General features: G+C 46.4%; 51 protein-coding genes and 1 tRNA gene (1 of these 52 running past the window's edge). 24 read left to right on the top strand and 28 right to left on the bottom strand.

Translation table 11 applies throughout. The features are described from left to right. Positions 1-375 precede the first annotated feature (375 nt). Positions 376-552, top strand: coding sequence for a hypothetical protein (locus Q9R36_RS18220; protein WP_187445869.1), 177 nt, complete (start codon positions 376-378; stop codon positions 550-552). A gap of 169 nt (positions 553-721) precedes the next feature. On the opposite strand, the gene Q9R36_RS18215 is transcribed toward Q9R36_RS18220, so the two are convergent. From Q9R36_RS18215 to Q9R36_RS18205, 3 genes are all read right to left on the bottom strand, one after another. Continuing rightward, positions 722-1,306 carry a GNAT family N-acetyltransferase gene (locus tag Q9R36_RS18215; RefSeq protein WP_257992222.1) on the bottom strand — a complete coding sequence of 195 codons (585 nt, stop codon included), beginning with the start codon at positions 1,304-1,306 and terminating at the stop codon, positions 722-724. Between the two features lie 39 nt (positions 1,307-1,345). Next, positions 1,346-2,257, bottom strand: a complete 912-nt coding sequence (locus Q9R36_RS18210) for a DMT family transporter (protein ID WP_311225658.1) — start codon at positions 2,255-2,257, stop codon at positions 1,346-1,348. Between the two features lie 168 nt (positions 2,258-2,425). Beyond that, positions 2,426-3,127, bottom strand: coding sequence for an MgtC/SapB family protein (locus tag Q9R36_RS18205; protein WP_257992223.1), 702 nt, complete (start codon positions 3,125-3,127; stop codon positions 2,426-2,428). Positions 3,128-3,379: 252 nt separating this feature from the next. Here Q9R36_RS18205 and Q9R36_RS18200 point away from each other — a divergent pair. Next, positions 3,380-3,452 (top strand) — tRNA-Ala (locus Q9R36_RS18200). Positions 3,453-3,851: 399 nt separating this feature from the next. Here Q9R36_RS18200 and Q9R36_RS18195 read toward each other — a convergent pair. The 3 genes from Q9R36_RS18195 to Q9R36_RS18185 form a co-directional block, all read right to left on the bottom strand. Next, positions 3,852-4,661, bottom strand: coding sequence for a YitT family protein (locus Q9R36_RS18195; RefSeq protein ID WP_257992226.1), 810 nt, complete (start codon positions 4,659-4,661; stop codon positions 3,852-3,854). Positions 4,662-4,758: 97 nt separating this feature from the next. Further along, positions 4,759-5,844 (bottom strand): nitric oxide synthase oxygenase, encoded by a 1,086-nt coding sequence (locus Q9R36_RS18190; protein WP_311225652.1) that lies wholly within the window; start codon positions 5,842-5,844, stop codon positions 4,759-4,761. Between the two features lie 52 nt (positions 5,845-5,896). Continuing rightward, positions 5,897-6,883 carry a Gfo/Idh/MocA family protein gene (locus Q9R36_RS18185; protein ID WP_224949775.1) on the bottom strand — a complete coding sequence of 329 codons (987 nt, stop codon included), beginning with the start codon at positions 6,881-6,883 and terminating at the stop codon, positions 5,897-5,899. 137 nt (positions 6,884-7,020) lie between these two features. Here Q9R36_RS18185 and Q9R36_RS18180 point away from each other — a divergent pair, with 137 nt between their 5' ends. Together Q9R36_RS18180 and Q9R36_RS18175 are read left to right on the top strand one after the other, a co-directional pair. Next, positions 7,021-7,809, top strand: a complete 789-nt coding sequence (locus Q9R36_RS18180; protein ID WP_224949773.1) for an SDR family oxidoreductase — start codon at positions 7,021-7,023, stop codon at positions 7,807-7,809. 414 nt (positions 7,810-8,223) lie between these two features. Beyond that, positions 8,224-9,210 (top strand): potassium channel family protein, encoded by a 987-nt coding sequence (locus Q9R36_RS18175; protein WP_101549605.1) that lies wholly within the window; start codon positions 8,224-8,226, stop codon positions 9,208-9,210. Positions 9,211-9,216: 6 nt separating this feature from the next. Here Q9R36_RS18175 and Q9R36_RS18170 read toward each other — a convergent pair whose 3' ends face one another. From Q9R36_RS18170 to Q9R36_RS18160, 3 genes are all read right to left on the bottom strand, one after another. After that, positions 9,217-9,624 carry a YugN-like family protein gene (locus tag Q9R36_RS18170; protein ID WP_009795397.1) on the bottom strand — a complete coding sequence of 136 codons (408 nt, stop codon included), beginning with the start codon at positions 9,622-9,624 and terminating at the stop codon, positions 9,217-9,219. A 146-nt stretch (positions 9,625-9,770) separates the two neighbouring features. Continuing rightward, on the bottom strand, positions 9,771-11,120 hold the full coding sequence (locus tag Q9R36_RS18165; RefSeq protein WP_009795399.1) for a glucose-6-phosphate isomerase: 1,350 nt from the start codon (positions 11,118-11,120) through the stop codon (positions 9,771-9,773). 191 nt (positions 11,121-11,311) lie between these two features. Next, positions 11,312-12,475, bottom strand: coding sequence for an iron-containing alcohol dehydrogenase (locus Q9R36_RS18160; protein WP_224949772.1), 1,164 nt, complete (start codon positions 12,473-12,475; stop codon positions 11,312-11,314). A gap of 175 nt (positions 12,476-12,650) precedes the next feature. On the opposite strand from Q9R36_RS18160, the gene Q9R36_RS18155 reads away from it, so the two are divergent. After that, the gene (locus Q9R36_RS18155) at positions 12,651-12,881 is read left to right on the top strand and encodes a DUF378 domain-containing protein (protein WP_009795402.1); all 231 of its coding nucleotides are present in this window, start codon (positions 12,651-12,653) and stop codon (positions 12,879-12,881) included. 74 nt (positions 12,882-12,955) lie between these two features. On the opposite strand, the gene Q9R36_RS18150 is transcribed toward Q9R36_RS18155, so the two are convergent. Next, positions 12,956-14,146 carry an ornithine--oxo-acid transaminase gene (locus Q9R36_RS18150; protein WP_009795403.1) on the bottom strand — a complete coding sequence of 397 codons (1,191 nt, stop codon included), beginning with the start codon at positions 14,144-14,146 and terminating at the stop codon, positions 12,956-12,958. Positions 14,147-14,441: 295 nt separating this feature from the next. Between Q9R36_RS18150 and Q9R36_RS18145 the strand changes: the two genes are divergently transcribed. Beyond that, positions 14,442-15,845: a sigma-54 interaction domain-containing protein gene (locus Q9R36_RS18145; RefSeq protein ID WP_170939581.1), complete on the top strand. Its 1,404-nt coding sequence runs from the start codon at positions 14,442-14,444 to the stop codon at positions 15,843-15,845. Between the two features lie 52 nt (positions 15,846-15,897). Here Q9R36_RS18145 and yugI read toward each other — a convergent pair whose 3' ends face one another. Then, a complete protein-coding gene (yugI, locus tag Q9R36_RS18140; RefSeq protein WP_009795405.1) occupies positions 15,898-16,290 on the bottom strand; it encodes a S1 domain-containing post-transcriptional regulator GSP13 in 393 nt (130 codons plus the stop codon). Positions 16,291-16,620: 330 nt separating this feature from the next. Here yugI and Q9R36_RS18135 point away from each other — a divergent pair, with 330 nt between their 5' ends. Then, the gene (locus Q9R36_RS18135) at positions 16,621-16,971 is read left to right on the top strand and encodes a helix-turn-helix domain-containing protein (RefSeq protein WP_311225651.1); all 351 of its coding nucleotides are present in this window, start codon (positions 16,621-16,623) and stop codon (positions 16,969-16,971) included. A gap of 137 nt (positions 16,972-17,108) precedes the next feature. Here Q9R36_RS18135 and Q9R36_RS18130 read toward each other — a convergent pair whose 3' ends face one another. Continuing rightward, positions 17,109-18,278, bottom strand: a complete 1,170-nt coding sequence (locus Q9R36_RS18130; RefSeq protein ID WP_094769478.1) for an aminotransferase — start codon at positions 18,276-18,278, stop codon at positions 17,109-17,111. Continuing rightward, complete coding sequence (locus Q9R36_RS18125) at positions 18,275-18,775, bottom strand: Lrp/AsnC family transcriptional regulator (protein WP_022544325.1); 501 nt, start codon at positions 18,773-18,775, stop codon at positions 18,275-18,277. Before Q9R36_RS18125 ends, Q9R36_RS18130 begins: the two co-directional genes overlap by 4 nt. Before the next feature lie 339 nt (positions 18,776-19,114). Here Q9R36_RS18125 and Q9R36_RS18120 point away from each other — a divergent pair, with 339 nt between their 5' ends. Next, positions 19,115-19,945: an alpha/beta fold hydrolase gene (locus Q9R36_RS18120; RefSeq protein WP_148950994.1), complete on the top strand. Its 831-nt coding sequence runs from the start codon at positions 19,115-19,117 to the stop codon at positions 19,943-19,945. Between the two features lie 555 nt (positions 19,946-20,500). Here Q9R36_RS18120 and Q9R36_RS18115 read toward each other — a convergent pair. Continuing rightward, a complete protein-coding gene (locus Q9R36_RS18115; RefSeq protein ID WP_009795411.1) occupies positions 20,501-20,761 on the bottom strand; it encodes a YugE family protein in 261 nt (86 codons plus the stop codon). Positions 20,762-20,848: 87 nt separating this feature from the next. Between Q9R36_RS18115 and Q9R36_RS18110 the strand changes: the two genes are divergently transcribed. Beyond that, positions 20,849-22,018, top strand: coding sequence for a MalY/PatB family protein (locus Q9R36_RS18110; protein ID WP_306010578.1), 1,170 nt, complete (start codon positions 20,849-20,851; stop codon positions 22,016-22,018). 35 nt (positions 22,019-22,053) lie between these two features. On the opposite strand, the gene Q9R36_RS18105 is transcribed toward Q9R36_RS18110, so the two are convergent. After that, positions 22,054-22,266 (bottom strand): hypothetical protein, encoded by a 213-nt coding sequence (locus Q9R36_RS18105; protein ID WP_009795413.1) that lies wholly within the window; start codon positions 22,264-22,266, stop codon positions 22,054-22,056. A gap of 71 nt (positions 22,267-22,337) precedes the next feature. After that, positions 22,338-23,093 (bottom strand): peptidylprolyl isomerase, encoded by a 756-nt coding sequence (locus Q9R36_RS18100; protein ID WP_129613966.1) that lies wholly within the window; start codon positions 23,091-23,093, stop codon positions 22,338-22,340. 181 nt (positions 23,094-23,274) lie between these two features. Here Q9R36_RS18100 and kapB point away from each other — a divergent pair, with 181 nt between their 5' ends. Beyond that, positions 23,275-23,655, top strand: a complete 381-nt coding sequence (kapB, locus tag Q9R36_RS18095) for a kinase-associated lipoprotein KapB (protein WP_022544326.1) — start codon at positions 23,275-23,277, stop codon at positions 23,653-23,655. Positions 23,656-23,692: 37 nt separating this feature from the next. Here the strand turns inward: kapB and kapD are convergent, their stop codons facing one another. Further along, complete coding sequence (gene kapD / locus Q9R36_RS18090; protein WP_009795416.1) at positions 23,693-24,313, bottom strand: 3'-5' exonuclease KapD; 621 nt, start codon at positions 24,311-24,313, stop codon at positions 23,693-23,695. Positions 24,314-24,520: 207 nt separating this feature from the next. Here kapD and Q9R36_RS18085 point away from each other — a divergent pair, with 207 nt between their 5' ends. Next, positions 24,521-26,344 (top strand): transglycosylase domain-containing protein, encoded by a 1,824-nt coding sequence (locus tag Q9R36_RS18085; protein WP_129613964.1) that lies wholly within the window; start codon positions 24,521-24,523, stop codon positions 26,342-26,344. A gap of 45 nt (positions 26,345-26,389) precedes the next feature. Here the strand turns inward: Q9R36_RS18085 and Q9R36_RS18080 are convergent, their stop codons facing one another. Continuing rightward, positions 26,390-26,947: a YufK family protein gene (locus tag Q9R36_RS18080; protein ID WP_009795418.1), complete on the bottom strand. Its 558-nt coding sequence runs from the start codon at positions 26,945-26,947 to the stop codon at positions 26,390-26,392. A gap of 161 nt (positions 26,948-27,108) precedes the next feature. Here Q9R36_RS18080 and Q9R36_RS18075 point away from each other — a divergent pair, with 161 nt between their 5' ends. Then, positions 27,109-27,681 carry a hypothetical protein gene (locus Q9R36_RS18075; protein ID WP_311225650.1) on the top strand — a complete coding sequence of 191 codons (573 nt, stop codon included), beginning with the start codon at positions 27,109-27,111 and terminating at the stop codon, positions 27,679-27,681. A 27-nt stretch (positions 27,682-27,708) separates the two neighbouring features. On the opposite strand, the gene Q9R36_RS18070 is transcribed toward Q9R36_RS18075, so the two are convergent. After that, positions 27,709-27,945 carry a hypothetical protein gene (locus Q9R36_RS18070; protein ID WP_248138536.1) on the bottom strand — a complete coding sequence of 79 codons (237 nt, stop codon included), beginning with the start codon at positions 27,943-27,945 and terminating at the stop codon, positions 27,709-27,711. 419 nt (positions 27,946-28,364) lie between these two features. Here Q9R36_RS18070 and Q9R36_RS18065 point away from each other — a divergent pair, with 419 nt between their 5' ends. Genes Q9R36_RS18065 through mnhG form a run of 7 tightly spaced genes read left to right on the top strand, consistent with a single transcriptional unit; the run spans position 28,365 to position 34,109 of the window. Further along, complete coding sequence (locus tag Q9R36_RS18065) at positions 28,365-30,755, top strand: Na+/H+ antiporter subunit A (protein WP_022544328.1); 2,391 nt, start codon at positions 28,365-28,367, stop codon at positions 30,753-30,755. Then, entirely contained in the window at positions 30,752-31,174 is a 423-nt protein-coding gene (locus Q9R36_RS18060; RefSeq protein WP_009795423.1) for a Na(+)/H(+) antiporter subunit B, read from the top strand. The genes Q9R36_RS18065 and Q9R36_RS18060 overlap by 4 nt, the downstream gene beginning before the upstream one ends. Then, entirely contained in the window at positions 31,174-31,515 is a 342-nt protein-coding gene (locus Q9R36_RS18055) for a Na(+)/H(+) antiporter subunit C (RefSeq protein ID WP_094769474.1), read from the top strand. Before Q9R36_RS18060 ends, Q9R36_RS18055 begins: the two co-directional genes overlap by 1 nt. After that, positions 31,508-32,989: a Na+/H+ antiporter subunit D gene (locus tag Q9R36_RS18050; protein WP_101549595.1), complete on the top strand. Its 1,482-nt coding sequence runs from the start codon at positions 31,508-31,510 to the stop codon at positions 32,987-32,989. Before Q9R36_RS18055 ends, Q9R36_RS18050 begins: the two co-directional genes overlap by 8 nt. Positions 32,990-32,993: 4 nt before the next feature. Beyond that, positions 32,994-33,470, top strand: coding sequence for a Na+/H+ antiporter subunit E (locus Q9R36_RS18045; RefSeq protein WP_009795426.1), 477 nt, complete (start codon positions 32,994-32,996; stop codon positions 33,468-33,470). Continuing rightward, positions 33,470-33,754 (top strand): Na(+)/H(+) antiporter subunit F1, encoded by a 285-nt coding sequence (locus Q9R36_RS18040; protein WP_009795427.1) that lies wholly within the window; start codon positions 33,470-33,472, stop codon positions 33,752-33,754. The genes Q9R36_RS18045 and Q9R36_RS18040 overlap by 1 nt, the downstream gene beginning before the upstream one ends. Continuing rightward, on the top strand, positions 33,738-34,109 hold the full coding sequence (gene mnhG, locus Q9R36_RS18035) for a monovalent cation/H(+) antiporter subunit G (RefSeq protein ID WP_094769490.1): 372 nt from the start codon (positions 33,738-33,740) through the stop codon (positions 34,107-34,109). Before Q9R36_RS18040 ends, mnhG begins: the two co-directional genes overlap by 17 nt. A gap of 46 nt (positions 34,110-34,155) precedes the next feature. On the opposite strand, the gene Q9R36_RS18030 is transcribed toward mnhG, so the two are convergent. Beyond that, a complete protein-coding gene (locus Q9R36_RS18030) occupies positions 34,156-34,539 on the bottom strand; it encodes a PaaI family thioesterase (protein WP_035403284.1) in 384 nt (127 codons plus the stop codon). 372 nt (positions 34,540-34,911) lie between these two features. Between Q9R36_RS18030 and Q9R36_RS18025 the strand changes: the two genes are divergently transcribed. Then, positions 34,912-35,094, top strand: a complete 183-nt coding sequence (locus Q9R36_RS18025) for a hypothetical protein (RefSeq protein ID WP_009795431.1) — start codon at positions 34,912-34,914, stop codon at positions 35,092-35,094. A gap of 49 nt (positions 35,095-35,143) precedes the next feature. Here Q9R36_RS18025 and Q9R36_RS18020 read toward each other — a convergent pair whose 3' ends face one another. Further along, positions 35,144-35,749 (bottom strand): DedA family protein, encoded by a 606-nt coding sequence (locus Q9R36_RS18020; protein WP_009795432.1) that lies wholly within the window; start codon positions 35,747-35,749, stop codon positions 35,144-35,146. 251 nt (positions 35,750-36,000) lie between these two features. On the opposite strand from Q9R36_RS18020, the gene Q9R36_RS18015 reads away from it, so the two are divergent. Then, positions 36,001-36,408, top strand: a complete 408-nt coding sequence (locus tag Q9R36_RS18015) for a YuzC family spore coat inner layer protein (RefSeq protein WP_009795433.1) — start codon at positions 36,001-36,003, stop codon at positions 36,406-36,408. A 120-nt stretch (positions 36,409-36,528) separates the two neighbouring features. Here the strand turns inward: Q9R36_RS18015 and Q9R36_RS18010 are convergent, their stop codons facing one another. The 3 genes from Q9R36_RS18010 to Q9R36_RS18000 form a co-directional block, all read right to left on the bottom strand. After that, positions 36,529-36,714 carry a hypothetical protein gene (locus Q9R36_RS18010; protein ID WP_022544332.1) on the bottom strand — a complete coding sequence of 62 codons (186 nt, stop codon included), beginning with the start codon at positions 36,712-36,714 and terminating at the stop codon, positions 36,529-36,531. 158 nt (positions 36,715-36,872) lie between these two features. Next, positions 36,873-37,064, bottom strand: coding sequence for a hypothetical protein (locus Q9R36_RS18005; RefSeq protein ID WP_131486697.1), 192 nt, complete (start codon positions 37,062-37,064; stop codon positions 36,873-36,875). Between the two features lie 29 nt (positions 37,065-37,093). Further along, the gene (locus tag Q9R36_RS18000) at positions 37,094-37,348 is read right to left on the bottom strand and encodes a hypothetical protein (protein WP_142385249.1); all 255 of its coding nucleotides are present in this window, start codon (positions 37,346-37,348) and stop codon (positions 37,094-37,096) included. A 230-nt stretch (positions 37,349-37,578) separates the two neighbouring features. Between Q9R36_RS18000 and Q9R36_RS17995 the strand changes: the two genes are divergently transcribed. The 3 genes from Q9R36_RS17995 to Q9R36_RS17985 are packed head-to-tail and all read left to right on the top strand — an operon-like array spanning position 37,579 to position 40,041. Further along, positions 37,579-38,352, top strand: coding sequence for an SDR family oxidoreductase (locus Q9R36_RS17995; RefSeq protein ID WP_009795438.1), 774 nt, complete (start codon positions 37,579-37,581; stop codon positions 38,350-38,352). Between the two features lie 26 nt (positions 38,353-38,378). Beyond that, on the top strand, positions 38,379-38,987 hold the full coding sequence (locus Q9R36_RS17990) for a hypothetical protein (protein WP_224949756.1): 609 nt from the start codon (positions 38,379-38,381) through the stop codon (positions 38,985-38,987). Continuing rightward, complete coding sequence (locus tag Q9R36_RS17985) at positions 38,977-40,041, top strand: alpha/beta fold hydrolase (RefSeq protein ID WP_094769471.1); 1,065 nt, start codon at positions 38,977-38,979, stop codon at positions 40,039-40,041. Before Q9R36_RS17990 ends, Q9R36_RS17985 begins: the two co-directional genes overlap by 11 nt. Before the next feature lie 199 nt (positions 40,042-40,240). On the opposite strand, the gene Q9R36_RS17980 is transcribed toward Q9R36_RS17985, so the two are convergent. The 4 genes from Q9R36_RS17980 to Q9R36_RS17965 form a co-directional block, all read right to left on the bottom strand. Next, positions 40,241-40,834: a sulfite oxidase-like oxidoreductase gene (locus Q9R36_RS17980; protein ID WP_094769470.1), complete on the bottom strand. Its 594-nt coding sequence runs from the start codon at positions 40,832-40,834 to the stop codon at positions 40,241-40,243. A gap of 114 nt (positions 40,835-40,948) precedes the next feature. Further along, positions 40,949-42,262 (bottom strand): Na+/H+ antiporter family protein, encoded by a 1,314-nt coding sequence (locus Q9R36_RS17975; RefSeq protein ID WP_009795442.1) that lies wholly within the window; start codon positions 42,260-42,262, stop codon positions 40,949-40,951. 266 nt (positions 42,263-42,528) lie between these two features. Next, complete coding sequence (locus tag Q9R36_RS17970; protein WP_311225649.1) at positions 42,529-44,031, bottom strand: leucyl aminopeptidase; 1,503 nt, start codon at positions 44,029-44,031, stop codon at positions 42,529-42,531. Between the two features lie 61 nt (positions 44,032-44,092). Then, positions 44,093-44,297 carry the 3' portion of a DUF309 domain-containing protein gene (locus Q9R36_RS17965; RefSeq protein WP_022544336.1) on the bottom strand. 173 nt of this gene lie beyond the right edge of the window, so only the last 205 of its 378 coding nucleotides appear in the window; its start codon lies off the right edge, out of view — the gene reads right to left on this strand; it ends in the stop codon at positions 44,093-44,095.

Raw genomic sequence — 44,297 nt, 5'->3', positions numbered from 1 at the left:
CTGTCGCTCAGAAGCGACTTTATTAATATAACATCTCCGAATGAAGAAGTCAACATCTTTTTCAGTTTTTCAAAACTTTAATTTCGATGTTTTCGTTTCTCCCTCGTGAGGACAAGTAATAATATATCATGGTGGAATTACAATTGCAATATAATTTTTAAATTAAATTGCATTTTGTTTTTCACATAAAGAATGACTTGAGGAAAAACCGTTCTGATATATTCATCTATGCCAATCAGGTGGGGTCCCTAAAAAATGACTCAGATGATACCAGCCTTTTTGCAAACAGCACGCCACAAAGAAAACTTATATTAAAGGGTCATACAATCGAAGCAAGTCCATATAATATAGTAACATATTCGAAAGGTGAGATATATGCTTCAAACCGCCGCACTCTATTTATCATTTATCATGGCTGTATTCTTGTTGGCATTTTCCTATTTCGAAGGAATTAAAATTGCAGACTCGGAAGAAAAGGTCTACGGAGGCACTTTTATTTTCACAACGGTATCCGGTTTTATTTTCTCCGGGCTTACTTATGCATTTATCTAATACCATTTTAAAAGTGGCCATCCAACTGAGGACGGCCACTTTTCAGCTTAGCGTGAATTCCCTGCTGCCTCCCTCTAAAAAGCAAGAAGAAGGGTGCACAAGCAAAATAAATTGTCATTGTGGAACGAAGGATAAAGGTATTAGGACCTGAACCTCATCATTCTATAAGTTATCCCTCAAGTATGCGTTTAGTATACTCCTCCTGCAGCAGCGCAGAAATAACAGCATCTCTGTAAACTCCCCTGTGAACAAATCGCTTCCTTAGAAGGCCTTCTATTATAAAACCCTTTTTTTCAAGAAGCTTTTTGGAGGCAGCATTCTCCGGAAGATAGACCGCCTCTATCCTGTTCAAATTCATGCAGATAAATCCATAGCGGATAATAGCATCCAAGGCTTCTGACATTACGCCTTTTCCCCAGGCCTCTGGATGGAGCTCATATCCGATTTCTGCCTTTTTATGGAGCTTTTCAACAGAATGGAACCCGCAGGTTCCCTGGAGAGTGTTGTCTTCTTTCCAGCAGATCGCCCATCTGATCTGCTTTTCCATACTGTATCTCCACAAAAGACTTTCGAGGAGATCTTCCGCTTCACTGACAAACCTAAAGGGCTCTACATCATAAAACCTGGTTGCTTCAGGATCCGAAAATATCCTGTACAGCTTCGGAATATCACCTTCCTCAGGCTTCCTGAGCACAAGCCTTTCAGTCTCTATAATGGGGAATTCAGCAGAGAAGGCCGCATCAATCCCTGCCATACCAATCACCCTCCTCTTTATAGCGGTCAGCTCATACAATCAAAGCTCCTCACCTAATGGCTTAGGTGGTTCTGTCTTCTTTGCTTTTCTCTTCGTTATTCTGCCATCTGCAAGGAACAGCATGATACCCCCGATGACAATCATCCCTCCAGCAGCCTGATACCAGGCTACAAACTCCCCGAGTAAAAAATAAGCCAGGACAGCAGCACCCACCGGTTCAAACAGGATGGCCATAGAAATCGTAGAGGTGCTGAGCCATTTCAGTGACCAATTGAAAAGGGTATGTCCGAGCAGGGTCGGGACCAGCGCAAGGAGAATAAAGTAGACCCAGTCGCTTGCGGGATAAGGTCCAAGAGACTCACCAGCGGCAATTACATAAACGAAAAGGGTAATGGCACTTATACTGTACACGGTGAATGTATAAGTAATAAGAGACAGCCGTTTTCGCACTGTCTGCCCAAACATCAAGTAAGCTGTAACCAGCGCACAGGCAGCAAGCGCCAAAAGATCTCCAAACAATGCAGTTCCACTGATTCTGAAGTCCCCCCAGCTGATAAGCACACTTCCTCCAATAGCTATCACTCCGCTCAAAATTGCTTTCACTGTAAACCTTTCTTTGAAAAATAAGTAGGTCCCGGCAAAAGCGAACAGCGGCTGCAAGGTAACGAGGACAGTTGAGCTTGCCACAGAAGTAAAGCGGAGAGATTCAAACCAGAGGATAAAATGAAAGGCAAGGAATATCCCGGCAATGGCCGAATACAGCCAATCCCGCCAGCCAATCCGCTTGAGTTCTGGCCCATATTTAAATAATACGAGAGGGAGCATCAGCAAAACAGAAAAGAATAAGCGATAAAAAGCTATCACTCCTGATGGTGCAGCTGAAAACTTAACTAGAATGGCAGACGTGGAAACAGACACCACACCGATTGCCAATGCTGCATAAGGGTTTATCTTCGGCAAGTCATTGCATCTCCTTCTAAGAAAAATCCAGTTTAGCTATAATATTACACTTACCGGTTTTCACATTGCCATCTTTTTTCACACGGCAAGTATTGAATAGAAATGAAAAAGTGCCTGCCCGAAATCGGGCAGGCACCTCTCGCCAATCGTCCTCTTGTTCTATTCCCCGCTCTCCACCTCTGCGGCAATCACACCAATCAGTGATTTCATTGTATAGTATACATCGGTCGTATACATGCTGCGCGTTGTCGTTATCACACAATTGATCAGTATATCATCTGCTTCTTCTTTGACACGGACCCGTTTGATTCCCAGTTTTTTGCTTTTAATTTCCTTCATCAAGGTTGTCAGGTCCGTACATTTCTCAATATACAGCTTTACCCTGATTTCCTTTTCCTTCAGCTTTTTTGGCCCTACCCGCTCAAACAAAGCAGGAATCATTTTAACTCCAATAATGATAAAAATAACTCCCAATAGTGCTTCTATATAAAAGCCTGCTCCGATGGTAATCCCAATCCCTGCTGAAGCCAGCACAAGAGCGGCTGTCGTCAGTCCGGAAATGGCTTCATTGCCCCTGCGAAGGATTACACCGGCTCCAAGAAAGCCGATGCCGCTGATTACATATGAAGGAATCCTCCCTGGGTCCATCGGCCTTGAATACTCTTTTGAGTAAAGAAAAGCTGATTCATATGACACAATAGTCAAGAGGCATGCCATAACCGAAACAATCAGGCAGGTCTTGAGCCCGAGCGGCTTTCCTTTCAGTTCCCTTTCTAAACCTATGACAAGCCCTGCCAAAGCTGCGAAGCACAGCTTTATAAGCACATCATTTTTCATCACTGTATAAAACATTTCTTCCATAAGGTATCCCCTCTTCTATTTCTATCTATATAAATATTCCAATATAGATAGTTGAATAAACTAATTTTTGGATAAAAATAGCGGTAAGCATACTTTTCTTTTCCTACTTTATGCAGCCTTGCTCTCTAATATTATTGTGTACTATCAGGATCGCTGGCAGAAAACTTAAGATTTTATTTTAAAAAAGAAAAATTAGAATTTCCTCTTGCATATTTGATCAATTACGGATATAATTTTTCTTGTACCGAACACGGGGCATTAGCTCAGCTGGGAGAGCGCTACGCTGGCAGCGTAGAGGTCAGCGGTTCGAGCCCGCTATGCTCCATACATCCAAAAGCCAAAATCCATTAGGATTTTGGCTTTTTTGCTATATCAGCATACTAAAAACACTTTTCAAATTACTTATTTTCATTCCACTTTGTTATACAGGAAAAATATACCAGGACCATTAACATGTTTAAGGCGCTGCAAATCGGGAATAATGCCCATAACATAATAACAAAGATGGGAGAGATTAGCATGATGTCAACAATCGCTATTTTGGCAGCAGCCTTTACTGCCGCAGCTGGCCTGAATTATTTTGCAGTGAAAGAGGCAGATTTTACTGAGGAAGATTTACTAAAGGATAAATGAGGATGGCTGAATATTTGAATACAGCAGATAAAAAATGACCCTTAACCAATTACAGCAGTTGGCCAAGGGTCTTTATTTTTGTATAAAATCCTCAGGTTCTATGAAAAGAGCCCAGAACTTCGGTCGTTTCTGTAATATTGACAAAGGCCTGCGGATCAACTTCGTCTATCATGGCCTTGACTTCTGTCAGCTGATAGCGGGTTATGACTGTCATGAGGATCTTCCTGCCTTCCCCTGTGTAGCCGCCCTCTCCATTGATGACCGTGATTCCTCTGTATATGCTTGAGAGAAGCTTTGCCTTCATTTCTTCCCCTTTGGCCGTCACTATCATTACTGTCAGCTTAATATGCTTTGTATGGATGGTATCAACCACTTTGCCTGTGGCGTAGATGGCGACCATTGTATTTAATGCAGCATCCCAGCTGAAGATGAAGCCCGAAGCCAAAACAACAGTGGCATTCATCAGTGAAAGAATGGCGCCAAGCGGGAAATCCTTTTTCCTTGTCAGGAGCATGGCAATGATATCAAAGCCCCCTGAGGAGCCTGAAGCCTTAAAGATCAGTCCGATTCCTGCACCCGTCAAGACTCCGCCGAAAACGGAAGACAATATCGGCTCAGAAGAAATTGCGTGGACCGGAATTAAGTAAAGGCTGACGGAAAGAGTCAGCACTGAAACGATTGTATAGAAGATAAACCGTTTCCCAAGCTTAATGACCCCAAGGATCAATAAAGGCAGATTCAACAGGAAGTTAAGGAGACCTGTATTGAAGGGTGTAATGATGCCGAGCATGATTGCCACCCCGCTGAGCCCGCTGCTCAGGATTTCATGGGGGATCAGGAATAGATTATAAGCAAAGCCTACAATCGCAGAACCCAGAATAATGATCAGTAAATTTTTCATATGGCATCCCCCTTTATTTCCACAACAATAATAATTTAATTTATTATAGTAGAGAAATAAAGGAAACCCTAAAAAATAGTGTTTTCAGAATAAATAGCTATAACTGGAAATCAGTTTTCTGGTAAAAGAAATTTGGCGTTTTGATTTCATTTTTATAGCTGCTGTGAAAAATATGTGTAGCTGCCGGAGAAATGGGCGGAATCAGCCAGGTCCATTCACCAGTTACCGGCCTGCCGCATGCTGATTCTTTTTCTTCAAACAGCCTGAACTGCTGTGCGGCTGTATGGTGGTCAACAATGCTGACCCCCTTCTTTTTATAGGAATGAAGAACAGCTGTATTCAGCTCAACCAGCGCACGGTCCTTCCACAAGGAGGCGTTTCTCTTAGTATCAAGCCCCATCCTGTCCGCTATTTCCGGGACCAGATTATACCTGAAATCGTCTGCAAGATTCCGGGCGCCGATTTCTGTCCCCATATACCAGCCATTAAAGGGTGCAGCCGTATACCGGATTCCGCCGATTTCAAGGCACATATCCGATATGAACGGAACAGCATACCACTTTAATTGCAGATCGCTGAACCACTCAAACTCAGGATGCTCAAGCGGCACTTCAAGAATATCTTCAGCAGATACATCAAATAGCGCCGGCTTCCGCCCATCTATCTGGACAAGAAGAGGCAGTGGGTCAAACTGCCCGTATTTCCCTTCCCATCCCAATTCACGGCATAAGTTCGTCAGTTTGACGGAGGCTGGGTCGCCTATAATCTTATCACCGGTATCATAGCCGGCATACCTGATCAGCTGGTGGTTAAGAATCCTTACTCTTTTGTTTTTTTCCTCCTGACGGAATACAGTGATGGCAGACCTTACCTTGCCGCCGTTCGTAGCATAGCTGATATGCCTCATCAAAGCTTGGCCAATTTCGTCTTCAGTCTCAAGCTCCCTTTCATCGAACACTTTAAGGCTGTCCCAAAAGAGCCTGCCGATGCATCGGTTGCTGTTCCTCCAGGCCGTTTTTGCACCATACTCAAGCTCTTCATAGGTATGATGATAACTGCCTGTACGATCTATCTCCTCAAGGATTTCAATGTGGCGCTGTTCTGTTTCGCTGCTGCTTTTATTCAGCTCTCTATGGCATAAAGCAATAAAGTTCTCTGCTTCCTTCCTCAGTTCCTTTGCCAAAAAATTGCCCCCCTGTATCGTATAGTGATCCTGATGCAATGGCCATTTCCATTCAGTTCTGGTCTGCAGGGTAGACGATGCCAAGCTGGCTTCTCACAGAATCAAGAATTTCTATGACAGCAAGGGAGTTGGACAATGTGTTCGTTGCCGATTCCAGCTTTCCGCTTTTGACAAGCCCGACGAATTCTTCTGCTTCGTAGTACATCGAGGCTTCCTTCTGCTCTCTTGTAATTGATTCTGAACTGCCGCCGCGATAGCGGATTTCAGCCTTTTCCGGCGTATGGATTTTATCTATTACAATATTTCCGTTCTCTCCCTGAATTTCTGCAGGAAGCTGGGAGTCAGTGATTTTTGAATACATGATGACAGCATCCATTTCTTTATACTTTAATACCATACTTCCTTCCCCATCAACTCCTGAATCAAGCATAACCCCCTGCGCCTTCACCTCATCCGGCTTGCCGAATAGGACCACCAGCGGATAGATGCAGTAAATGCCTATATCCATCAATGCACCGTTGGAAAACTCAGGTTTGAAGGCATTCAGGATCCTCCCTTCCTTGTATGCGTCATATCGCGAGGAATATTGGCAATATGATGCAAAATACCTTCTGACCGGCCCGATTTTTCCTAAATTCTCCCGGACGGCTTTAAAGTTCGGCATCAAAGTGGATTTCAGCGCCTCCATCAGTACCACCTTATTCCTTTGTGATGCTTCAATCATGAGCTTTAATTCAGCCGCATTGCTGGCTGCAGGTTTTTCGCAGAGCACATGCTTTCCATGTTCCATCATCAGAATTGATTGTTCCGCATGAAGTGAATTGGGGCTGGCAATGTAGACAGCGTCAATCTCACTGCTTGCCGCCATTTCCTCTAAGGACGTATATGTATGTTTCACACCATATTTATCTGCAAATTCCCTTGCTTTTTCTTCTGTCCGTGAATAAACAGCCGTAAGCGCAAAATCCTGCACTTTATCTGCTGCATCAAGAAATCTCTCTGTTATCCAATTTGTTCCAACTACACCGAAACGAACCATTACGGCACCTCCATGAATGCTTTTTATTCTCTCCAACAAGGATACATTTTTTCTGCTTATTTCGCCAGCAGCTGCAATTTGTGGTTTCTTATCCAGCAGACTGGGGGAAAATGACTGAAAAAGGAGGTCATGTACGGATGAGCCGATCAGCGCTGAATGGGAAGGTCGCTTTAATCACCGGGGCAAGCTCTGGAATCGGAAAGGCTGCCAGCATCAGGCTTGCTGAAGAAGGGGCTAAAATTGCTCTTGTCGATGTTAAGGAAGAGTTTGCAAAAGAAGTCAAAGATCAAATAGAGTCAGCAGGCGGAGAAGCCATGATCATTGAAACAGATGTTTCTGTTCCATTGCAGGTGGAGAAGGCTTTTCAGAAAGTATCCAGTAAATGGGGACGCCTTGATATAGTTTTTGCGAATGCAGGAATAAATGGTGTTGTTGCCCCTATTGAAGATCTGACTCCTGAAGAATGGGATACGACCATTTCAACAAACCTGAAAGGAACCTTCCTGACAGTGAAATATGCGGTGCCCCTTCTCAAGGAAGAGGGCGGGAGCATCATCATCACCAGCTCTATCAACGGCAACAGAACCTTCCGAAACTTTGGGATGTCTGCATACAGCACCTCCAAAGGGGGGCAGGTCAGCTTTGGAAAAATGGCTGCCCTTGAATTGGCAGGATACCGCATACGCGTCAACTTGATTTGCCCGGGAGCCATCAGGACGAATATAGGCGAAAATACTTTTCCAGAAGAAGAAAATCTGAAAAAAGTAAAAATACCAGTTGAATTTCCGGAGGGAAGCATGCCCCTCGAGGACCATCCCGGATCTGCCGAACAGGTTGCCGACCTGGTCCATTTCCTTGCATCCGATTTGTCCAGCCATATTACCGGCACGGAGGTATATATTGACGGAGCCGAATCACTCCTGTGACAATGTGCTTAATGAAATAAAAGCCCGGCTGCTGCCGGGCTCTCTTCTGCTATATGTAATATGACTTCTTTTTTTCAACCTCTTTCCGGGATATCTCCTGTAAAAAGATTTTTTCTTTTAAAGTAAGCTCCCTTTTAAGGTTTGTGCGAAAATAAAGCATAAGCTCCGCATATCTGATATGTATAATCCTCCATTTCCCCTTTCCCTGAGAATCCCAGCACCCTATTTATTTCTCCATTTCTTCTGTAATTCCTTGCCCGCAATAAAATATTTTTCTATATGCATGTGGGTTTATAACAGAGAGAATCATTGGTAAATACAATTAGAGTATAAGTTCTATTCCTTTTATTATGTTTTGGAAAAAGGGACTTTGTTCATACTGGTAGGTGTCTGCATTTAGAAGGAGTGAACAGCATGCCGCATTTCATTTATTCCAGCTTCATAAGGCTCCCGCTCGCTATACGGATACTTCTCATTGCACTAATGGTGATTCTGACTTTCGGGTTTATCATTTCCATCCTGGAGCCGCATAATTTTCCTACGGTGTTTGACGGGGTATGGTGGGCAGTCATCACAGCTTCCACAGTGGGTTATGGAGATTATGTGCCGCATACCATACCAGGGAAAGTAACTGGCATTATTTTAATTCTTACCGGAGCAGGCTTTTTATCAACCTATTTTGTAACTCTGGCTGCAGCTGCTGTAACAAGACAAAATGATTATTTGGAGGGCAAAGTGAATTTTAAAGGAGAACAACATCTAATCATTATCGGCTGGAATGAACGTTCAAGAGAACTTATCACGGCATTGGCGGAGGAGCATAAAGGGGTTTCTATTGCACTTATTGATGAGACGCTCCGATCCAATCCATCCCCGGGGGAAGTTCATTTCATACAGGGACGGTCAAATCAGGATCAGGTGCTCCTGAAAGCAAATATCCGGAAAGCAAACAAAGTAATCATTACAGCCGACCAGAACAGGGATGAACTTCAGGCCGATATGAATTCAATTCTGTCGCTCCTTGCCGTAAAAGGATTGAATCCCGGCGTTCCATGCATTGTCGAAATCCTCACATCTGAACAGGTTGCGAACGCAAGAAGGGCAGGAGCGGATGAAATCATCCAGACGAATATCCTGACCAGCTCCGTTATGATCCACAGCATTTCAGCACAGGAAATGGTCACTTCTTTCCTGGATCTGCTTGGTCACCTGAACGGCAGAAGACTGAGGCTCATGCCGGCCAAGGAATTTGAATACGAAGTGACCTTTACTGATTTAAGTGCGCTGCTGCTGAAGGATGGCATGCTTCTTTTTGGTATAAAAAGAGGAGAGGAAACTTTTGTGAATCCTCCCCACCCTTTCAGCATTGATTCAGATGACGAGCTGATCGTCATTGCCTGATTTAGTTCAGCCGTCCAGCAAAAGCGACTCCAGCTCCTGGACAAGCGAGCGGCCGATATCCACGTATTTGTCCGGGAAACTGGCGTCTTTGTCCACCGGCTCTGAGAATTGGTTAAAAGAAGCGGTATGGTTCCATGTATAAGCATGATCATCCAGCCCGCGCTGATATTTATGGGAGAGAAGGAATGGCCGCTCAATTTCCACAGTGCATCCTCTTGAATCAAGCTGGCCATCAATTGATCTGAAAGGTACGCGCAGGAATTGATAGCCCACTTCATCGTCTATTTTATAATCAAAAGCACCATGGTCATACTCCCAGCCGCCTCCAACCGTATAGCCAGCCGGCTTAAGCAGCTGCTCAAGCTTATACAGATCAAAGTGTTTCCCTTCCACCCGGGATGGTAATTCAATCATTTTCCAGCACCTCTTTTCTTTTTTTTAGTATCCCCGGTCTGGTTTTATCTATCATATTTTCTCGCAGGAAGGGCTTATTGAGGAAGTCAGCCAGTGAATAAAATAAAAAAGAGTGCTGAACATTTTCAGCACTCTCGTTTTTGTCTCTATTTGAGCCTTTTTTCAAGCTCTGCTTTTTTCTCCTCGAAGCCCGGCTTTCCAAGCAGCGCGAACATATTGACTTTATAAGCCTCTACTCCAGGCTGGTCAAAAGGATTGACCCCCAGAAGGTAACCGCTCATAGCGCACGCCTTTTCAAAGAAGTAAGCGAGATATCCGAATGTATAGGCATCCATTTCAGGAATGGTAACGATCAGGTTGGGAACCCCGCCATCTGTGTGAGCAAGCATTGTTCCTTCAAAGGCTTTGTTGTTAACAAAGTCTACGGTCTTGCCGGCAAGGTAGTTCAGGCCGTCCAGATCGCTGTCAGCTTCTTCAATTGTCAGCTCGTGGCGCGGTTTTTCCACCTTGATGATCGTTTCAAAGATATCTCTGCGCCCTTCCTGCACATACTGTCCAAGGGAATGCAGATCTGTAGAGAAGTTAGCTGATGCCGGGAAGATCCCTTTCTGGTCTTTCCCTTCACTCTCGCCAAACAGCTGCTTCCACCATTCCGCAAAATACTGAAGCCCCGGCTCATAGTTAATCAGCATTTCAATTGTCTTTCCTTTATTGTAAAGCGCATTGCGGACAGCTGCATACTGGTAGGCAGCATTCTCTTCGACTTCAGAGCTGCTGTATTCCTCACGGGCCTTTGCAGCACCTTCCATCATAGCCTGGATATCCGCCCCGCTTGCCGCAATCGGCAGAAGGCCGACTGCTGTCAGTACTGAATAGCGGCCGCCGACATCATCAGGGATGATGAAGGATTCATAGCCTTCTTCGTTAGCCAATGTTTTGAGTGCGCCTCTCGCTTTATCTGTTGTAGCATAGATGCGTTTGCGCGCTTCTTCTTTTCCATACTTTTCTTCAAGCAGACTGCGGAAAATACGGAAGGCAATCGCCGGCTCTGTCGTCGTTCCTGACTTGGAAATAACATTGACTGAAAAGTCTTTTCCATCGAGCAGGTCCATAACGTCCTTCATGTAAGTTGAACTGATATTATTTCCAACGAAGAGCACCTGCGGAGTGGTCCGCTTTTCCTTTGGAAGTTCATTATAAAAGCTGTGCTGCAGCATTTCTATGGCTGCACGGGCACCCAGATAGGAGCCTCCGATGCCTATGACGAGCAGCACATCAGAGTCGCTCTTGATTTTTTCAGCCGCTTTCTGGATGCGGGCAAATTCTTCTTTATCATAGTCAGCAGGCAGATCGATCCAGCCAAGATAGTCGCTCCCTGCCCCGGTTTTTTCATGCAGGGAATGGTGGGCAACCTTAACGGCATCCCTTAAATATGTAATCTCGTGTTCACCAAAGAAGCTTAGTGCTTTTGAGTAATCAAAACGAACATGTGTCATGAATGATCCTCCAATTATTTTTATTCTCTTTCACTTTAACGAAAGGTGTGACAGTAATCAAGAAACTAGTCATAATGTAAGCGTGTCCAATTTCGGTTTTTTTTTACACAGGAACCAACTGGAAAAAGTGGAGCAGGAACTGATGTTTTTCAGCTAAAATAAAACCCGGTGCCAGGCACCAGGTTTGAATTTTATAAAGAGGCTTTATAGATACTCACGACATCTTCTCGGTTCAGTTTTTTGAAGTTTCCGAACTCGCCGTTGGCCATAGCTTTGTCAGCCATCGTTTCAACGCCGCTTTCATCTATATCATAATCTGCCAGGCGTGATGGAGCACCCATGCTGTTCCAGAATTCCCTCAGCTTTTCAATGCCTTCAAGTCCTGCTTCTTCATCTGTCTTTCCTTCAGGATCTACACCGAAGACACGGACTGCCAGCTGCTTGAATCTGGAAGGCTTCACGCTCAAGTTATGCTTCATCCAGTTCGGGAACAAGATGGCAAGGCCTCCGCCATGCGGGATATCATAAACAGCTGAAACCGCGTGCTCTATATTATGGGTTGCCCAGTCTCCCCGGTAGCCCATTGACAGCATGCCATTGAGAGCCATTGTTCCGTTGTAGAGGATGGTTGCTCTGTGTTCATAATTCTCGAGATCTTCGAGGAGCTTAGGCGCTGTTTCCATTACTGTTAGCAGGAGTCCTTCACACATGCGGTCCTGCAGCAATGTGTTTTCTTCCAGATGAAAATAATGCTCAAACACATGTGACATCATGTCCACAATGCCGTAAATCGTCTGGTCTCTTGGAACTGTGAATGTGTTGACCGGATCCAGAATAGAGAACTTAGGAAAAGTGACAGGGCTTCCCCATCCATATTTTTCATTTGTTTCCCAGTTAGTGATTACAGAACCAGCGTTCATTTCTGAACCGGTTGCCGCAAGGGTCAGTACAGTCCCAAAAGGAAGCGCCTCACTTGCGAAGGCCTTTTTAGTGACAAGATCCCAGGCATCTCCATCATATTTGGCCCCTGCCGCGATTGCCTTTGTGCAGTCGATCACACTTCCGCCGCCGACAGCAAGGATGAAATCAATGCCTTTTTCCTTGCAGATTTCCACTCCTTTATGGACCGTTGAAAGCCTTGGATTCGGTTCAACTCCCGAAAGCTCGGACACTTCTGCACCGATATCCTTCAGCTCAGCCAATACTTTATCATAAAGGCCGCTTCGTTTAATGCTTCCTCCCCCATATACCAGCAGTACGTTCTTTCCATATTGGGGAATCTCATTTTGCAGCTCCTTCAGCGTATCTTTGCCGAAGATCAATTTTGTCGGATTTGAAAATGTAAAGTTTTGCATGAAAGCATCCTCCTTTTCTTCGTTATTATTATCTGTTATTTGCCCTTGTAATGCAAAAAGTACGTTTTTTGATATAGAGCTTGGGAACACTAAAAACAAAGTCATTAGAGCATGAATAATTACTGGATGACTGTATCACATTAGTAAAGAAAGAATAACAAAAGGAGGAAACAACATGAGTGCCATTCAACGCATTGCACTGGTTTTAACGATCATTGGTGCTATCAACTGGGGTTTAGTCGGCTTCTTCCAATTTGATCTTGTTGCAGCAATTTTCGGCGGACAAGACTCTGCTCTTGCCCGCATTGTGTATGGACTAGTAGGTATCGCAGGTCTTATCAACCTCGGCCTTTTATTCAAGCCAAGCGAAGAAGTAGAACGTGCTCCTGAAACAAATCGTTCATAATTCGGCTGGCGCCGGATACACTGAAGGATTCTAATGGAAAAACTCCCCCGGCTGCCGGGGGAGTTTTTGTGTTTTTAGCTCAATACTTTTTTGATTTTTTCAATTGCCCAATCAAGATCTTCTTCACTGATCACCAGCGGCGGCGCAAAACGGATGACCGTATCATGTGTCTCTTTGCAGAGCAGACCCTCTTCTTTCAAGGCTTCGCAATATTTGCGTGCAGGCTCCGTCAGCTCTACACCGATAAACAGGCCCCTGCCCCTCACTTCTTTAATGACCGGGTTCTCGATTTCTTTAAGCTTGGACATAAAATAATCCCCGAGCTTCCGGGATCTTTCCGCCAGATTTTCATCTACCAGAACATCCAGCGCGGCTACTGACACTGCACAGGCCATCGGATTGCCTCCAAAGGTTGAACCATGCGAGCCAGGATTGAACACGCCAAGAACATCCTCATCGGCAGCCACACATGAAATCGGGAATACACCGCCTCCAAGCGCCTTGCCGAGAATATACATATCCGGCTCAACACCCTCCCATTCACAGGCGAACATTTTACCTGAACGGGCCAGGCCAGCCTGGATTTCATCCGCGATGAACAGAACATTGTTTGCGCGGCACAGATCGGAAGCCTGCTTCAGGAAACCGTCTTCAGGGATGACGATCCCGGCTTCCCCTTGGATGGGTTCAATCAGGAAGGCTGCTGTCCGTTCAGTGATAGCATTCTTCAATGCTTCCAGATCCCCATATGGAATAAGCTTGATGCCAGGCAGCATCGGACCAAAGCCCCTCTTATACTCTTCTTCAGAAGATAGAGAGACGGCTGTCATCGTCCTGCCGTGGAAGTTCCCGATACAGGCAATGATTTCTGCCTGGTCCCCGGCCACCCCTTTACGGTCATATGCCCAGCGGCGCGCCGCCTTCACAGCTGTTTCGACCGCTTCGGCGCCGGTGTTCATCGGCAGTACCATTTCCTTGCCTGTCAGCCTGCTGACCTTTTCATACCATGGACCCAGCTGATCGTTATGGAAAGCGCGGGAAGTCAGGGTGACCCTGTCGGCCTGATCCTTCAAAGCCTGTATGATCTTAGGGTGGCGGTGACCCTGATTGACTGCCGAGTAGGCGCTGAGCATATCCATATACCGCTCACCTTCAGGATTTTTCACCCAGACTCCCTCAGCTTCTGAGATGACGATCGGAAGAGGATGATAATTATTTGCCCCAAACTTTTCTGTCTGCTGAATTAACTGGCTGCTGTTTGCCATATAATGTTTCCTCCATTCACACTTAGAAATTGTCTTTTTCATTGTAACGTTAATAGCCCGCCCTTTAAAGAAAAGATGCCTGATTCTTCTGAAAAAACCTATCTGAAATCACTTATTGTATATGCAAGTTATATGCCAGCTTCCAATAAAGGAAAGATCCTGGCCTTCCTATCTCAAAAGCAAAATTCCTTTGCTCTGTAATCCAATTGAAAGTAAATAACGCAAAAATTATTTGCTCCATAAGACAGGAAAGCCTTACAATAAAAAAAGACAATACAAGGGAGCTGCAAACAATATGAAGAATGAACAGCACCATTTAACAGAAATCATCCTTGAGCAGATCCTTGAACATGTGGATGCCGGAATCCATGCCATTGACCATGAAGGCAGGACCATCATCTATAACCGCAAGATGGCTGAAATAGAAGGAATGGATCCGGAATCAGTGATCGGACGAAGCCTTCTTGAGGTGTTCCCCTTCAGCCGCCGGGAAGACAGCACACTTTTGCTGGCGCTGCAGAACGGGAAAGGGACACAGCCCGCCAAACAGACTTATTTTAACAGCAAAGGAAAAGAGATAACCGCCATTAATCATGCCATTCCCATCCTGGCAGCCGGCAAGTCATTAGGAGCCATCGAAATCGCAAAGGATGTCAGCCGGATCGAGAGGCTGGTAAAAGAAAACCTATCCAGGAAAAATAGTGACCGCTATACATTTGAAAGCATCATAGGAAGCAGCAAAGCAATCCTTGAAGTCGTGGAAGCGGCAAAAAGGGCGGTCAGGACCACCTCTCCTATCCTGATTGCCGGAGAGACAGGAACAGGGAAGGAATTATTCGCCCAGAGTATACACAGCGGAAGTCTGCGCTCACCAGGTCCGTTTGTTGCCCAAAACTGCGCAGCCCTCCCGGAAAATCTGGTTGAAAGCATCCTTTTTGGCACAAAAAAAGGCGCCTTCACAGGAGCGGTGGATCGTCCGGGACTTTTTGAACAGGCAGAAGGAGGGACATTGCTTCTGGATGAAATCAATTCGATGCCCGCTCCCCTGCAGGCAAAGCTTCTGCGCGTATTGCAGGAGAAAAAAGTCAGAAGGATCGGGGACACGAAAGATCGGGAGATAGATGTAAGGGTTGTGGCCGCCATTAATGAAGACCCTGTCGATGCCATTGCAGAAGGGCGCCTCCGGAAGGATTTGTATTACAGGCTCAGCGCAGTCTCCCTCTTTATCCCCCCGCTTAGGGAGCGGAAAGAGGATATTCTGCTGCTTTCCTCCTTTTTCATCCAGAAATATAACGACTGGTTCGGCATGGAAGTCCCTGGGCTGGATGAAGAGACAGAAGAGCAGTTTCTCCGGTACGATTGGCCGGGTAATATCCGCGAGCTTGAGCATGTGATTGAAGGGGCCATGAACATGGCTGAGGATGATGCCAGGATAACATCGGAAATCCTGCCCCATCATTTCAGGCAAAAAGCCGAGACCTCTCATTCTTCCCCAGGAAGAAACTTGGGAGAACCGGCCGGGCCGCAGCCCAGTCTATCTGACTATGTGGCTTCTGCGGAAAAAGCTTATATAAACAAGGTGTGGCGCGAACAGGACGGCAATATCACCAGGACCGCAAAAATTCTTGGCATGAGCAGGCAGAACCTGCAATACCGGATTAAAAAACACGGCCTAGTCCATCCCGGAAATCATGCTTGATTATACGAGAGAAGGCCGGGCATAAATGCCCGGCCTTCTCTCGTATAACAGATTAGCGCTGTGACTGGTCAATCCACTCTTGAAGCTTATCCTTGAGCGTGTTGAAACCCTGGGAAGAATCAGAATCATTGTACTGAATCGCTGCAGCCTGGCGTGGTTTGCGAGGCTTTCTTGCTTTTGCATCAGCAGCTTCAGCTGGTGCTTCTTCAGTTGCACGGATAGATAAACCGATCTTTCCTGCAGCTTCATCCACTGAAAGAACCTTTACGTTTACTTCATCTCCAACCTTCAGGTGCTCGTTAACATCCTTTACATACCCGTGAGTAATTTCAGAAATGTGAACCAAACCTTGTGTATTTTCATCAAGAGCAACGAATGCGCCGTAAGGCTGGATTCCAGTAACCTTTCCTGTTAATACGCTGCCTACTTCGATTTTCTCTGACATATGAACACTCCTAATACCTATTTATTTTCGTCGATTATACGCAATTAAAAATTATATCATACATCATCCTTTTTATCAAAGCAATCCTTTTGGAGAAAATGACCATTGTATATGCCATCAGGTACTGGCACTTCAGGAGTTATCAGAAGTCTGGCTTAAGAGCACTCAATTACGGTTGCTCTCTCTTGAGTGCCGCATCTCCTTTTCTTAAAGCTGTTATTAATAACATTTATCGAACTGTAACAAAAAATACAAGGATCTCAAACTTCATCTATCTGATTCCGCAGTAAAATAAGTGTGTAAGATCATTCTGTGAAAGGGGGGGTGCAAATGTCCGCAATCGGTCTTGCTATTAAGCAGAATAGAGAAAGGTTGAATCTGACTCAGCAGGAATTGGCTGTAAAGCTTAGAATAGGCACAAGCACTATCGAAAAATACGAAAACGGCTGCCAGCAGCCTGACACCCAGACCATCTTAAAAATCTCAACGATCCTGGACGTGCCGGCATCCGAGCTGTTGGAGCATGGTTTCACAGCTTGCCAGACAGGACTGGATCCTGAACTGGAGCAGCTCCTTTTAGAAACAGGCATACACGATGCAAAAATGATTTTAAAAAATGCGAAGAAAATGGGAAAAGAAAGTTTTTTGAGGATGATGGATGCGATCCAGGCAGCGAGATAAACTTAATTGAGATCTTAATTAAAATATTTTCTGAGTTTCTATGTATACAAAAGGGGGAATCCGGAAAAGCTTAAAACATAAGCTTTCTAGTATTCCCCCCCTTTTTGAAGTGGATATCCTGATGGGTATCCCTTTTTTTATTTTCTGTTTTCAAGGAATCGGCCGATTCTTTTTACGGCTTCCTGCAGCTGTTCCATGGATGATGCATAAGAACAGCGGATATGCCCTTCCCCGCTCTCCCCAAAGACATTCCCTGGAACGACGGCTACCTTTTCCTCCAGCAGAAGCTGTTCCGCAAACTGCTCAGAAGTTAATCCTGTTCCTTCAATGGAAGGAAAGGCATAGAAAGCACCGCCGGGAATATGGCACGGCAGCCCGACATCCTCGAGGGACTGAACAAAATAATTGCGGCGGCGCCGGTAGCTTTTTTGCATGCTTTCCACATCGCCCCTGCCTGTCCTCAGCGCTTCCAGAGCGGCAAACTGCGCCATGGTCGGAGCACACATCATACTGTACTGGTGAATTTTCAGCATAGCCTGGGATATCTCCTTCGGCGCACAAATAAACCCAAGCCTCCAGCCCGTCATGGCAAAGCCTTTCGAAAATCCTGAAATCAATAAAGTCCTTTCCTTCATCCCGCTGATGCTGGCAAAGCTTGTATATTCCTCATCATAGACGAGCTCTGCATAGATTTCATCTGACAGGACGAGCAGATCATGCTTTTCAGCAACAGCCGCTATGGCCTCCAGTTCTTTGCCCGACAGCATCGTTCCGGTAGGATTATTGGGAGAGCATAGAAGAATCGCTTTTGTCCGCTGCGTTATCGCCTGTTCCAGCTGGGAAGGGAGGATTTTGAAATCGTCCTCCTTTCTTGTCTGGACAGAAACAGGAGTCCCGCCCGCCAGGCTTACAAGCGGAGCATAAGATACGAAGCAAGGCTCGATCACAATTACTTCGTCCCCTTGATCCAAGATGGCTCTTAAAGCGATATCGATTGCCTGGCTTGCCCCCACTGTGACGATGATTTCAGATTCTGGTTCATATTGGACGCCAAAGCTTTTCCCCATGTAAGAGGCAATTTCCTGCCTTAGTTCAAGCAGGCCGGCATTCGCAGTGTAGGAGGTATACCCCTGCTCCAGCGACAGGATCGCTGCCTCCCTGACTGACCAGGGGGTCACGAAATCCGGCTCGCCTACACCAAGGGAAATGACGCCTTCCATACCTGCCGCCAGATCGAAGAAACGCCTGATGCCTGAAGGCTTAAGCTGGTCGACCTTAGCGGATATATAAGTTTTCGTTTTCATCACGGCGATACCACAATTCTTTTATCTTCGTCTGCCTGGTCAAAAATTGTTCCATCATGCTTATACTTTTTCAGAATAAAATGAGTGGTGGTTGACAGCACTGAATCCAGGGTCGAAAGCTTCTCTGATACAAACCGGGCAACCTCATTCATGGAACGCCCTTCCACAATGACAGACAGGTCGTAGGCCCCGGACATCAGGTAAACTGAGCTTACCTCCTTATACCGGTATATCCGCTGTGCGACCTCGTTAAAGCCGACTCCCCTTTTGGGGGTCACCTTTACATCAATCATAGCGGTTACGCCCTCATGGCCGTCAATCCTGGCCCAGTCCACTGCAGAGGTATATCGGACAATCACCCGGGACTGCTCCAGTTTTTCCAGCAGCGCTGCCGCCTCATCAACAGAGATCGCGGCCATTTTCGCCACATCCTCAAGCGGGGTGCGTGCGTCTTTTTCCAGTATTTCAACAATTTCAAGCTCTTTCTCACTCAGTCTCATGGACCTTCCTCCCATTCCCGTTTAAAATATTTACATTATAGCAAAATCAGCGGAATAATAAATCTCACTTTTCTATTATTTTTCTAAAATAATTTTTCCAGTGATGTGTGAAGGGCAATGAAAGGGGAATGATATAACAGAAAAGCGCGAGCGCCTTGCTTCAAAAGGAACGCAGACTATGAACGCCCTGTCCTGTGCCAGCGTCTGCATGACCAGCTTCTTCTGGCCTCGAGGGTGCAGATGCAGCAGCTGGACAGATGAAGCTGAAAATATATTTACTTTCTTATCTTTGAATAAAGCCTTCCAGGCAATACCATCTTTCATAGGAGTGAGGGTAATATGCAAGCCTTTAAGACAGATGAAATTGTAGTGAACGGGAATACAATTTATTATGAACAATACGGACAGGCCCCCTCAAAGGAGACCATCGTCCTCCTGCACGGCTTTCTTTCCTCCTCCTTCAGCTTCAGGAGGCTGATTCCTTTTCTGCAGGAAGATTTTCATGTAATCTCCATTGATCTGCCCCCGTTCGGAAAAAGCGGAAAATCGGATCAGTATAATTATTCCTACAAAAATACCGCCCAGACAGTCATGCAATTTCTTGAAAAACTGGGTCTCGGACAAGTCACAATTGCAGGCCATTCAATGGGAGGGCAGATATCGCTCAATGTGGCCCGCCAATATCCCGATCTCATAAAAAAAGCCATCCTTCTCTGCAGCTCAAGCTATTTGCCTAAATCAAAGATGCCGCTGATCCTGTCGAGCTACCTCCCCTACTTCCATTTGTATGTAAAGCTGTATCTGCAGCGCTCTGGCGTGCGCCAGAATTTAAGGCAGGTTGTCCATGACCATAGCATGATCACTGATGAAATGATGTACGGCTATTTGGCTCCTTTTATGGAGGATGATATCTTCAAGGCTTTGACCCGGATGATCAGGCACAGAGAAGGCGACTTGGATCAAAAGGCATTGAAAGAGATCGACACTCCCTGCCTCCTTATATGGGGCGAGCATGACAGGGTTGTTCCGCTCACCATCGGAAAAAGGCTGGACAGCGACCTGCCAAACTCAAGGCTCATCGTCCTCAAAGACACCGGCCATCTTGTACCGGAAGAACGGCCGGAAGAAGTATACAGCCATATGAAGGCATTTATTTGCGCCAAATCATAATAAAGCCTTTGTCACCTTTAAGGAACCCAGGCCAATGAACGCCACGTGTTGTCGCAGCGTCTGCATGACCAGCTTCCCCTGGGCTTCAAGACAAACCTTCCGTAAACGCGTTCTTTGCCTTGTTTGGCTTGTGACCTTGTGGGGCAGTCACAGCTGCTGGACAGTAATCGGAGTAAAAATACACCCTTTTATAATTTGATTAAAAGATATATAAAACAGGAAGTCTTATCCATACTGTAGTGACCAGCAAGCCTTAAAATAAGCGGAGATTCTCCGGTTAAGCTGTTGAATATGGCAGGAGTAAGGATAAATAAGCGGAAATTTTCCGCTTAAGCAGAGCGAAGTTGCCCACTTTTCTGTTTTTTGGGTTGATAGCCGGAATTTCTCCGTCTATTTGAGCTGTTTTTAGCGTTTTTTCGAAAATAGGGGGAATTTCTCCGCTTATTTTTCATCCTGCCATTCATTCAGGTCCGGGAAGGTCCGCTCAATTTTAACAGAGCCATAAAAACAGGCCGGACACCCTTCAGGTGCCGGCCATTCTTCAACTTATATGGTTTATATAGTGCAGCTCCCGCTGTTTTTAATAACAAGGAGTGTTTCAGCCATCTTTTTGCACTGCTCCAAAGGGATGATGCTTTCGAAGGAAAATTCGTATATGCCCTGGATTTTACGTGCGAGTTTATCGGGGCTGTCCAAATCATGGACGGCGTGGATTGCGTCTGCTATCTCAGTATCATAATTCCCTTCTCCGCAGCGGAAAGGATCCCATTGATCCAGAGCCTGGTACATCATCATGTGCATAACCTGGACTTCCATTTAAAACCACCTTTTTGATTTAATTTTGCCTGACCATATCTTATCATAAGAGTATCAGGACAGAGAACTGCAATCCAGGAGGTTATCATGAGAAAATATGACTTTCATAAAGCAATCAACAGATATGAAACAGCTTCTGTGAAGTGGGAGCTGACTAAAGATGTATTTGGTTCTTCGGATGTGCTTCCTATGTGGGTGGCAGATATGGACTTCGAACCTCCTGAAGAAGTACAGAATGCAATAAGCAAACGGGCCAGCCACGAGGTCTTCGGCTACACATTTGTCCCCCCTTCTGCATCTGAAGCCGTCCAGCAGTGGCAGAAGAGTCAATCCGGCTGGGAAATAGGCAGGTCATGGGTGTTATACAGCCCAGGAGTGGTCCCATCCATCAGCATTGCCATCCAGGCAGTCACAAGTCCGGGAGATAAAATCATGCTCCAGTCTCCTGTTTACACGCCTTTCTTTGAGATGATTGAAAAAAACGGGCGCATGGTCGTCAACTCTCCGCTTGAACTAGTGGAACAGCGCTATGAAATCGACTTCCAACGATTCGAGGAAGAGCTGAAAAAGGGCATTAAGCTTTTCTTGCTCTGCAATCCCCATAACCCCGGCGGCCGGGTTTGGACAAAAGATGAGCTATTGAAAATCGGGGAATTATGCGCAAAATACGGGTGCCTGATTCTCTCAGATGAAATCCATTCAGATCTGGTGTTTTCGCCGCACATTCATATTCCGATTGCATCTCTTTCCACAGAATTCCGGGATATTTCCATTACACTCATTGCACCGAGCAAGACTTTCAATATTGCCGGGCTGCAATCGTCAGCCGTCATCATACCCAATGAGCAGCTTCGCGAGAAATTCAAGGCTGTCCAGGCACAGCAGGGCTTTTTCACTTTGAACATTTTTGGCATCACCGCCCTGGAGGCTGCTTATTGGCATGGACGTGACTGGCTGGATCAGCTCTTATCATATCTGCAGGAAAATTACGAAATCGCCCGGAGCTTCATAGAAAGGGAGCTTCCTTCAGTCAAGGTTATGGATCTTGAAGCGACATACCTGATGTGGCTTGACTGCCGGAATCTCTCACTGCCGGATAAAGAGCTTAATGCCCTTCTCATTGAAAAAGGCAGGATTGCGCTTGAGCCTGGCACGAAATACGGACCAGGCGGCGAAGGATTTGTCCGGATGAATATTGCCTGCCCGCGTGAAACTCTCGAGGAAGGACTGAAGCGGCTGAAACTAGCTTTTTCCTGATATAAATTAAATGGCACAAAAAAGAACAGCTCAGGTCAGCTGTTCTTTTTTTGCAGGCTATCCTGCTTCATGATTTGATTTTCCAGCTCTTTAGCCTTTTTTTCCTCGCGTTTTGAAGCCCTGATGATCAGGCGCATGGCGATGATGGCTCCAATCAGGAATATTGTAAACGTTATGGATGCCGGAATATACTCCGATTTATCTTCCGGGAAATATAGGAACAAAGACAAAATATAAGCCTGGATCATTGTTTTCTTCCTTTCTGCCAAAAGCAGTGGTCAGCCTTATTATATCAGCTGGGCCTGTCCTGTCCAAGCGGCTACTTAATGACCTTTATCTCCTTGATTTTTATGTCTTCAACCGGCCTGTCAGATTCATCTGTTTCGGCAGCTGCAATTTCATCGACGATTTCCATTCCCTCGATCACCTGGCCAAAGACAGTGTGGCGGGAATCCAGCCAAGGGGTCCCTCCCTTATCGTAAGCTGCAACGATTTCTTCTGGATATCCTGCTTTTTCCATCTGTTCCTTCATGCCCGCTTCTGATGTACTCTTTTGGACGATGAAAAATTGGCTTCCGTTCGTGTTTGCGCCGCTGTTCGCCATGGACAAAGCACCGCGGAGGTTATACAGCTTATCTGAGAACTCATCCTCAAATGGCTGCCCGTAGATGCTTTCTCCGCCCATGCCTGTCCCGTCCGGATCTCCTCCCTGGATCATAAAGTCATTGATGACCCTGTGGAAGATAAGTCCGTCATAATAGCCCTCTTCACTATGGGTGATGAAATTCTCTACAGCCTTTGGAGCATGATCAGGGAAAAGCTTGATCTTAATAGTCCCCATTGATGTCTCCATTTCCACGAGGCGTTCATTTTCCCCAACTTCCGCTGTAAGCTGCGGATAGCCTCCCTCAGCACTCTTCTCCTCTGCGGCCTGTTCGGTCTGTTCACCTTGGGTTCCTTCTGATGCCCCTCCACCTTCCTTGCCGGCACCGCTGTTTTGATCAGTGCTTGTTCCGCACGCAGCCAAAAGCATCATCACTGCTGCAAGGAAAAGGTATATGAAATTCTTTTTCATGATTCAGTCCTCCTCTATTATTGCTGATAGGCATGGGGCCCCCGCTTTTCCTCTGTCCATCTGCAGGAGCTGGCCCCTTCCGCTTTTCTTATAGATTACTGGATTTCCTCTTGCTTTGCACTTTGTTTTTCAAAAAAATTCGGGCATAATGGGAACAAAAGCTATAAAGGAGGGGACAGCTTTGAGTGAATTCCAGGTGGGAGCTCAGGTGACAGCTATATATAAAACAGGGAAATATATTGGGGAAATTACGGATATACGGCCTCAGCATTATCTTGTCAGGGTGCTTGCTGTCGAAAAGCATCCGATGCAGGGGGATCTTCATAATCCTAAGCAGACAGATGTCATGATGTTTCATGAGCGGAGGGCGCTTGCATACAGAGAGCAGACAAATGTTCCGAAGCAGATGGTCAGGACATATGAAGGAATCATCCCGGACTATGAAGCTTCTCTTAAGCTTGCATTGGATAAAATGAAAAGCGGGCTCTTAGAGGAAGATTCTGATTGGGCGAAGCTCTCCCTCGAGAATGCGGAGCGGCTGGAAGCCGATTATTTCAAATAAAATCAGCAAAAGCCAAATCCAACTGCGGGTTTGGCTTTTATGCAAAGCGGTTTAAAAGCTTGGAAAGGTCAATCCTGTCACCAATGGTCGTGGGCTCGTGGTTTTGGAGATATTTTTTATCTTTTTCTACAAGCTGATAGATTTTATAGGTTGTCAGGGCATCATCCAGTGCCCGGTGGTGCCTGCCTGTTCCTTCCTTTCCATATTCCTTCACCGCTTTCCATAGGCCGGTTTGGTTTTGATCGCCAAAAAAACGTTTATACTCCATCGACAAATCAACTTCCTTCCCCTTAAACGGAAAAGCGGTCCCGGCCTGGCTGCAGTTCTGGCGGAGCACCTTCATATCCATATTGCCCCAGGTTACAATTTCATCAGCATTATTGCCGCCCATCTGCTCAAGTCTGCAGATCAGGTCCGCAAATGAAATCCCCTTATCCACCTGCTCCTGGCTGATATGTAAAAAAGACTTGCATCTTTCAGACAGTTCCGGAAAATGGATGGGAGCCACAAAAGAGGAGAACTGCTCCAGTATGGCCCCATTTAGTACAGAAACGGCGCCTGCCTCGATGATCTCCGGAGAAAATCCTTTGAACTTTTCGTTTCTTTCTGGCATGGTGAATTCAAAATCAATAAATAAGCAGTGATTGCCGTCTTTCATCACCATCCCTCCTCCCTGATTTATATTACATCATTTACCATTTATTATATCATTAAAGAAAAGTATTTTAACTATTCCGCAAATAACTTTCTTGCTTTTATATTTTATCATTCTCACAAAAAAATGAATGATGCCGATAATACCTATATCACCATTTATGAAACTGGCATGAATAGCATATCTTACATAAGAAACGGAGAAGCCGGCATGAAAACACTGACGGGATATCTGACAATCGCCTTCATCCTGCCTTTCTTTGTGCTGTCTGTGTATAAAGCGGCCGATGAGGCCAGCCGCCTGGAAAGCCTTCCCCGCTTTTTGGACAGCAGGATTGAAGTGACTAATGCAGCATCATTTCCACAGACCAGCCTGATGACCGATCAGGATGGCCGTGTGATTTCTGAAATCTTTACTCCCTATAACCGCATTCCGCTTGCTGCTGAAGATATTCCCGAATTTTTGAAGAAGCTGATGATTGCTTCGGAAGATGAGCGGTTTTATGAGCATAAAGGATTCGATCTGGCTGCGATTGGCAGAGCCTTGGCTGCAAATGCAGATAACGGCACAATTGAGGAAGGCGGGAGCACGATTACACAGCAGCTGGCCAGGAACCTGTACCTGACCCATGAGCAGACATATAACCGCAAGCTGACAGAGCTGCTGTATGCCTACCAAATGGAGAGGACGTATTCCAAAGAAGAAATATTATCCTATTATTTAAACAGCATCTATTTCCAAAATGGGGCATACGGAATCGAGGCAGCTTCACAGGTTTATTTTCAAACGTCCGCCGTGAATCTTACCAATGCCCAGCTGGCTTTTTTGGCTGCCATCCCGAACAATCCTGCCTTGTATAACCCGTCCAAACACTTTGACAGGACGAAGAAAAGGCAGGAGCTGCTGATTGATGTTCTTGCTGAGAAAGAAGAGATATCCCCCGAAGAGGCAAAGGCTCTTAAAGGCGAAAGGATTGCCTTCACACTTTCAGACCGGGTCGATCTTTTTCCGGATTACACAACCTATGCCGAGGCTGAACTAAAAGAATTGATCAGGATCAGTGAAGGCATCCCCTCTGATTCAGAGGAAGAGCTGGATAGCAAAGTGGAGCAGGTCCTCCAATCCGGGGTGATCATTCACACTTCACTGGATCCTTCCCTGCAGCAAAAAGCTGTGGATGCAGCTGCTGCCCATCTGCCTGATCAGGAGGCAGAAGCAGCTGCCGCAGTCGTCAAAAGCAGCACCCGAGGGCTGGCTGCCCTTACAGGCGGGCGGGATTACAGGAAATATGACTTCAACAGAGGGTACCAGGCCTTCAGGCAGCCAGGCTCTGCCATCAAGCCTCTGCTTGTGTATGCCCCTTATCTGGAAAGGACACACACAGCAGTAAATTCCAAGGTGGATGCCGGCCCACTCTGCATCAGCGGCTATTGCCCCCATAATTACAGCGGTAAAAATTATGGAAAGGTGAGCCTGGAACAAGCCTTTATCCACTCCTATAATACTCCTGCGGTCAGGCTGCTGAGCATGATAGGAATAGATGAAGGCTTCAAGGATCTGGATCAATTCGGATTCAGTGAAGTAGGGGAAGCAGACCAGTCCCTTGCTGCTGCAATCGGCGGATTCAGCAGGGGGGTGTCCCCCCTTGAACTCGCAGGGGCGTATACCGTTTTTGCCAATGAGGGCTTTTATCAGCCGCCAAGAGCCATCCAAAAGATCACAGATAAAAACGGCAAACTGCTGTATGCATGGGAAGAGCAGCCAGTGAGAATCTGGAGCAAAGAAACTATAGATAAGATGAGACTGCTGCTGCAGGAAACAATCTCATCTGGGACCGGCAGGAAAGCCTATTTTCCAGGAGGTTATACAGGAGGCAAGACAGGAACCACCAATGATTATAAAGATTATTGGTTTGCGGGGCTCACTGATGAATATACGGCAGCAGTTTGGGTAGGCAAAGATCAGCCGGAAAGCATGGAATCATACGAAAAGCTCGCTCCGCACTTATTAATCTGGAAGGCTATCTTAAAATAAAGCAGCAGAGATGCATTAAGCACTCTGCTGCTTTTGCTGTGTACTCTATACAGGAAGGCTAGCCATCACGCTGTTATATAGCTTCAATGTTATAAACAAAAGGATGGAAAGCAGAGAAGCCCAGGATATGACCTGGAAGAAGATGATCCCGATCAGTCCAGCCAGAGAGATGGAACTGCCTGAAATATAGACAAAGTAAATGAAATAAATGACAGTCGCTGCAAGAAAAATTCCCGCCATAGTGTAAAAGCTGAAAAAGCTAAAAAGCGACAGCGCACCGCCGGCCAGATATATAACTGATCCGCTCCGGCTTTTCGCGATTGCTTCTCCGCTTTCATCTTTCGAAAAGAAAAGCAGGGAAAGGCCGTTGATGGTGTCTGCAATCAGCTTCAAGGCAGCAAAAATCATAAAGCAGCAGGCCATACAGATGATGAGCAATGCAAGCTTTATGCCAGCCTCCGGAAAGAACTCTTTCATGCCTTCATATACACCAATTCCCGAAAGCCAGCCCAGCAGTTCCTTCTCCGCTATGGCCGAAAAAGACAAACTGAATAACAAAATCGCCATTAAAGGGAAATAGCTGGTCAAATACTTATTTTTCATATGAAGCCCCCTTAGTCACAGATTCCCTAATAACATTATCGGCTGGTCTGGCCGGATGTACAGGCCGCACAAAAGGAACCGGCAAAAAAGCTGCTCTAAAAGCTACAGTCATTTAATAAGATAATAAAAAATGAAAGCGCTAACATTAAGGGGGATTTAAAATGAAAAGAATGAGAATCTGCCTGCCCGCGTCTTTGCTGACAGCCTGCCTCCTGTTTGCCTGGAATTGGCCGGCAGCGTCCACACCAAAAGAGATGCAGGAATTCAAAGGGGCATTGGAAGATCACATGCAAAGTACAGTCCACTATTATCATGAAGATTCAGCAGAAATCAAGGACTTTATCACAATGAATGGAGACGTGGTAAAGATCATCCAGACAGATGAAACTGCCACACCGGAAAATGAGGAAAAGATTGAGGAATATTCCACAAAGATCGCTGTCGCTTTTACTGAATTCGAATTAAAGCGCGATTCCATTTTCTTTTTTAAGAAAAGAGAAATGTATTATTATGATCTTGAAAAGAAGGAATTCCTGTCTTCTGTACATGTGATGGGGAATTCCGGGGTGGAACAGTTTTTCAAAGAATATATGCATGATTTCACAAAAGTGCTGACACCTGCCTCGCTTGCACTGCTTCTGCTTCTGCTATCCGCCATTATCATAGTACCGGTCCTGATCATGATTTTTCATAATAAAAGCAGGCCAGTCTCCGGGACAGCCGGCCAGGCTTAAGAGAGGATGAACTATTTCATCCTCTCTTTATTTATGGGGCAGAACATCCACTCCTGCTTCCACCCTTACATATTCCCTTGATTCAAATGCTTTTATCTTTCTCTTAACAGGGCCCTGGCCAGATTCAGCCGGCATAACCTCTACCATTTCTTCTTCTGTATCAGAGTAAAAAAATTCTCTTTTATCCTTTGCTTCCAGCACCCATGCACCGGCAAACAAAAACCCAAAGAGGATTATGGATGCGAGTATTTTTTTATGCATCATAACCACCACCTACCCGTAGTTTGCATGCATTTTATTAAGTTTATACAGATTTTTTTCGAAATTTTTTCCGGTTTCAAACCTGTTTCTACCTATTTAATAAAGTTTGGAGAATCCTTGCGGCATAAGGTTTCCTCAAATGCACGACCGTGCCATTTAGGTTATAATTTGTTCAGAGGCAGTCTCCGGGAGGAATTTTTTTCCCCTGGCGTAACTTAGAGCAGATAAAGTGCGGAGCATCTTATAACAAAGATTGGAGATAATTGTATACATACGCGTCTCTGCTTACAGCTTTTCTTCACAAGCCTGGAATACTTTCAGCCGCAAATGGGAAAAGGCCTTTGATATGTATCAATTTCTTCCTGACAAGGACTCACATGCACAAATTCTGTGCGCTTACAATTAAAAAGGAGGTCATATTGTTGTCTTTGCTGCATTTGGCGATTGTGTCGCCATTATTGTTTGCCATATTTATACCATTCTTCTATAAATATTTCAGGCAAATACATACCGGGTGGTTCCTATTGCCCCTGCCCATCCTGCTTTTCAGCTATTTCATCAGCTATCTGCCGGAAACAAAAGCGAATGGGGCAGTAAGCAGGACCCTGTCCTGGATTCCATCCTTCGGGATCGATTTTACAGCCAGGGTCGATGGCCTCGGGCTGCTTTTCGCCCTTTTAATCACAGGCATCGGAGCATTAGTGGTGCTGTATTCCATTTATTATCTTTCTAAGGAAAAAGAAAAGCTCAACACCTTTTATGTTTATCTGCTCCTGTTCATGGGGGCTATGCTGGGAGTTGTCCTATCCGATAACCTGATAGTCATGTATGCTTTCTGGGAGCTGACCAGCTTTTCTTCTTTCCTGCTGATCGGCTATTGGTACCACAGGGAAAAGTCCCGCTACGGCGCCCAGAAATCGATGATGATCACGGTACTTGGCGGACTGGCTATGCTGGGCGGGATCATCCTGCTTTATCTGATGACAGGAACTTTCTCTATTTCCGAAATCGTCCCGATGGCCTCTGAAATCATGGAAAAGCCGTACTTTGTCCCTGCTCTGCTTTGTTTCCTGCTGGGCGCTTTTACAAAATCGGCACAATTCCCGTTTCATATCTGGCTTCCTGACGCAATGGAGGCGCCGACGCCTGTCAGTGCATACCTCCATTCTGCGACAATGGTAAAAGCAGGCATCTATTTAGTAGCCAGGATGAGCCCGGTCTTTGCAGAGTCCGGCATCTGGCTGTGGCTTGTGGCATCCTTCGGGATCGTTACGCTGTTCTGGGGTTCCTTTTCTGCCGTCAAGCAGACAGACCTCAAAGGGATCCTTGCTTTTTCAACCATCAGCCAGCTCGGACTGATCATGTCCCTCCTCGGAGTTGGTGCAGCTGCCCTGCATTACGATACCGTGGAAGACAGCCTATATACGATAGCTACAACTGCGGCAGTGTTTCATTTGATCAACCATGCCACCTTTAAAGGAAGCCTCTTTATGGTGGTCGGCATCGTTGACCATGAAACCGGGACCAGGGATATCCGCAAGCTCGGCGGACTAATGAGCTTTATGCCGATTACCTTTACCCTTGCAATGATTGGAGCCTTTTCAATGGCCGGCCTGCCTCCATTTAATGGGTTCCTCAGCAAGGAAATGTTCTTTACCGGAATGGTCAACATTCTTGAAGTGGATATCTTCAATCTGGATACATGGGGTATTTTATTCCCAGTGCTTGCCTGGATTGCAAGCGTGTTTACGTTCATTTACAGCATGGTGCTTGTATTTAAGACATTCACAGGAAAGTTCCAGCCTGAAAAGCTCGATAAAAAACCGCATGAAGCTCCTTTCGGCATGCTTATTTCGCCGATCATCCTGGCTTCACTGGTCGTTATCATCGGATTCTTCCCGAATATCCTGTCAAGCACCATTATCGCTCCAGCCCTTGGAGTGATCATGCCTGGCCTTGTGTTTGACGTGCATATTTCATTCTGGCACGGCTTCACTCCAGAGCTTTTCATGACGCTTGGGGTCATTGCTTTCGGAGTACTGCTTTATACTACACTGGACAAATGGCGCCAGATTTATGATCTGTTCCCGGAGAAGCTTGCACTCAACCGCTTTTATGATGGCGGAATAGAAGGCATGCAGACCTTCTCATCAAACCTGACAAGAACCTATATGAACGGGTTTATCCGGACATATCTTGTGTACATCTTTACATTCTTTATTCTGCTGCTTGGCACGACGCTTGTCTGGAAGAATGCCTTTAAGCTGAGCACAAATGATCTGTCTTCAATCGGCTTCTATGAAGTGCTGCTGGCGCTGATCATTGCCGCTGCATCCATATCTATCCTGTTTGCCAAGTCAAGGCTGACATCGATTATCCTGCTCGGTGCAGTCGGATATACAGTAGCTCTGTTCTTTGTGTTATTCAGGGCGCCAGACCTTGCTTTGACGCAGCTTGTCATTGAAACTGTGTCTGTCTCGCTATTCCTGCTTTGCTTCTATCACCTGCCGAAGCTGAAGCGGAATGAAGAGAGAATCCGCTTTAAAGCAGTCAATCTTGCAGTATCGATTGGGGTTGGCGCCATCGTCACGCTGATCGCCCTTTCTGCACACAGCAATAAGCTTGTTGAATCTATTGCAGGCTATTATGTTGAAAATACTTATAAAGAAGCAGCAGGAAAAAATATGGTCAACGTGATACTGGTTGACTTCAGGGGCTTTGATACCATGTTTGAAATATGCGTTCTCGGGATTGCCGCCCTCGGCATCTTCGCGATGATCAAGCTCCGCCTGGCAAGGAGGAATGAAGGGTGAAAACGAACGATATCATACTGCAGACAGTGACGAAGGTCGCCCTCTTCATCATCATCCTGTTTTCAATCCATCTGTTCTTTGCCGGCCACTATTATCCGGGCGGCGGGTTTGTCGGCGGGTTGATGACATCCGGTGCCATCGTGCTGCTCCTGCTCGCTTTTGATATGAAGACAGTCGCAAATATTCTGCCGATCGACTATAAATATATGATTGCTACGGGGCTTTTGTTTGCTGTCGGAACAGGGGCAGGCGCTCTGCTGTTCAATGTCCCTTTTCTGACACACGCCTTTAATGATGTCTATTTGCCCCTGCTCGGGAAAACTTCCCTGCACACGGCAGTACTGTTCGATACCGGTGTATTCCTTGTCGTTGTCGGAGTTACAATGACCATTATTCAAACAATAGGGGAGGATGAATAATGGAGATATTAATGTCCGTTCTCATTGGCATTCTGTTTATGTCTGCCACTTATCTGATGCTTTCAAAAAGCTTGCTCAGAATCATTATTGGAACAGGCCTTTTAAGCCATGGCGCCCATCTTCTATTGATTACCATGGGGGGCTTGAAGAGGGGAAATCCGCCATTATTGGGGGAGCATGCTAAAAATTATGCCGATCCCATTCCCCAGGCCCTGATCCTTACTGCCATCGTTATCAGCTTTGGCGTTACAGCCTTCTTCCTGGTTATGGCCTACCGAGCCTACCAGGAACTTGGCACAGATAATATGGAAAGATTGAGAGGAAAAGAAGGAAATGACTAACTTATTAATGCTTCCCATTCTAATCCCGCTGGCAACAGCGATCCTTTTAATCTTTCTCGCTAAAAATGTCCCTGCACAGCGCTGGGTTTCCGGGATATCTGCCGGTGTTACGGCTGCTGCTGCCTTCGTGCTTGTGCAGAAGGTGCACAATGACGGCATTCAGACAGTCGATCTGGGCAGCTGGGAGGCGCCGTACGGAATCACGCTGGTATCTGATATGGCTTCTGCCCTGCTTGTTTTGACAACAAGCCTGATATCCCTGGCCTGCCTGATTTATTCTTTCAGATCCATTGGCATTGACCGCGAGAAATTTTATTATTACCCTGTATTCCAGTTTCTGATCGTCGGCGTCAACGGGGCATTCACTACAGGGGATATTTTCAATCTGTTTGTTTTCTTCGAAGTGATGCTCATGGCATCATATGTCCTGATCGTTCTCGGCGGGACGAAGATCCAGCTTCGGGAATCCATCAAGTATATTCTTGTGAACGTCATATCATCAGCCTTGTTCGTCATTGCAGTAGGCTATTTATATTCTATTGTAGGATCCCTGAACATGGCCGATATTTCCGTGAAAATCGCAGCGTTCGGGCAGCCTGGCATTTTGACGGTGGTCGCAGTTCTGTTCCTTATCGTGTTCGGACTGAAGGGCGCCATATTCCCGCTTTACTTTTGGCTTCCGGGCTCTTACTATGCACCGCCCATCCCGGTCATGGCCGTCTTCGGCGCCCTGCTGACCAAGGTAGGCGTCTACTCCATCATGCGGACGTATACTCTCTTCTTTTATCATGACCAGGGGTATACTCATGAAATTCTCAGTATACTTGCAGTGCTGACCATCATCCTCGGGGTGATAGGGGCAGTTGCATACTGGGACGTCAAAAGAATCATCATTTACAATATTGTTGTGGCCGTGGGGGTCATCGTATTCGGGATTGCGGCAATGACTCCGGATTCACTGGCCGGGTCGCTCTTTTATATCATTCACGATATGATCATTAAAGCAGCGCTCTTCCTGCTTGTCGGAATCATCATCAGCATTACGGGGACAAGCAACCTCCGCCATATCAGCGGGCTGATCAAAAGGTACCCCGGGCTTGCCTGGACCTATTTCATTGCGGCACTTGCCCTTGCGGGGATTCCTCCGCTCAGCGGCTTCATTGGAAAGCTCCTGATCGTCCAGGGAGGATTTGAAGCCGGCCGCTATTGGGGTGCAGGAATCGTCCTTCTATCAAGCCTCCTGGTACTGTTCTCAGTCATGAAAATCTTCATCAATGGATTCTGGGGAAATCCCCGCTCCTATAAAAATGAAGATAAAGCTCCTGTAAGGACATTGCTCATTGCTCCGGTGATGCTCACTGCCCTGTCTGTATTTATGGGAGTCGGGACAGAAGTGATCTATCCTTATATCTCGCAGGCTGCTGAAACTCTTTCGGACCCAAATATCTATATCAATGCAGTCTTAAAGGAGTAATGATATGGCATTTCAAATTTTATTGAATTTCTTTTTAGCATTTGTATGGATGTTCCTTAAGGTCTCTTATGACCCGGTAACATTCCTTGTCGGCTATTTCTTCGGGCTGCTGATCATCTTTGCATTCAGGCGGTTCTTCGATTCACGCTTTTATCTGCTCCGGGTCGCGGCTGTCCTGAATCTGCTGCTGATCTTTATGAGGGAGCTGATATTATCCAATATCGCCATACTGAAGGTAATCCTGAAGCCAAAGCTTGATATCAGGCCCGGCATCTTTGCTCTTGAAACAGAGCTGACCGAGGACTGGGAAATCACGGTCCTTTCGGGACTGATCACTTTAACGCCGGGAACGCTGGTCATCGATGTTTCCGATGATAATAGAATCCTTTATATCCACGCCATGGATATAGGGGATGTCCATGAATCGGTCAGCAGCATCAAGAATTCTTTTGAAAAAGCAATCATGGAGGTGAGCAAGTGATGCTGGAAGTGATTGTACAAATTTCGCTGCTCTGCATTTCCGTTAGCATGGTCGGCCTTATCTACCGTGTAATCAAGGGGCCAACCATCCCTGACAGAATCGTGGCACTCGATGCCATCGGGATCAATCTCGTAGCTGTCATTGCACTCATTTCCATCTTGCTGAAAACCAATGCTTTCCTGGAGATCATCCTGCTGATCGGTATCCTTGCATTCATCGGCACGGTAGCCTTCTCGAAATATCTGGAAAAGGGGGTTATTATTGAACGTGATCGAAATCATTAGAATCATCATCATAGTCCTGATCCTGATAGGGGCCTTTCTCAGCCTTGTAGCGGCTTTTGGAGTAATCAGGCTGCCTGATGTATACACACGTAACCACGCCGCCTCCAAAGCCGCTACATTGGGTGTCATGTCCGTTCTGCTTGGGACCTTCCTTTATTTTTATGCAGAAGAAGGGCATTTCAACTCAAGGCTTATCCTGGGAATCGTATTTATCTTTATGACATCCCCTGTTGCCGGCCACCTGATCAGCCGTGCAGCATATAACGCAGGTGTCCCATTGGCGGATGTAAGCGTCCAGGATGATTTAAAAACAAAGAAAAATTCACAGGTAAGCGTCAAACAAGAAAAGCCATGAGGGAATCCCTCATGGCTTTTCTTGTTATTCTCATGCCCAGATGCTGCTATTTCCTTTGAATGACCGCCATTGTGCATCTTGAAACACACACAAGCTTCCCTTCTTCATCAGTGATTTTGATATCCCAGACCATTGTTGATTTTCCCTGATGAAGAACAGTGGCAGCTGCAGTGACGACTCCGTCTTTTTTTGCCCTGATATGGTTGGCGTTGATCTCAAGGCCGACCACAGCTTGTTTTTCCTGGTCCACTAATTCAAATGCACCGATGCTGGCCACCGTTTCAGCCAAAGCTACCGAGGCGCCGCCATGCAAAAGCCCGAAAGGCTGCCTGGTCCTCTCATCGACCGGCATGGTCGCTGTCACATGCCCTTTCCCAAGCTCAGTCACTTCTATTCCTAAGGCATGTATCAGCGTATTCTCCAATTTCATCATTCCAGTTCCCCCTCCATGTTTTTAACCATGGTGCATGACTATGTATGTTCTTTTACTATAACTTCAATCCTTGTGACAGACAACCTGGCAAAGTATCCTTGCTCTTCATTCCCTGCCCCAAAGGCCGGGAGCAGTGTGTTGCTTCGGAGTCAGTGAACGCCAATCTAATACAAAATAACTGCTTAAATAAAAGGCTGCGTTAGTGTACCTTGTTGATTTTGGGCTGCATTTCAGCACAGCTGAAATGCAGCCCAAAATCAACAATAATGTTTAACAAAGCTAAATAAAAAAAGCCTGCTGCGGCAAACTAAAGATGTCCATCAAGTTCCGCAAAAACATGGACGAAACCATAGACAGGGGTGTTCATTTATGGATCATATCCGTGAAGGTTTAATTCCAGCAGTTCTTGGTACAGCTGTAACAGCAACAGGCTACGCGCTGAAGCAATCCAGAAAAGTAGACAGCACGCTGTCCGACACCATCGTCGGCTTCGGACTTGCCCATATCGTTCTGGGAGCCATTGACCTGGTTGAACACCGCCATCACTATTAGCACACAAAAAGGCAGCTTTTGCACGCTGCCTTTTCTTTTTTCAGCTCCCTCACGCCAGCTCCCTTTGCTTTTCTTTTTTTCTTCTGCTGCGTGTCTTGATCACGAGGATGATAAGCGCAAAGACGGCACCGGCCAAGAGCGCCTCTTTTCCATAAAGGATGATGGCATCTATATGATCGCCGAACAGATATCCTAAAGTGAAAGCAACCGCAAGCCAGAGCAGTGCCCCGCTGAAGGCAAACAATGCGAAGGTTTTGAATGGAAGCCTGCTGAAGCCATAGAGGAATGGGACAAAATTGCGCAGCCCCGGTATGAAATAGCTGAGTGAAAGGGAAAAGGCATGATGCTTATCCATCAGCCTCAAAGAGTCATCAATTATTTTTGCAAACCGTTTTCTTTTATGGAAATATTTGATCAGCGGCCGGCCGATAAACCGGCCAAGTGTATAGCAGGTCGTCAGCGCGGCAGTCATGCCGGCATAGGTCACTAGAAAAGCCCCAAGAGGATGAAGCACACTCATCGAGGAAACCATCCCGACTGTCATGGCAATGACTTCATTTGGGACGGGGATGCCGAAGACGCCGAACCAGAGCCACAGGAATAGGCCGACATAGCCATTTTCTTCAATCAGCAGCAAAATATAATCCAGCTCCATCTTCAGCACCTCCCCCGCTCTCCATCTATTTAAGAATTCTCCATTACCCTTGTTTACCCCTCTTTTATCTTTATGAATCCATACTAATACGCTCATGCTACTTAAATGTATATTCCTTCCTGCAAAGCACATAACCGATTAAGATGGCTGACAGTTTTTTTTTCACTGGCAATCGTAAGAAAGGGGGCCGCCGCATATAGATGGAATGAATGGGTGCACCTGGATTATGTTCCATGAAAGGAGCCAAATAAATGTTTCCGCATTATTATTACGGAAGAAGAAACAGCATCAGCCGCTACCCGCAGCCTGTATGCCATTTTCCTCCGCCTCCCCGTCAGCTCTATTATACAGCCAGCGTGAGGCAGTTTCCTTCTGTCAATCCTGCCACCTTTATGAGCTCGGCCAAGCATATGCAGGATCTAATGAGTGATGCCAGGTCACTGCTTGACAGGATGGCTACTTCCAAGCAGTTTTCCAATGATCTGATGTCAGCTGCCCAGCAATCCCAGACAAAAAAAGCAGAAGAGATGATCAAGGCAACCGGAATTAAGTCGCAGCCCCGTGTCACATATACACCGGACGGGCTCACCCTGGTATTTGAAGCAAAAGATGACCATGCTCAGTGCTGCAGCCTGACCTTAAAGCTCAGATGGATGTAAGTGCAAGTGCAGGCTGCAGCACTGATGCAGGAATTTCAGCACAACAGAAAAAAGCTCTCCTGACCAGAGAGCCTTAAAAGAAAGAGTCTATTGTTAAATGGCACTTCATACCTTCATCAATCAGTAATACGGATATCCTCCGCCGTATGGCGGGCCGTAAAATGGCGGCGGGTAAAAGTATGGCCTTGGCCGCGGAAAAAACAGTGCACTGCCGACAAGCCCTCCAAGCAATCCGCCTACAAACGGCGCCCCAAAGAAAAATCTTGAACCGCCTCCAGCATAATATGGCGCTCTATATGGATGCATAAAAGGTCTACCTCCTTATTTTCTTCCCTACACTACTACATATGCAGGCGAATGCCTTTTGGACTGGGCATTTGTCCGCTTTCCGGGGCATTCACCGCCGGGCTGTTCTTCATCGGCAAAAAAAAAACACAGGAGAAGCTCCCCTGTGTTTTTCAGCATTATTTTTGTTCCAATATATCTGCCGTTTGTCCGCACGCCTGCAGTGCCTGATCGACCGCCTGGAGGGATTCCTCGATGCGCTCACGGTTTGAACCCTGTTCTACCGTTGATAATGCCTGCTGCAGAGAATCTTTCGCCTGATTCAGGGATCCATATGAGTCCTGTACATATCCTCTTGCATTTTTCTGCATGATAGCACCTCTTCTTTGCTTCTTATTTTTCACTGCCAATAACCAATGGGAAGGCAATTCCGTTCATCTGCAGAGCTGACCAGCCGGAGCTGGAACAGAAATTGGTCGAAGAGGATCGGCTCACCATCATCGAAAGAGCATGCTTCCAAAAGGAGCTCCAGCGGATTATCTCCTGCCCCGGAATGCTCCATCACGCCTGAAAGCCAAAGCTTGAAGCTCAATGACTGCCCAAGTGCACTATATCCCGCTTCATCGAATATTTCCCTTATCTGCTTTTCATCCATCCGGCCGCCTCCCTGCATACCAGAAATCTTCCATTTTTGATTTTTCCCAAACAGGCTGTTTTTATACTTTCCCCAGGCAAGAAAAGGCTCTGGGAGAACAACCATTTTCTGCACTTTTGCATGATGGCTCGTCTATAATATAGCGAAGCATAAATCGGCAGCCTGCAGGGTATTCCAGAATTCAATCATATGTAGCCTTACAGCTGTTCCAATAAGGAGGGATATCATAAATGGATACTAAAGAACTTTTCGATTTGTCCAATAAAACGGCCATCGTCACCGGCGGCGGGCGAGGGCTCGGCGAGCAGATGGCCTATGCACTTGCAGAGGCAGGAGCAAATATAGTCGTCTGTTCCAGGAATCTTGAGGCGTGCCAGACTGTCAGCAAGAAACTGGCATCCATGGGAGCCCAGTCATTGGCATTGGAATGCGACGTGACCAATGAAAACAATATCAGCTTTGTCATCGCGGAAACGATCAGCCATTTCGGCCGGCTTGACATCCTGATCAATAACAGCGGAACTTCCTGGGTCGCTCCGCTCCTGGACTACCCGGAAGACAAATGGGACAAAGTGATGGATGTCAATGTGAAGGGCGCGTTCCTGTTTACCCAGGCAGCTGCCAGAGCCATGAAGGATCAGGGCAGCGGAAAAATCATCAATATCGCATCTGTCACAGGATTCAGGGGGGCTCCATCCGGCTTCCTGGATACACCGGCATACAACACCAGTAAAGGGGCGCTGATGGTGCTGACAAAGGATCTGGCTGTGAAGCTCGCCCCTTATAACATCCAGGTCAACAGTATTGCCCCGGGCCTGTTTCCGACAAAAATGACGGCATCCATGGAAAAAACCAATAAAATATTGCTGAAAAAAATACCTGCCGGAAGGTTTGGCAAGAATGAGGATTTAAAGGGAACAGCGTTGTTTCTGGCTTCCAGTGCTTCTGATTATGTGACAGGCCATACGCTTGTAGTAGATGGCGGCTTGACGGCAACCATCTAGAAAAACAGCGGAAAGGAGCAGGCGAAATGTCAAATGAACAAGCGCAGGAATTATTCAGTTCATTAAAAAAAATGGGAATGAAGCTTGAATTTGAACTAAATGAGCTGATAAAAAAGCAGCTGAATAAAGAAGAACTTCTGCTTTCAGCCAGCTCGAATTCAGCTGTAATCGCGAGTATGATCAGCCAATGCAGGAATATGGTTGAGTTGCTTTCCATACCTTTAAACTTCCCTACAAAGAACGATGTTGCCCGGGTGGCAAAACTGGCCATTCAGGTTGAAGAAAAAGTTGATCAGCTTGACGAACAAATGATGGCATTGTCCAGTACACTTGCCGATATAAAAAGTTCGGTCGAAATGCTTGGGGCAGGAGGCTTAACAGAAATGCCGGACAGCCCGGCTATGGACCTTCCTAAATCCGGTCAGAACCCGCAATTGAAAGCACCTTCCTCCAAACCAGAATCTGTTAATGATTCAGGAACTGCGGCTTCCAGGAAAAAACCAGAAGACAGTCCGGCTGAGAAGAGACGGAAAGCACGGTCCAGGGCACTCAGCATCCTTCTGGATAATATCCAGAAAAATGCTGAAATCCAATCCGGATTGCCTTTGAAAGGATCGAAAAGTAATGGGAGATAATAGCAGCAGCTCCAATGGATTCTGGTCCGAGAAGGAACAGGAGAGATGGAGAGGATTTTTCCGGACTCTCTCGGCAGCACAGCCCGATCAGGGATGCACATACAGAAGGGCAGTCTGGAAAAAGAACAAAGCGGTCTTATGGCATTACCCCCCGGCGGAAAGAAAGTACAGCACTCCCATGTTCCTGATTTATTCACTCATCAACCAGCCTTATATCCTGGACCTTGCACCAAATGAAAGCATGATCGAGGTACTTGTCAATAAAGGCTATGATGTGTACCTTATTGATTTTGGCGCCCCGGGATATGAAGATAAAGACCTGACGATCACCGACTATATCAGGGATTATATTGCGAAAGCCGCCGCAAGAGCGCTCAGGCACTCAGGGGCATCAGAGCTGACAGTTATGGGCTTTTGCCTTGGCGGGACCATTGCAGCCATCTATGCAAGCATCTCAGAGGAGCCGATCAAGAACCTGGTTCTATTTGTTACACCAATTGATTTCAGCATCCTGCCCGCCTATGATGAGTGGATTGAAGCCGTTTCAACAGGCAGGGCTGATTTTGACGCTGTCATTGATGCACTAGGAATCATCCCGGCCCCCTTAATGGAAGCCGGCATGCGGCTGCTTACTTCACCTATCTACTTATCTCACTACCTCTCTCTTTTAAACCGCTCATATGATGAGAAATACACAGAAAAGTGGCTGAGGTTCAACACCTGGACATCGGGCCATATCCCTTTTTCCGGAGCAGCCTTAAAACAGATTTTCCATGAGCTCGGGAGAAGGAACTCCCTGATGGACGGCTCTCTCATCATCGACGGAAAAAAAGCCGACCTGGCTAATATCCAGGCAAACCTGCTTGCTGTAGCAACAGCAGGAGACAGGCTGGTTCCCAGAGAACAGGTTGAGCCTGTGATCGGCCTCGTTTCGAGCAGAGACAGAACTTTTCACTTGCAGCATGGAGGGCACGCCAATCTTGCATCTGGCGGACAGCTTCCTCCCTACCTGACCGATTGGCTCCATGAACACTCAGAGCCTTCCGGCAGTTAAAATCTGGACAATGGAGGGATACGATGTTTTATACCTTGAACTATGAGAAGCTTTTTAGACCAACAGCTCACTGCTGCTATTACGGGTTTGCCTCAATTGTGTTTGCAGATTACTTCAAGAGATGCTGCAGCTAATAGTGGGGCTTATCTTTTATAAAAAACCTCATCTTCATTGGGATGAGGTTTTTTCCATGGCCAGGTCAATCAAAGCTGAACCTTTCTTCTTTGAAAGGATCCCCATAATTATGGTAGCCATTTCTTTCCCAGAATCCAGGCTTATCCACAGCAGAAAACTCGATGCCGCGGAGCCATTTGGCGCTTTTCCAGAAGTAAAGGTGCGGAATGACGGCGCGGAGCGGATATCCGTGTTCCGGGGTAAGAGTCTCGCCATTATGGGAGTGTGCCAGGAGGCTCGTTTCCTTCAGGAAGTCTGCAAGCGGCAGGTTGGACGTCCATCCTTCCTCTGCATGCAGAATGACAAATGATGTTTCAGCTCTAAGCTTTACCAGCCTGACAATCTCACTTGCAGCTACACCTCTCCACACATTATCCAGCTTTGACCAGCCAGTGACACAATGGATATCATTTCCGGACTCTGTCTGCGGCAGCTTTTGAAGATCACTGTAGCTGAATACCTTTTCCTTTTCCACTGTCCCGAAGATCCGCAGCGACCAGTTATCCAGATTCGAGTAATAAGGAACATTGCCATGGTGCAGGACCGGAAAAGATGCGGTCACATTCTGGTTCGGCGGTACACGCCCCCCGTCCCCTTTCCTTACTTTTCCGAAATACATGCAAAATCACCCCATTCACTTCTGTATGTAAGGATATATTATCCTATATTTCTGTTCATACACAGGAATATGCAAAAAGAGGGGCTCCATCATTACAGGAGCCCCTCTGCTTGATTATAGAACCATTGCTGCAATCCAGCCAAAGGCAATCAGCGGAATATTATAGTGCACAAAGGTTGGCACACATGTATCCCAAATGTGATTATGCTGTCCATCAGCATTAAGCCCGGCCGTCGGCCCGAGCGTACTGTCTGAAGCCGGCGATCCTGCGTCACCAAGAGCAGCAGCTGTTCCGACCAAAGCGATGGTCGCCATTGGACTGAAGCCAAGCTCCATGGCAAGCGGGACAAAGATCGTCGCAATAATCGGGATGGTCGAGAAGGATGATCCGATGCCCATTGTCACGAGCAGGCCGACAAGGAGCATAAGGAAAGCTGCAAGAGGCTTGCTGCCGCCGATAATTCCCGCTGCCTGCTCAACAAGCCTCTCAACATCGCCCGTTTCTTTCAGCACATCAGCAAACCCAAAGGCCGCCAGCATGACAAAGCCGATGAAAGCCATCATTTTCATTCCCTCGGTCAACAGGGCATCTGCTTCCCTCCAGCGGATTGCTCCGCTGATATAAATGACCAGGATGCCGCTCAGCGCCCCGAATATCATAGAATCCAGGATAATCTGAACTGTAAGTGCCGCGATAATGGCGAGGATGGAAAACAGGATTGCCATTTTTGAATAGCTTCCTTTTTCCGGAGCAGCGATTTCGATAGTCTCATAGCTTCTTGATTTACGGTATGAGAAGAACACTGCGATGATAAGGCCTGCTGCAAGACCGGCAGTCGGAATCAGCATCGCTTTTGGGATATCTCCCATTTCAATGACAAGGCCGCTGTCAGCCATATTGCTGGCCAAAATTTCGTGGAAAATCTTCCCGAAGCCTGCAGGCAGCAGGATATAAGGTGCAGTCAGCCCGAATGTCAGGACTGAAGCAATCAGGCGCCGGTCGATGTTCAATTCATTCATAACATGAAGAAGCGGCGGTATTAAGATTGGAATAAAGGCAATGTGAATGGGAATCAGGTTCTGGGAAAAACAGGCCATCAATAGAATCGCGAACACGATCAATGCCTTTGAATAGGCCTTTCCCTTGGATCCGCCGTTTTTGCCGACAACCCCAAGCACCCAGTCCACCATTAAGTTGGGAAGCCCGGTTTTGGAAATGGCAACGGCAAACCCGCCAAGAAGCGCATAGCTGAGGGCCACCTCGGCACTCCCTCCAAGCCCGTTTGTAAATACTTCAATTACTTTATCTACAGACAGCCCGCCAGTCAAACCGCCAACCAATGCCCCTGCAATCAGTGCAAACACAACATTTACACGCAAAAGGCTCAGCGCCAGCATCACAAGCACAGCTGCAATTACTGCATTCATGTTAAATCCCCTCTCTTGATGTAAAAACGTATAAGTATATGGAATGAATAGTTCAGCCTGTTTTAGCAGGTTGAGAAGTGTAAGCCTCTCCTCGATTGCTTTACTCTGATAAATCGGTAAAGAACTAAAACACAAATATTAAAATACCATACAGGGGCAGGCCTGTCAATGATCCCGGGGGACTTCCAGGGATTGGAGGACGGTGCAGGGGTGATATTGAAAAATGAAAAAAGCCCGACCCCTTGAGGGCCAGGCCAAATTAGTTCTTATTCAAATGGCTCAAATCGTTCTACCATAAGTGCAAGTGTTCTGGCCATCACTCCGGTGGCACCGGAAGGACCGAGATCATGCGCCTTGTCAACAGTAGCAGTGCCGGCAATATCCAAATGCACCCAAGGAGTCCCTTCGGCAAATTCCCCGACAAAGCCCCCGCCCATGATGGCATGGCCTGCACGTCCAGGAGAGTTGTTCAGATCGGCAATCTTGCTGCTCCTGATGCGTGCCTTGTCTTTTTCAAATAATGGAAGCCTCCAGATCGGTTCTCCGGCTTCAAATGAAGCTTCGAGCACCTGCTCATAGAGAGCCTCATTATTCGCCAATGCGCCGGTTGTATCATTGCCAAGCGCGACGATTACACCGCCTGTCAAAGTCGCTACATCTACCAGATAGCCTGCTCCATGATGCTTCGCATAGGTAACAGCATCAGCAAGAGCAAGGCGCCCTTCTGCATCTGTATTCAGTACTTCAATCGTTTTTCCGCTCATGGAAGTGATAACGTCATCCGGCTTGAATGCAGTACCGCTCACCATATTGTCTGTAGACGGAATGACGGCAACAACATTCTGTGCCGGCTTCAGTTCACCAATGATTTCCATGGCGCCAAGCACAGCGGCAGCTCCGCCCATATCGGTCTTCATGCCGACAATGCCGTCTTTCGGCTTGAGTGAATAGCCGCCTGTATCAAAAGTGATGCCTTTTCCGACCAGACCGACCACATTGGTCCACTCATCCCTGCCCTGGTATTTCAGGACAATCATTTTCGGAGGCTCAGAAGATCCCTGATTGACGGCAAGAAGTGCGCCCATTCCGAGCTTCAGCATATCTTCTTTTTCAAGAATTTCCGCTTCGAAATGATATCTGCCTGCGAGCTCAAGCGCGTAGTTCGCCAAATCTGTTGCTGTCAGCATATTACCTGGAAGGTTTACAAGCGTCCTCGCGGAGTTTGTCCCTTTTCCGTGGGCAGTCCCGACTTCAAGTGAAGCCTTAACCTCAGCTTCATCTGCAGTACTGTACACGGTCAGGCTTTCGACTTTCCTTTCAGGCTCATTAGACTTTTGCTTATAGCCCTGGAATTCATATGCTGAAAGCTCGAAAGCTTCTGCTGCAGCATGCGCCGCATCATTTGCGTCTGCATCCTCCGCTGTAAATGAGTCAAGATAAAGCGCAGCCTCCTGCAGCCTGTCTTCTTTTAAACGCTTAAAGACCTTTCCGAAAGCTTCCCTCAGCACTTCAAAATCCAGTTCCTTTTCTTTTCCAAGCCCTACAAAATAAATCCTTTTGACTCCTGTTTTGCCAAATGTATGTATTTTGGAGACTGCTTTTTTCTTAGCTGAAATGTCTCCGCTTTTCATCAGTTCTGTCAGATTTCCTTCAAAAATGTCATCCGCCTTTGCCAGATTGCCTTCAAGCTTGGCGGGCTTATCAAATAATCCGATGACAAGGGCCTCATGGCCGGCACCGAAGTCCAAATCCTGTTTGATTGTATACATTCTGATCACCTCCAGTATTAATACCTATATTATATCGGATAAAGTGATTTATTTCGAGAATCTAATCATCTTCCAAAAATAAATAGATATGAGGCAGGACGGGAAGGGTTTTTACCTCCTCATAAGGAATTGTATCTATAGTCTCTGGTATAATGGAGAGGCATGCAGAGATGAATCCGTACACCTTTTCAAGGTCCAGCCCCCAATGCTTCGGCCTGTAGGATTGAAGATAAGAATGGGCAGCCCGCATCATGAGCCTGGCGCCT

The sequence above is a fragment of the Bacillus sp. AG4(2022) genome (assembly GCF_031844465.1).
GTDB lineage: Bacteria > Bacillota > Bacilli > Bacillales > Cytobacillaceae > Bacillus_AB > Bacillus_AB infantis.
This window is presented reverse-complemented; position numbering and strand designations above follow the sequence as displayed.

Excerpts from the sequence above, each read along its gene's own strand:
- Q9R36_RS18220 (WP_187445869.1), top strand. The coding sequence starts at position 376 with ATGCTTCAAACCGCCGCACTCTATTTATCATTTATCATGGCTGTATTC.
- Q9R36_RS18215 (WP_257992222.1), bottom strand. The coding sequence starts at position 1,306 with ATGGCAGGGATTGATGCGGCCTTCTCTGCTGAATTCCCCATTATAGAG.
- Q9R36_RS18205 (WP_257992223.1), bottom strand. The coding sequence starts at position 3,127 with ATGGAAGAAATGTTTTATACAGTGATGAAAAATGATGTGCTTATAAAG.
- Q9R36_RS18195 (WP_257992226.1), bottom strand. The coding sequence starts at position 4,661 with ATGAAAAATTTACTGATCATTATTCTGGGTTCTGCGATTGTAGGCTTT.
- Q9R36_RS18185 (WP_224949775.1), bottom strand. The coding sequence starts at position 6,883 with ATGGTTCGTTTCGGTGTAGTTGGAACAAATTGGATAACAGAGAGATTT.
- Q9R36_RS18180 (WP_224949773.1), top strand. The coding sequence starts at position 7,021 with ATGAGCCGATCAGCGCTGAATGGGAAGGTCGCTTTAATCACCGGGGCA.
- Q9R36_RS18175 (WP_101549605.1), top strand. The coding sequence starts at position 8,224 with ATGCCGCATTTCATTTATTCCAGCTTCATAAGGCTCCCGCTCGCTATA.
- Q9R36_RS18170 (WP_009795397.1), bottom strand. The coding sequence starts at position 9,624 with ATGATTGAATTACCATCCCGGGTGGAAGGGAAACACTTTGATCTGTAT.
- Q9R36_RS18165 (WP_009795399.1), bottom strand. The coding sequence starts at position 11,120 with ATGACACATGTTCGTTTTGATTACTCAAAAGCACTAAGCTTCTTTGGT.
- Q9R36_RS18160 (WP_224949772.1), bottom strand. The coding sequence starts at position 12,475 with ATGCAAAACTTTACATTTTCAAATCCGACAAAATTGATCTTCGGCAAA.
- Q9R36_RS18155 (WP_009795402.1), top strand. The coding sequence starts at position 12,651 with ATGAGTGCCATTCAACGCATTGCACTGGTTTTAACGATCATTGGTGCT.
- Q9R36_RS18150 (WP_009795403.1), bottom strand. The coding sequence starts at position 14,146 with ATGGCAAACAGCAGCCAGTTAATTCAGCAGACAGAAAAGTTTGGGGCA.
- Q9R36_RS18145 (WP_170939581.1), top strand. The coding sequence starts at position 14,442 with ATGAAGAATGAACAGCACCATTTAACAGAAATCATCCTTGAGCAGATC.
- yugI (WP_009795405.1), bottom strand. The coding sequence starts at position 16,290 with ATGTCAGAGAAAATCGAAGTAGGCAGCGTATTAACAGGAAAGGTTACT.
- Q9R36_RS18135 (WP_311225651.1), top strand. The coding sequence starts at position 16,621 with ATGTCCGCAATCGGTCTTGCTATTAAGCAGAATAGAGAAAGGTTGAAT.
- Q9R36_RS18125 (WP_022544325.1), bottom strand. The coding sequence starts at position 18,775 with ATGAGACTGAGTGAGAAAGAGCTTGAAATTGTTGAAATACTGGAAAAA.
- Q9R36_RS18120 (WP_148950994.1), top strand. The coding sequence starts at position 19,115 with ATGCAAGCCTTTAAGACAGATGAAATTGTAGTGAACGGGAATACAATT.
- Q9R36_RS18115 (WP_009795411.1), bottom strand. The coding sequence starts at position 20,761 with ATGGAAGTCCAGGTTATGCACATGATGATGTACCAGGCTCTGGATCAA.
- Q9R36_RS18110 (WP_306010578.1), top strand. The coding sequence starts at position 20,849 with ATGAGAAAATATGACTTTCATAAAGCAATCAACAGATATGAAACAGCT.
- Q9R36_RS18105 (WP_009795413.1), bottom strand. The coding sequence starts at position 22,266 with ATGATCCAGGCTTATATTTTGTCTTTGTTCCTATATTTCCCGGAAGAT.
- Q9R36_RS18100 (WP_129613966.1), bottom strand. The coding sequence starts at position 23,093 with ATGAAAAAGAATTTCATATACCTTTTCCTTGCAGCAGTGATGATGCTT.
- kapD (WP_009795416.1), bottom strand. The coding sequence starts at position 24,313 with ATGAAAGACGGCAATCACTGCTTATTTATTGATTTTGAATTCACCATG.
- Q9R36_RS18085 (WP_129613964.1), top strand. The coding sequence starts at position 24,521 with ATGAAAACACTGACGGGATATCTGACAATCGCCTTCATCCTGCCTTTC.
- Q9R36_RS18080 (WP_009795418.1), bottom strand. The coding sequence starts at position 26,947 with ATGAAAAATAAGTATTTGACCAGCTATTTCCCTTTAATGGCGATTTTG.
- Q9R36_RS18075 (WP_311225650.1), top strand. The coding sequence starts at position 27,109 with ATGAAAAGAATGAGAATCTGCCTGCCCGCGTCTTTGCTGACAGCCTGC.
- Q9R36_RS18070 (WP_248138536.1), bottom strand. The coding sequence starts at position 27,945 with ATGATGCATAAAAAAATACTCGCATCCATAATCCTCTTTGGGTTTTTG.
- Q9R36_RS18055 (WP_094769474.1), top strand. The coding sequence starts at position 31,174 with ATGGAGATATTAATGTCCGTTCTCATTGGCATTCTGTTTATGTCTGCC.
- Q9R36_RS18050 (WP_101549595.1), top strand. The coding sequence starts at position 31,508 with ATGACTAACTTATTAATGCTTCCCATTCTAATCCCGCTGGCAACAGCG.
- Q9R36_RS18045 (WP_009795426.1), top strand. The coding sequence starts at position 32,994 with ATGGCATTTCAAATTTTATTGAATTTCTTTTTAGCATTTGTATGGATG.
- Q9R36_RS18040 (WP_009795427.1), top strand. The coding sequence starts at position 33,470 with ATGCTGGAAGTGATTGTACAAATTTCGCTGCTCTGCATTTCCGTTAGC.
- Q9R36_RS18030 (WP_035403284.1), bottom strand. The coding sequence starts at position 34,539 with ATGAAATTGGAGAATACGCTGATACATGCCTTAGGAATAGAAGTGACT.
- Q9R36_RS18025 (WP_009795431.1), top strand. The coding sequence starts at position 34,912 with ATGGATCATATCCGTGAAGGTTTAATTCCAGCAGTTCTTGGTACAGCT.
- Q9R36_RS18020 (WP_009795432.1), bottom strand. The coding sequence starts at position 35,749 with ATGGAGCTGGATTATATTTTGCTGCTGATTGAAGAAAATGGCTATGTC.
- Q9R36_RS18015 (WP_009795433.1), top strand. The coding sequence starts at position 36,001 with ATGTTTCCGCATTATTATTACGGAAGAAGAAACAGCATCAGCCGCTAC.
- Q9R36_RS18010 (WP_022544332.1), bottom strand. The coding sequence starts at position 36,714 with ATGCATCCATATAGAGCGCCATATTATGCTGGAGGCGGTTCAAGATTT.
- Q9R36_RS18005 (WP_131486697.1), bottom strand. The coding sequence starts at position 37,064 with ATGCAGAAAAATGCAAGAGGATATGTACAGGACTCATATGGATCCCTG.
- Q9R36_RS18000 (WP_142385249.1), bottom strand. The coding sequence starts at position 37,348 with ATGGATGAAAAGCAGATAAGGGAAATATTCGATGAAGCGGGATATAGT.
- Q9R36_RS17995 (WP_009795438.1), top strand. The coding sequence starts at position 37,579 with ATGGATACTAAAGAACTTTTCGATTTGTCCAATAAAACGGCCATCGTC.
- Q9R36_RS17990 (WP_224949756.1), top strand. The coding sequence starts at position 38,379 with ATGTCAAATGAACAAGCGCAGGAATTATTCAGTTCATTAAAAAAAATG.
- Q9R36_RS17985 (WP_094769471.1), top strand. The coding sequence starts at position 38,977 with ATGGGAGATAATAGCAGCAGCTCCAATGGATTCTGGTCCGAGAAGGAA.
- Q9R36_RS17980 (WP_094769470.1), bottom strand. The coding sequence starts at position 40,834 with ATGTATTTCGGAAAAGTAAGGAAAGGGGACGGGGGGCGTGTACCGCCG.
- Q9R36_RS17975 (WP_009795442.1), bottom strand. The coding sequence starts at position 42,262 with ATGAATGCAGTAATTGCAGCTGTGCTTGTGATGCTGGCGCTGAGCCTT.
- Q9R36_RS17970 (WP_311225649.1), bottom strand. The coding sequence starts at position 44,031 with ATGTATACAATCAAACAGGATTTGGACTTCGGTGCCGGCCATGAGGCC.